Annotated in this window: 52 protein-coding genes (2 of these 52 only partly in view); 14 read left to right on the top strand and 38 right to left on the bottom strand. The window is 58.0% G+C overall.

From position 1 onward, the window contains the following. From B9P63_RS12945 to pdeM, 5 genes are all read left to right on the top strand, one after another. A protein-coding gene (locus tag B9P63_RS12945; protein ID WP_085309459.1) for a tetratricopeptide repeat protein crosses the window boundary here: on the top strand, positions 1-263 show its 3' end. The gene continues 586 nt to the left of window position 1, outside the view; only the last 263 of its 849 coding nucleotides appear in the window; its start codon lies off the left edge, out of view; its stop codon occupies positions 261-263. Positions 264-272: 9 nt separating this feature from the next. After that, positions 273-770 (top strand): prepilin peptidase, encoded by a 498-nt coding sequence (locus B9P63_RS12940; RefSeq protein WP_085309457.1) that lies wholly within the window; start codon positions 273-275, stop codon positions 768-770. A gap of 80 nt (positions 771-850) precedes the next feature. Then, positions 851-2,158, top strand: a complete 1,308-nt coding sequence (locus tag B9P63_RS12935; protein WP_085309455.1) for a P-loop NTPase family protein — start codon at positions 851-853, stop codon at positions 2,156-2,158. A gap of 39 nt (positions 2,159-2,197) precedes the next feature. Continuing rightward, on the top strand, positions 2,198-4,603 hold the full coding sequence (locus tag B9P63_RS12930) for a ligase-associated DNA damage response DEXH box helicase (protein ID WP_085309453.1): 2,406 nt from the start codon (positions 2,198-2,200) through the stop codon (positions 4,601-4,603). 10 nt (positions 4,604-4,613) lie between these two features. After that, positions 4,614-5,276 (top strand): ligase-associated DNA damage response endonuclease PdeM, encoded by a 663-nt coding sequence (gene pdeM, locus B9P63_RS12925; RefSeq protein ID WP_085309452.1) that lies wholly within the window; start codon positions 4,614-4,616, stop codon positions 5,274-5,276. On the opposite strand, the gene B9P63_RS12920 is transcribed toward pdeM, so the two are convergent. The 15 genes from B9P63_RS12920 to B9P63_RS12850 form a co-directional block, all read right to left on the bottom strand. Continuing rightward, positions 5,273-6,142 carry a LytTR family DNA-binding domain-containing protein gene (locus B9P63_RS12920; RefSeq protein WP_085309450.1) on the bottom strand — a complete coding sequence of 290 codons (870 nt, stop codon included), beginning with the start codon at positions 6,140-6,142 and terminating at the stop codon, positions 5,273-5,275. The genes pdeM and B9P63_RS12920 overlap by 4 nt on opposite strands. Positions 6,143-6,634: 492 nt before the next feature. Continuing rightward, positions 6,635-7,525 carry a bifunctional methylenetetrahydrofolate dehydrogenase/methenyltetrahydrofolate cyclohydrolase FolD gene (folD, locus tag B9P63_RS12915; RefSeq protein ID WP_085309447.1) on the bottom strand — a complete coding sequence of 297 codons (891 nt, stop codon included), beginning with the start codon at positions 7,523-7,525 and terminating at the stop codon, positions 6,635-6,637. A gap of 107 nt (positions 7,526-7,632) precedes the next feature. Next, positions 7,633-9,309, bottom strand: a complete 1,677-nt coding sequence (locus B9P63_RS12910; RefSeq protein ID WP_085309445.1) for a formate--tetrahydrofolate ligase — start codon at positions 9,307-9,309, stop codon at positions 7,633-7,635. A 34-nt stretch (positions 9,310-9,343) separates the two neighbouring features. Further along, positions 9,344-12,121, bottom strand: coding sequence for a formate dehydrogenase subunit alpha (gene fdhF / locus B9P63_RS12905; RefSeq protein WP_085309443.1), 2,778 nt, complete (start codon positions 12,119-12,121; stop codon positions 9,344-9,346). A gap of 3 nt (positions 12,122-12,124) precedes the next feature. Further along, on the bottom strand, positions 12,125-13,810 hold the full coding sequence (locus B9P63_RS12900) for an NAD(P)H-dependent oxidoreductase subunit E (protein WP_085309592.1): 1,686 nt from the start codon (positions 13,808-13,810) through the stop codon (positions 12,125-12,127). A 209-nt stretch (positions 13,811-14,019) separates the two neighbouring features. Next, positions 14,020-14,433, bottom strand: coding sequence for a c-type cytochrome (locus tag B9P63_RS12895; protein WP_085309441.1), 414 nt, complete (start codon positions 14,431-14,433; stop codon positions 14,020-14,022). A gap of 145 nt (positions 14,434-14,578) precedes the next feature. Beyond that, on the bottom strand, positions 14,579-15,163 hold the full coding sequence (locus B9P63_RS12890; protein WP_085309439.1) for an MOSC domain-containing protein: 585 nt from the start codon (positions 15,161-15,163) through the stop codon (positions 14,579-14,581). A 139-nt stretch (positions 15,164-15,302) separates the two neighbouring features. Beyond that, positions 15,303-17,219, bottom strand: coding sequence for an ATP-dependent zinc metalloprotease FtsH (ftsH, locus tag B9P63_RS12885; RefSeq protein WP_085309437.1), 1,917 nt, complete (start codon positions 17,217-17,219; stop codon positions 15,303-15,305). A 173-nt stretch (positions 17,220-17,392) separates the two neighbouring features. Next, complete coding sequence (locus tag B9P63_RS12880) at positions 17,393-17,860, bottom strand: CoA-binding protein (RefSeq protein WP_085309435.1); 468 nt, start codon at positions 17,858-17,860, stop codon at positions 17,393-17,395. A gap of 232 nt (positions 17,861-18,092) precedes the next feature. Beyond that, positions 18,093-18,347 (bottom strand): hypothetical protein, encoded by a 255-nt coding sequence (locus tag B9P63_RS12875; RefSeq protein ID WP_085309433.1) that lies wholly within the window; start codon positions 18,345-18,347, stop codon positions 18,093-18,095. 131 nt (positions 18,348-18,478) lie between these two features. Next, complete coding sequence (locus tag B9P63_RS12870) at positions 18,479-19,180, bottom strand: ABC transporter ATP-binding protein (RefSeq protein ID WP_085309431.1); 702 nt, start codon at positions 19,178-19,180, stop codon at positions 18,479-18,481. Further along, positions 19,173-19,952, bottom strand: coding sequence for an ABC transporter ATP-binding protein (locus B9P63_RS12865; RefSeq protein ID WP_085309429.1), 780 nt, complete (start codon positions 19,950-19,952; stop codon positions 19,173-19,175). The genes B9P63_RS12870 and B9P63_RS12865 overlap by 8 nt, the downstream gene beginning before the upstream one ends. Further along, positions 19,949-21,808, bottom strand: a complete 1,860-nt coding sequence (locus B9P63_RS12860; protein ID WP_085309427.1) for an ABC transporter permease — start codon at positions 21,806-21,808, stop codon at positions 19,949-19,951. Before B9P63_RS12860 ends, B9P63_RS12865 begins: the two co-directional genes overlap by 4 nt. Before the next feature lie 81 nt (positions 21,809-21,889). After that, complete coding sequence (locus tag B9P63_RS12855) at positions 21,890-23,104, bottom strand: ABC transporter substrate-binding protein (RefSeq protein WP_085309425.1); 1,215 nt, start codon at positions 23,102-23,104, stop codon at positions 21,890-21,892. Between the two features lie 36 nt (positions 23,105-23,140). Beyond that, positions 23,141-24,208: an aromatic ring-hydroxylating dioxygenase subunit alpha gene (locus tag B9P63_RS12850; RefSeq protein WP_085309590.1), complete on the bottom strand. Its 1,068-nt coding sequence runs from the start codon at positions 24,206-24,208 to the stop codon at positions 23,141-23,143. Positions 24,209-24,317: 109 nt separating this feature from the next. Between B9P63_RS12850 and B9P63_RS12845 the strand changes: the two genes are divergently transcribed. Beyond that, on the top strand, positions 24,318-24,755 hold the full coding sequence (locus tag B9P63_RS12845) for a MarR family winged helix-turn-helix transcriptional regulator (protein ID WP_085309422.1): 438 nt from the start codon (positions 24,318-24,320) through the stop codon (positions 24,753-24,755). 25 nt (positions 24,756-24,780) lie between these two features. On the opposite strand, the gene B9P63_RS12840 is transcribed toward B9P63_RS12845, so the two are convergent. From B9P63_RS12840 to B9P63_RS12815, 6 genes are read right to left on the bottom strand one after another with little or no spacing between them, the layout of a single operon-like run. Beyond that, positions 24,781-25,365: an amino acid synthesis family protein gene (locus tag B9P63_RS12840; protein ID WP_085309420.1), complete on the bottom strand. Its 585-nt coding sequence runs from the start codon at positions 25,363-25,365 to the stop codon at positions 24,781-24,783. Continuing rightward, entirely contained in the window at positions 25,362-25,946 is a 585-nt protein-coding gene (locus B9P63_RS12835; protein ID WP_085309418.1) for an amino acid synthesis family protein, read from the bottom strand. The genes B9P63_RS12840 and B9P63_RS12835 overlap by 4 nt, the downstream gene beginning before the upstream one ends. Then, entirely contained in the window at positions 25,939-26,772 is an 834-nt protein-coding gene (locus B9P63_RS12830) for a UPF0280 family protein (RefSeq protein WP_085309416.1), read from the bottom strand. The genes B9P63_RS12835 and B9P63_RS12830 overlap by 8 nt, the downstream gene beginning before the upstream one ends. After that, the gene (locus B9P63_RS12825; RefSeq protein WP_085309415.1) at positions 26,769-28,265 is read right to left on the bottom strand and encodes a 6-hydroxynicotinate reductase; all 1,497 of its coding nucleotides are present in this window, start codon (positions 28,263-28,265) and stop codon (positions 26,769-26,771) included. The genes B9P63_RS12830 and B9P63_RS12825 overlap by 4 nt, the downstream gene beginning before the upstream one ends. Continuing rightward, on the bottom strand, positions 28,258-30,975 hold the full coding sequence (locus tag B9P63_RS12820; RefSeq protein ID WP_085309413.1) for a molybdopterin cofactor-binding domain-containing protein: 2,718 nt from the start codon (positions 30,973-30,975) through the stop codon (positions 28,258-28,260). Before B9P63_RS12820 ends, B9P63_RS12825 begins: the two co-directional genes overlap by 8 nt. Continuing rightward, positions 30,968-31,798, bottom strand: coding sequence for an FAD binding domain-containing protein (locus tag B9P63_RS12815; RefSeq protein ID WP_085309411.1), 831 nt, complete (start codon positions 31,796-31,798; stop codon positions 30,968-30,970). Before B9P63_RS12815 ends, B9P63_RS12820 begins: the two co-directional genes overlap by 8 nt. Before the next feature lie 142 nt (positions 31,799-31,940). Here B9P63_RS12815 and B9P63_RS12810 point away from each other — a divergent pair, with 142 nt between their 5' ends. Beyond that, positions 31,941-33,113 carry an amidohydrolase family protein gene (locus tag B9P63_RS12810; protein WP_085309588.1) on the top strand — a complete coding sequence of 391 codons (1,173 nt, stop codon included), beginning with the start codon at positions 31,941-31,943 and terminating at the stop codon, positions 33,111-33,113. Between the two features lie 120 nt (positions 33,114-33,233). Here B9P63_RS12810 and B9P63_RS12805 read toward each other — a convergent pair whose 3' ends face one another. Together B9P63_RS12805 and B9P63_RS12800 are read right to left on the bottom strand one after the other, a co-directional pair. After that, entirely contained in the window at positions 33,234-33,869 is a 636-nt protein-coding gene (locus B9P63_RS12805) for a glutathione S-transferase family protein (RefSeq protein WP_085309586.1), read from the bottom strand. 68 nt (positions 33,870-33,937) lie between these two features. Continuing rightward, the gene (locus B9P63_RS12800; RefSeq protein ID WP_085309409.1) at positions 33,938-34,717 is read right to left on the bottom strand and encodes a transporter substrate-binding domain-containing protein; all 780 of its coding nucleotides are present in this window, start codon (positions 34,715-34,717) and stop codon (positions 33,938-33,940) included. Between the two features lie 133 nt (positions 34,718-34,850). Here B9P63_RS12800 and B9P63_RS12795 point away from each other — a divergent pair, with 133 nt between their 5' ends. From B9P63_RS12795 to B9P63_RS12785, 3 genes are all read left to right on the top strand, one after another. Beyond that, positions 34,851-35,603, top strand: coding sequence for an amino acid ABC transporter ATP-binding protein (locus B9P63_RS12795; RefSeq protein ID WP_085309584.1), 753 nt, complete (start codon positions 34,851-34,853; stop codon positions 35,601-35,603). 11 nt (positions 35,604-35,614) lie between these two features. Beyond that, positions 35,615-36,367 (top strand): amino acid ABC transporter permease, encoded by a 753-nt coding sequence (locus B9P63_RS12790; RefSeq protein ID WP_085309407.1) that lies wholly within the window; start codon positions 35,615-35,617, stop codon positions 36,365-36,367. Between the two features lie 120 nt (positions 36,368-36,487). After that, positions 36,488-37,855: an MATE family efflux transporter gene (locus B9P63_RS12785; protein ID WP_085309405.1), complete on the top strand. Its 1,368-nt coding sequence runs from the start codon at positions 36,488-36,490 to the stop codon at positions 37,853-37,855. 3 nt (positions 37,856-37,858) lie between these two features. Here B9P63_RS12785 and B9P63_RS12780 read toward each other — a convergent pair whose 3' ends face one another. Both B9P63_RS12780 and B9P63_RS12775 read right to left on the bottom strand, forming a co-directional pair. Beyond that, positions 37,859-38,386 (bottom strand): hypothetical protein, encoded by a 528-nt coding sequence (locus B9P63_RS12780; protein ID WP_085309403.1) that lies wholly within the window; start codon positions 38,384-38,386, stop codon positions 37,859-37,861. Next, positions 38,383-39,108, bottom strand: coding sequence for a 16S rRNA (uracil(1498)-N(3))-methyltransferase (locus B9P63_RS12775; protein ID WP_085309401.1), 726 nt, complete (start codon positions 39,106-39,108; stop codon positions 38,383-38,385). Before B9P63_RS12775 ends, B9P63_RS12780 begins: the two co-directional genes overlap by 4 nt. Positions 39,109-39,120: 12 nt before the next feature. On the opposite strand from B9P63_RS12775, the gene ubiA reads away from it, so the two are divergent. Genes ubiA through B9P63_RS12760 form a run of 3 tightly spaced genes read left to right on the top strand, consistent with a single transcriptional unit; the run spans position 39,121 to position 42,377 of the window. Then, positions 39,121-40,086: a 4-hydroxybenzoate octaprenyltransferase gene (gene ubiA, locus B9P63_RS12770; protein WP_085309399.1), complete on the top strand. Its 966-nt coding sequence runs from the start codon at positions 39,121-39,123 to the stop codon at positions 40,084-40,086. Between the two features lie 58 nt (positions 40,087-40,144). Next, the gene (locus B9P63_RS12765) at positions 40,145-42,061 is read left to right on the top strand and encodes an OmpA family protein (protein ID WP_085309582.1); all 1,917 of its coding nucleotides are present in this window, start codon (positions 40,145-40,147) and stop codon (positions 42,059-42,061) included. Next, positions 42,048-42,377: a hypothetical protein gene (locus B9P63_RS12760; protein WP_085309397.1), complete on the top strand. Its 330-nt coding sequence runs from the start codon at positions 42,048-42,050 to the stop codon at positions 42,375-42,377. The genes B9P63_RS12765 and B9P63_RS12760 overlap by 14 nt, the downstream gene beginning before the upstream one ends. 101 nt (positions 42,378-42,478) lie before the next feature. On the opposite strand, the gene B9P63_RS12755 is transcribed toward B9P63_RS12760, so the two are convergent. The 9 genes from B9P63_RS12755 to B9P63_RS12710 form a co-directional block, all read right to left on the bottom strand. Beyond that, positions 42,479-42,922, bottom strand: coding sequence for a molybdenum cofactor biosynthesis protein MoaE (locus B9P63_RS12755; protein WP_085309395.1), 444 nt, complete (start codon positions 42,920-42,922; stop codon positions 42,479-42,481). A 3-nt stretch (positions 42,923-42,925) separates the two neighbouring features. After that, positions 42,926-43,174 (bottom strand): molybdopterin converting factor subunit 1, encoded by a 249-nt coding sequence (gene moaD / locus B9P63_RS12750; RefSeq protein WP_095533043.1) that lies wholly within the window; start codon positions 43,172-43,174, stop codon positions 42,926-42,928. After that, complete coding sequence (gene pgsA, locus B9P63_RS12745) at positions 43,171-43,842, bottom strand: CDP-diacylglycerol--glycerol-3-phosphate 3-phosphatidyltransferase (protein WP_085309391.1); 672 nt, start codon at positions 43,840-43,842, stop codon at positions 43,171-43,173. The genes moaD and pgsA overlap by 4 nt, the downstream gene beginning before the upstream one ends. A 54-nt stretch (positions 43,843-43,896) precedes the next feature. Continuing rightward, the gene (locus B9P63_RS12740; protein WP_085309389.1) at positions 43,897-46,050 is read right to left on the bottom strand and encodes a DEAD/DEAH box helicase; all 2,154 of its coding nucleotides are present in this window, start codon (positions 46,048-46,050) and stop codon (positions 43,897-43,899) included. A gap of 184 nt (positions 46,051-46,234) precedes the next feature. Beyond that, the gene (uvrC, locus tag B9P63_RS12730) at positions 46,235-48,112 is read right to left on the bottom strand and encodes an excinuclease ABC subunit UvrC (protein WP_085309385.1); all 1,878 of its coding nucleotides are present in this window, start codon (positions 48,110-48,112) and stop codon (positions 46,235-46,237) included. Positions 48,113-48,438: 326 nt separating this feature from the next. After that, entirely contained in the window at positions 48,439-49,395 is a 957-nt protein-coding gene (locus tag B9P63_RS12725) for a calcium/sodium antiporter (protein WP_176219157.1), read from the bottom strand. A 171-nt stretch (positions 49,396-49,566) separates the two neighbouring features. Then, on the bottom strand, positions 49,567-50,364 hold the full coding sequence (locus tag B9P63_RS12720) for a S49 family peptidase (RefSeq protein WP_085309384.1): 798 nt from the start codon (positions 50,362-50,364) through the stop codon (positions 49,567-49,569). A 64-nt stretch (positions 50,365-50,428) separates the two neighbouring features. Further along, complete coding sequence (locus B9P63_RS12715; protein ID WP_085309382.1) at positions 50,429-51,190, bottom strand: ABC transporter permease; 762 nt, start codon at positions 51,188-51,190, stop codon at positions 50,429-50,431. Next, positions 51,187-52,116, bottom strand: a complete 930-nt coding sequence (locus B9P63_RS12710; protein ID WP_085309578.1) for an ABC transporter ATP-binding protein — start codon at positions 52,114-52,116, stop codon at positions 51,187-51,189. Before B9P63_RS12710 ends, B9P63_RS12715 begins: the two co-directional genes overlap by 4 nt. Positions 52,117-52,210: 94 nt before the next feature. Here B9P63_RS12710 and B9P63_RS12705 point away from each other — a divergent pair, with 94 nt between their 5' ends. Next, positions 52,211-53,182: a DMT family transporter gene (locus tag B9P63_RS12705; RefSeq protein ID WP_085309380.1), complete on the top strand. Its 972-nt coding sequence runs from the start codon at positions 52,211-52,213 to the stop codon at positions 53,180-53,182. On the opposite strand, the gene glpD is transcribed toward B9P63_RS12705, so the two are convergent. The 4 genes in view from glpD to B9P63_RS12685 are tightly spaced (at most 52 nt apart) and all read right to left on the bottom strand, a layout consistent with a single transcriptional unit that may run on beyond the window. Beyond that, on the bottom strand, positions 53,179-54,735 hold the full coding sequence (gene glpD, locus B9P63_RS12700) for a glycerol-3-phosphate dehydrogenase (protein WP_085309379.1): 1,557 nt from the start codon (positions 54,733-54,735) through the stop codon (positions 53,179-53,181). The genes B9P63_RS12705 and glpD overlap by 4 nt on opposite strands. Before the next feature lie 52 nt (positions 54,736-54,787). Next, positions 54,788-55,513 carry an SDR family NAD(P)-dependent oxidoreductase gene (locus tag B9P63_RS12695; protein WP_085309377.1) on the bottom strand — a complete coding sequence of 242 codons (726 nt, stop codon included), beginning with the start codon at positions 55,511-55,513 and terminating at the stop codon, positions 54,788-54,790. Continuing rightward, complete coding sequence (locus B9P63_RS12690) at positions 55,510-56,283, bottom strand: cyclase family protein (protein WP_085309375.1); 774 nt, start codon at positions 56,281-56,283, stop codon at positions 55,510-55,512. Before B9P63_RS12690 ends, B9P63_RS12695 begins: the two co-directional genes overlap by 4 nt. Beyond that, positions 56,280-56,810, bottom strand: partial view of an SDR family NAD(P)-dependent oxidoreductase gene (locus tag B9P63_RS12685; RefSeq protein WP_085309576.1) — the 3' portion only. Its footprint extends 720 nt past the window's final position; only the last 531 of its 1,251 coding nucleotides appear in the window; the start codon falls outside the window, past its right edge; it ends in the stop codon at positions 56,280-56,282. Before B9P63_RS12685 ends, B9P63_RS12690 begins: the two co-directional genes overlap by 4 nt.

Raw genomic sequence — 56,810 nt, 5'->3', positions numbered from 1 at the left:
GCGATGCGATCCGTCAAGATGGCCAGCTTTTCACTGCCAAGAACAATCTGGTTCTGGCGCGCGGCGCACAGCGCAACTACGAGCTTCCCGTAATCCCGATGGATCAAGTCGAGCGCGCGCAGCTTTTGCATACGCTGGGCCTGTCGGCCGTCAAACAGGGCGACGTGGAAACCGCGAAAGGGCTGTTGCGCGATGCGATCGAAACCCATCCGCAGCACTTCGAGGCTGCCGTTCGCTCGCTCCGCGCCCTTGAAAATAGTTAAGCGCCCGAAATGTTAGAGAACCCCGCCCTTTTCGCTCTTTGGAGCCTACCCTTCGTTTTGCCACTATGCTTTCTGGTGGCTTGGTCGGACATGCGTGCGATGCGTATTCCCAATTGGTGCGTGCTCGCGCTGGTCGCGGGCTATGTGATCACCGGCTTGGTGGCCTTGCCGTTAGATCAATTTCTATGGGGGTTTGTGCACCTGATAATCGTGCTTGTCGTCGGCTTTTTCATGAACGCCGTCGGCATGATCGGCGCGGGGGATGCGAAATTCGCAGCCGCGGCCGCGCCCTTCATACACTTGGGTGATTTCCGCTTTCTAATCGCGCTTTTCGCAGCCAATATCCTTGCCGCCTTCATCACGCATCGCTTAGTAGCGCGTACTCCGATGACCGGCCTTGCGCCGAAATGGGACAGTTGGGAGCGGACTTGGGAATTCCCCATGGGCCTGTCGCTTGGCGGGACACTTGCGCTCTACATGTTGCTGAGCGCGCTTTACGGAGCCTGAAGAGGCCCCGCGCGTGCCATAATTTGCCCAAAATCCGGTGATACCCCTTGCTTTGAAACGATCGAATTCGGGGCAAGACAATGAACATGCACACCACCGCCGTGATGGCGCCGCCGCCGCCCAAAGGGTTGGCCCAGATGAAATTGTCCACCGTAATGATGCGCGACATCATGCTCAAAACAATGTTTCGCATGAATGTCGATACCGCCTCCGAAGTGGCGCGTGCGATCTGTTTACCGCTGCAAGTGACGCAGGAATTGATCGATATCGCGCGCGAGCAAAAGCTGCTCGAGGCGACGGGTACGCTCAATGCGAATAATGGTGGCAAGATGGGGTTTCAGCTCACCGACTCGGGCAAAGCGCGCACGATGGACGCGCTGCAACAGTCCGAATATTACGGTGCGATGCCCGTCCCCCTCGATGTTTATGCCGAGCAGGTCAAGCGCCAGTCGATCCGCAACATCATGATCACGCGCGGCCAGTTGACTGACGCGATGGGCCATTTGATCCTGCCGGACGATCTGCTGAGCAACCTTGGACCCGCTGTCAGCTCGGGGCGCTCCATCTTAATGTACGGTCCTCCCGGCAACGGTAAGTCCTCAATTTCAAACGGTATTCGCGATGCGATGGGCGACAAGATTTATGTGCCGCGCGCAATCGAATATGCGGGACAAGTGATCACCGTTTATGATCCCATTGTGCATTGCGCGGTTGAAGAACAGGTCGATGACCCGAGCCAGCTGCGCCGCCGCACGCTATTTGACACGCGTTATGTCCGCTGTATGCGCCCGACCGTGATCACCGGGGGCGAGCTGTCGCTCGACATGCTCGATCTGGTCTACAATCCGACGGCGCGTACCTATCAAGCGCCGCTTCAACTCAAATCGACAGGTGGAATTTTCATCGTCGACGATCTTGGACGTCAGGCCGAGCCGCCCCAAAGCCTCGTCAACCGCTGGATCGTTCCGCTTGAAGAGGCCAAGGATATTCTGGCGCTACAATCGGGCGAAAAATTTGAAGTCCCCTTCGATACCTTGGTGATCTTTTCGACCAACTTCCATCCCAACTCTATTTTCGACCAAGCCGCCCTGCGCCGGATATTCTACAAGATCAAGATCGATGGACCCAATCAAGAAAACTTCCTGAAGATTTTCGCACTCGTCGCGAATAAAAAGGGCATTCCGCTGGCTGAAGATGCACTGATCCATCTGTTGCAGAAAAAATATCCAACCATCGACAATGTCTATGCGAACTATCAGCCCGTGTTTCTGATCGACCAGATGATTGCCATTTGCGAGTTCGAGGGCATCCCGAACCAGATGACCCCAGAGCTGATTGATCGCGCTTGGGCGAATATGTTCGTGAAAGAAGAACATATCGTAAATTAGAGACTGGCGCGCGCGCGCGGGCGGTTTACCTTATCCTTCATGCACGCGCCCCACCCTCTCATTACGGCCTGGTTCACCGATCAAGGCTGGTCGGTTCATCCCCATCAACGCGACATGCTCGCGCGCGCGGATGATCCCGCGACGCTGCTAATCGCGCCGACTGGCGGCGGCAAGACGATGGCAGGGTTTCTACCCACGCTCAGTGAATTGGCCGATGGCACGCATGAGGGGCTGCACACGCTCTACGTCTCGCCGCTCAAGGCATTGGCGGCGGATATCAAACGCAACCTGCGCCGCCCTGTCGAGGATATGGGCCTGCCGATCCGCATCGAGGATCGCACGGGCGATACATCCGCGAGCCGCAAGAAACGCCAGCGCGCGGACCCACCCCATATCCTTTTGACCACCCCCGAAAGCCTTGCCCTGCTGGTGTCCTATGAGGACGCACCGCGCATGTTCAAAGGGCTGCGGCGCATCGTCGTGGATGAAATCCACGCCCTCGGCGAGAGCAAACGCGGCGATCAACTCATGCTTGCGCTGTCAGCTGTTCAAGGGATGTGCCCCGATTTGCGCCGCGTTGGCCTGTCGGCCACCGTAGAGGACCCTGCCGCGATAGCACGCACCCTCGCGCGCCATCCCGATCCTTGCGAGATCGTGTTGGCCGATCCGGGACCTGATCCAGATATTTCCATGCTTGAAATCGCAGAGCCGCCGCCCTGGTCTGGCGGCAATGCAGCCTATTCCATCCCTGCGGTACTAGCACAGATCAAGGCGCATAAAACAACGCTAATCTTTCACAACACCCGCGCGCAGGCAGAAATTTTCTTTCATAATCTGTGGCTTGCCAATGAGGATAGCCTGCCTATCGGCATTCATCACGGCTCGCTCGCGCGTGCGCAGCGCGAAAAGGTCGAGGCGGCAATGGTGCGCGGTGATCTGCGCGCAATTGTGTGCACCGGCTCGCTCGATCTTGGCATCGACTGGGGCAATGTCGACCTTGTGATCCAGATCGGAGCACCCAAGAACGTCAAGCGGCTGGTGCAACGCATCGGGCGCGCCAATCACCGCTACAATGCGCCCTCCAAGGCGCTTTTGGTGCCTGCGAACCGCTTTGAGGTGGTCGAATGTGTCGCTGCGCTTCAGGCGGTGAAAGCGCATGATCTGGACGGCGAGCCGCGCGGCACTGGGCCGCTCGATGTGCTGTGCCAGCATATCTTGATCCGCGCCTGCGCCGGCCCAATCAATCCTCCCGCGCTTTATCGCGAAGTGACCAGCGTAGGTGCCTATAGCGCGCTGAGCCGCGCCGCGTTTGATGACTGTTTCGATTTCTGCGCGACGGGCGGCTACGCATTGCGCGCCTATGATAAATGGAAACGTCTTCAAGAGCGCACAGACGGCACATGGGCGTTGCGCGATCCGCGCGCGGCGCAGCGCATTCGCATGAACATCGGCACCATTCAGGACACCGACACGCTCAAAGTGCGCTTGCAGCGTGCGCGCGGCGGCAAGCCGCTGGGCGAGGTCGAAGAGAGTTTCGCAGCCACCCTGACCCCCGGCGATACCTTTCTGATCGGCGGGCAGATCGTGCGGTATGAACGCCTGCGCGAGATGACCGTAGAAGTGACGCGCCGCGCAGACAAAAAGCCCAAAGTGGCCAGCTATATGGGCACGCGCTTTGCCACCTCTACGCAGTTGAGCCAGCGTATCCTTCGCCTGATGCAACAACCCGAGTGGCCCGAATTGCCAAGCGCCACCGCACAGTGGCTTGCGCTGCAACGCCGCGTCAGCCAGCTACCCGAACCGGGGCGACTTTTGATCGAGAGCTTCGCACATGATCAATACGCGCACACAGTTGTTTACGGATTTGCAGGACGCAACGCGCAGCAAACGCTCGGTCTGTTGCTGTCCAAACGGATGGAGGACTTGGGCTATGATCCGCTTGGCTTTGTCGCGACCGATTATGCCACGCTGTTTTGGGGCCTCAAGTCCGTCACCGATCCACAGGCATTGATGGACCCGCGCGCGCTGGAGCATGGGCTGGAGGACTGGCTTGCTGGTAACACCTTGATCAAGCGTACATTTCGCGCCTCGGCCACCATCGCCGGATTGATCGAACGTAATCTGCCTGCACAGCGCAAGAGCGGACGGCAAGCGACGTTCAGCTCGGATATTCTCTATGATACTTTGCAAAAATACGACCCCGATCACCTTATGTTGCGCATCACTCGGCAAGAAGCACAGCGTGGCCTCGTCGATTTTGGGCGAATCCGTAATATGCTGGAGCGCACACACGGGCGCATCGATTTTCGCCCCTTGCCGCGCGTATCGCCTCTGGCTGCGCCGATGTTTCTTGAAATGGGCCGCGTGCCGATCAAAGGCGCGGCAGAAGAGCGTTTGCTGGCCGCTGAAACCGAACGCTTGATGGCGGCCGCAGGTTTGACGTAGACCCAAGCGCATGAGCCATTACGCCTTTTCCTTTCACGGTGAGTCATTGCATGCTCTGCCCTCGGGCGCGCTTTTCTGGCCCGCGCAAAGCCTGCTGTGTGTCTCCGATTTGCATTTTGGCAAAGCCCAGCGATATGCGACGCGCGGCGGCGGGGCTTTGCCCCCTTATGAGACGCACGACACCTTGCTGCGCCTTGATCACGATATCGCCGAAACAGCGCCAAGCTGCGTAATTTGCCTTGGTGACAGCTTCGACTGCCTTGGCGCGAGCCTTGATCTGGACGGGTCCGCGCGCGATTGGGTGCTGCGCCTTCAAGCCGGACGCAGATGGATCTGGATCGAAGGCAATCACGACCCTGGCCCTGTCGATCTGGGCGGCACGCATGTCACGCAATATGCGTCGGGCCCACTGACCTTTCGCCATATCGCTGCTGCGCAGGCGCGCGGCGAGATATCAGGGCATTACCATCCAAAAATGACGCTTGATCTGAAGGGACGCCGCCTAAGCCGGCGGTGCTTCGCGCTTGATTCCGATCGCATGATCCTGCCAGCCTATGGCACGTACACCGGTGGGCTCGATGTTACTGCCGCACCGCTGGGCACGCTCTTGGGTCCACAGACCCTTTGCATTTTGACAGGTCAAACCGCACAGCCCGTGCCGCGCGCGCGTTAAACTACCTTGTCAGTGGTTTCATCAAGGTCTGGAAGGACGGTCAAACCGGCGGCTTTTACCCCGGGCAGGTAAGTTTTGCTGACGGGGACGCGCATTTCATTTTCTAGTACAACATAGGGTTTGCGCGCGCTCGGCACCCAGCCGCGAATGGCCTCGCTATGCACCCAGTGAGAGCGGTGCACAGTCATTCCGGCCGTGTCATCAAGCTCGCTCACCGCATCGGAAAAACGCATACGCAGGCGATGGCTCTCGGTGCAGGTCTGCACTTCAACAAAATGACCGTCCGCGAAAACGCGAATGATCCTAACACCTGCGGAAATACTCAAACGCTTGGCAAGGCGCGAGGTGACAGGCATTTGAACACTTTCGCTCACAGTTTTATCACCCTGCTCTGCTTCGTCAGCAAGGTTAGGGAACATACGCCGTACGATTACGATAATAAGCATGATGACACTTGCATAGGTCGAAAGCGCCAGATGGCTCGGCCGTTCTAAGGCGCTGCGCATGAAAATATGGGTGAGAAGTTGATCGATCACCCCCCCAATCACACCTGCGGCAAGAACGAAGAACACCAGATTGATGACCAGCGGCGAAAAGCCCGCCAGCAGCGCGCGGCACAACTCGAAAATGACGAAGGCACAAGAAATTGACGCACCCAGCAGCACGACCCAAAGCACGAACAGATTGCCAGCTTGTCCCGTTTGATAAGTTCCAAACGGCCCCGTGTAAGTCGCCAGAACCGCACAAACCAGCCAGATCGCCAATGTGCGCCAATCAAGCACTCGAACGGCCGCGCCGCGTAGCGCAGCGTTGATCTTTTGCACAAGGCCGTCAGAGGTATTCAAAGGCACTTTCACGTAGACCATCCCAGAGCCGCATTCCCCTCGCACTATGGCGTGTGCGAAGAGCTAGCACTATGGGAGAAATATCAATTTTTCCCCAACAAGAGCGAAACAGGTCTATTGATTTTCGCACTGCGCGAGGTTTTCGCGCACCGACCTTATCCTGCCACGGCTCACCGGAATACTCTGCACGCTCGAAAGTTCGAGCTGCTCAAAGCCGTCTTCTCGCAGCAAGCCTGTTGCGCAACAGCCGCGCGGTCAGCCCCCCGATGAACAGCGAGATCATAAAGACAAAGCCGAAGGTCCGCACAAGCGGCGCGGCTCATATTGCGCCAGCACAATGACGCACCAGTGACTCCAACGAACCAAGTCAATGCCGAGTGATAGAGCGGCGATGAAAAGCTAGTAGAGCAATCCGTACCGAGGGCTTTTATGAAACCGCACCCCACACTAGCGTAGGGGATGCGTATTTTAATAAAATGCGGCCCCACAACACAAAGTTGCGGCCCGTGCGACTTAAGCCGTCAAACCTTCCGGCTCGGCCAATCCGTTGGCACGGCAACAGGCGGTCACTGTATTAGCAAGCAGGCAGGCGATCGTCATCGGCCCGACACCCCCTGGAACAGGCGTAATCGCGCCTGCAACTTCGGCGCAGGACGCAAAATCCACATCTCCGACCAGCTTGTTCTTGCCATCGCGCTCGATGCGGTTGATCCCCACGTCGATCACACTCGCGCCTTTCTTGATCCAATCACCCGGCACCATTTCGGGCCGTCCAACGGCCGCCACGACGATATCCGCGCGGCGCACCACATCTTGCAAATCCTTGGTACGCGAATGCGCGATCGTCACAGTGCAGCTATCACCCAGCAAAAGCTGCGCCATCGGTTTGCCCACGATGTTTGAACGCCCAATCACAACTGCATCCAGCCCCGAGAGCGAACCGTGATGCTCACGCAGCATCATCAGGCAGCCAAGCGGCGTGCAGGGTACCATGCTTTTCTGGCCAGTGCCCAGCAATCCCACGTTGGAAATATGAAACCCATCCACATCCTTGGCAGGGCTGATTGCGTTGATCACCAGATCCTCGTCCAAATGACCCGGCAGCGGCAATTGCACCAAGATGCCGTGAATGCTGTCATCATTGTTGAGCGCGTCGATCAATGCCAGCAAATCTGCCTCGGACGTAGCCACGTCCAGCTTATGCTCGACGCTTTTCATACCAACCTCTGTCGTCATCTTGCCCTTGGAGCGCACATAGACCTGCGACGCAGGATCTTCGCCAACCAGAACAACCGCCAAGCCCGGTGTGATCCCGTGGTCCGCCTTCAATGAAGTGACATGCTCGCCCACTTTGCTGCGGACCTTGGCTGCGAAAGCCTTCCCATCAATAATCTGTGCGCCCATCTCGTGCCTCTTCATCTTTCTAAATAAACTTCGGGGGAGTCCATCTTTAATGGACGGGGGCAGCGCCCCCAAACGGGCGGTGCGCGCAGGCGCACCGCAACCTTTTCTTAGAACAAGCCTTCGATTTGTCCATCGTCGTTCAAACGGATATTCTCCGCCGACGGCACGCGCGGCAGGCCGGGCATCGTCATGATCTCGCCGCACACGACGACGACAAAGCCCGCGCCGGCAGACAGGCGCACTTCTCGCACGGGCACAGAGTGACCCGTAGGCGCGCCGCGCAGTGTCGGATCGGTCGAGAAGCTGTATTGCGTTTTCGCCATGCAGATCGGCAGATGGCCATAGCCCTGCTCTTCCCACAATTTCAGCTGATCACGGATTTTCTGATCCGCAAGTACATCATCCGCGCGGTAGATACGCTTGGCGATGGTTTCGATCTTTTCCATCAAAGGCAGATCATCGCGGTAGAGCGGCGAGAACTGCGATGCGCCACTCTCGGCGATTTCGGCCACGCGCGTTGCCAATTCCGCAGAGCCTTCGGAGCCAAGCTCCCAATGGCGCGACAGAATCGCTTCAGAACCTTGCGTGGCCACATAATCCTTCACCGCCTGCACTTCAGCGTCCGTGTCGGTCACGAAATGGTTGATCGCAACAACAACTGGCACGCCAAAGGATTTGAGGTTGCCGATGTGACGCCCAAGGTTCGCGCAGCCCTCTTTGACCGCATCGACGTTCTCTGCGCCAAGGTCGGCTTTTGCCACGCCACCATTCATCTTCATCGCACGCACGGTCGCGACCAGCACAACACAATCAGGCGCAAGGCCCGCTTTGCGGCATTTGATGTTCATGAACTTCTCTGCGCCAAGGTCCGCGCCGAAACCCGCTTCTGTGACGACGAAATCCGCAATCTTAAGTGCTGTCGTCGTCGCGATAACCGAATTACAGCCATGTGCGATGTTCGCGAAGGGACCACCGTGCACAAAGGCCGGGTTGTTTTCCAGCGTTTGCACAATGTTTGGCTGCATCGCATCTTTCAGCAAAACAGTCATCGCGCCTTCTGCTTTGATATCACGGCAGAAAACAGGTGTACGATCGCGGCGATAAGCGACGATCATATCGCCAAGGCGCGTTTCAAGGTCTTTGAGATTATTCGCAAGGCACAGGATCGCCATCACTTCGGAGGCAACTGTGATGTCAAAACCACCCTCGCGCGGAAAGCCGTTTGCAACGCCACCAAGCGAGACATTGACCTGACGCAGCGCGCGATCGTTCATGTCCACAACGCGCTTCCACTGCACGCGGCGAATGTCGATATCCTGCTCGTTGCCCCAATAAATATGGTTGTCCAGCATCGCGGACAGCAGCGAGTGCGCAGAGGTGATCGCATGAAAATCACCTGTGAAATGCAGGTTCATGTCCTCCATCGGAACAACTTGTGCATAGCCGCCGCCTGCTGCGCCGCCCTTCATGCCAAAGTTTGGTCCCAAAGAGGCTTCGCGGATGCAAACAGCTGCCTTTTTGCCAATGCGGTTCAGACCATCACCAAGGCCAACCGTCGTCGTCGTCTTACCCTCGCCTGCAGGCGTCGGGTTGATAGCGGTGACAAGGATCAGCTTGCCGTTTTTGTTGCCCTGAACCGAATTGATGAACTCTTGGGACACTTTGGCTTTGTCGTGCCCGTAGGGCAGCAGGTCTTTGCTTTCGATGCCAAGTTTCAGGCCAATTTCCTGAATCGGCTTCTTGTTCGCTTTGCGAGCGATTTCGATGTCTGATTTATATCCCATAGGTCTTACTTCCTGTTGAAAAGTTGTAGCGGCCTTATTCGGCAGCGATTGTTTGAACAGCCTCGACGCGCACGGCCGAGAATTTGAATTCGGGGATTTTCCCGTATGGATCGATGGCAGGGTTGGTCAGCACATTCGCTGCCGCCTCGACGTAGGCGAAGGGCACGAACACCATGTCTTCGGACACAGCGCGGTCAGCGCGGGCCATGATGTCGATGCTGCCGCGGCGCGTCGTCAGGCGCACCATGCCTCCCGGTTCAACCCCGAGCGCGCGCAGCGTTTTGGGATGAAGCGAGCAATTCGCCTCCGGCTCCATCGCGTCCAGAACCATGGCGCGGCGCGTCATTGAGCCTGTGTGCCAATGCTCCAGTTGGCGGCCCGTGGTCATGATCATCGGATATTCTGTATCGGGCACTTCATCAGGCGCAATAACGGAGGCCGGCGTGAATTTCGCACGCCCGCCTGCACGCGGGAAACCATCCCCGAACACAACCGCCTGACCAGGATCGGTAGGGCTAAGCGAGGGGTATGTGACCGTCTCCGTCTTGAGGCGCTCCCAAGTGATATTGTCGAGCGAGGCCATGACCTGCTTCATCTCGTCAAATATCTGGCTGGCGTCGGTGTAATCCCACGCAAGGCCAAGGCGCTGCGCCAGATCGACGGTGATCTTCCAATCCTCACGCGCCTCGCCGGGGGGCGGCACCGCAGGGCGCACGCGCTGGACTTGGCGGTTGGTGTTGGAGACCGTGCCGTTCTTTTCATAAAGCGCCGAAGCGGGCAGGATCACATCGGCAAAACAGGCGGTTTCGGTGAGGAAGATATCCTGCACCACCAGATGCTCGAGTTTGGCAAACGCATCGCGCGCATGTTCAACATCAGGATCGGACATCGCAGGGTTTTCGCCCTGAATATACATGCCCTTGATATTGCCCGCATAGGCCTGATCGACGATCTCGGTCACGGTCAAGCCGCGCTTGTTGGACCAATCCTCATCGCGCCCCCAAACACCAAAGATGTCCTCGCGCACTGCGTCATCCTCGACAGAGCGATAATCAGGCACGAACATCGGCACCAGCCCCGCATCGGAGGCACCTTGCACGTTGTTCTGACCGCGCAGCGGATGCAGGCCCGTTCCCGGACGCCCCACCTGTCCCGTCATCAGTGCGAGGCTGATCAGGCAGCGCGAATTGTCGGTGCCGTGGATATGCTGGCTCACGCCCATGCCCCAGAAAATCATCCCCGCTTGCGCGCCCGCAAAGGTGCGCGCAACGTCGCGGATCACGTCAGGCGCGATGCCGCAAATGCCTTCCATGGCTTCGGGGGTGAAATCCTTCAGGTGTTCTTTCTCGGCTTCCCAGTTTTCGGTGTAGGCTTCGATATATTGCTTATCGTAAAGCTCTTCTTCGACGATGACGTGCATGATCGCGTTCAGCAGGCTAACATCCGCACCGGGGCGGAATTGCAGCATATGGCTCGCGTGCCGCTTAAGGCCTTGGCCGCGCGGATCCATCACGATGAGCTTGCCACCACGTTTGGTGAACTGCTTGAAATAGGTCGCCGCAACGGGATGATTTTCCACAGGATTGGCACCGATCACAATGGCCACATCCGCGTTCTTGATCTCGTTGAACGTCGCCGTTACGGCGCCCGAGCCGACATTTTCGATCAGCGCCGTCACGGAAGATGCGTGGCACAGGCGCGTGCAATGATCGACGTTGTTGTGCTTGAACCCTTGGCGGATCAGTTTCTGGAACAGATAGGCCTCTTCATTGGTGCATTTGGCACTGCCAAAGCCCGCAACCGATTGGCCGCCGTGCGCTTGGCGCAGCTTCGCGAGGCCGCCTGCCGCATGGCTCATCGCCTCTTCCCAACTTGCTTCGCGGAAATGCGTCAGCACGTTGCCCGGATCAACATTTAGGCCCTTTGCAGGCGCATCATCGCGGCGGATCAGCGGTTTGGTCAGGCGGTGTTCGTGATGAATGTAGTCAAAGCCAAAGCGCCCTTTGACGCAAAGACGCCCCTCGTTCGCAGGGCCATTGATGCCCTCGACATACTTGACCTTGCCGTCTTTCACCTTGAGCGAAACCTTGCAGCCCACGCCGCAGAACGGGCAGACACTTTCCGTTTCGCTATCGAAATCCTTGCTGTCACCAACTTGCGCCGCGTCCACCACGGTTGCCGGCATCAAAGCGCCCGTCGGGCAGGCCTGAACGCATTCCCCGCAAGCGACGCAGGTGCTATCGCCCATAGGATCGGCCAGATCGAAGGTTGGATAAGAATTCTGACCACGCCCCGACATGCCGATCACATCATTAACCTGAACTTCACGGCAAGCGCGCACGCACAGACCACATTGTATGCAGGCATCAAGGTTAACGGACATGGCGACATGAGAGTTGTCGAGCAGCGGGATGCAGCCCTCTTCGAGCTTGGGAAAGCGGCTCTGATCGATGCCATTGGCCTCGGCCATATCCCACATATGAGAGGACTTATCGTGCGAGACCTCGCGCTCGGGCATGTCGGTCAGCAGCATTTCCACGACCATCTTACGCGCAGATTCCGCGCGGTTGGAGTTGGTAGTAACGACCATCCCCTCGCTCGCTTCGCGAATACACGATGCGATCAAAGTGCGCTCGCCCTCGACCTCGACCATGCACGCACGGCAGTTGCCGTCGGGGCGATATCCCGGTGCGGGCTTGTGGCAAAGATGCGGAATAACAAGGCCACGACCGTTCGCGACTTCCCAGATCGTCAGGCCCTTGTCGGCCGTGACCTGCTTACCATCCATGATAAATGTGATTTGATCAGTCATGTCTTACACCTCATCCGCGAAATGTTTCATGGTCATCCGAATGGGGTTCGGCGCAGCTTGGCCAAGGCCGCAAATGCTCGCGTCGCCCATGGCGTTGCACAGTTCTTCAAGCAGCGGTTGATCCCACGTGTCGGCCTGCATCAGCTTGACGGCCTTTTCGCAACCAACGCGGCAGGGCGTGCATTGACCGCAGCTTTCATCCTCGAAGAAACGCAGCATATTGAGCGCCGCGTCGCGCGCGCTGTCTTGATCCGAAAGGATCACAACGGCAGCAGAACCGATGAAGGTGCCGAGCGGTTGCAGCGTGTCGAAATCCATCGGAACATCGTTAATGGATGCAGGCAGAAGGCCAGCAGAGGGGCCGCCGGGCTGATAAGCTTTGAAGGCGTGGCCCTCCAGCATACCGCCAGAGGCGTCAATCAAATCCATGATTGTGGAACCCGCAGGCAGCAAATGCACACCGGGGTTATTCACGCGGCCAGAAATCGAATAGCTGCGCAAACCTTTGCGGCCATTCTTCTCTGTGGAGGACAGAATCTCTGGGCCTTCGCGCACGATGCGCGCGACCCATTTCAACGTCTCGACGTTATGCACCAGCGTTGGCCGCCCAAAGATACCGACCTGCGCCACAAAGGGCGGACGGTGGCGGGGCAAACCACGCTTGCCCTCGATGCTCTCGATCATCGCGCTTTCTTCGCCGCAGATATAAGCGCCCGCGCCGCGACGTAGATCAATGTAACCCTTCGCAACCAAACCAGCCTCTTCCAGCTTGGCGATTTCTACAGCCAAGATATGCAAAACCGCAGGATATTCGTCGCGCATGTAGATAAAGCAGGTTTCCGCCTCGACCGCCCACGCCGCGATCAACATCCCCTCAAGGAAGAGATGCGGTGTGCGCTCCAGATAATAGCGGTCTTTGAATGTGCCCGGCTCGCCCTCGTCGCCGTTCACGGCAAGGTAGCGCGTGCCAGCATTTGCGCGCACAAAGCCCCATTTCTTGCCGGATGGGAAACCCGCCCCGCCAAGGCCGCGCAGGCCAGCGTCCATCACAGTTTCCTGAACCTTTTCCCAATTGCCGCTTTCGCGCAGGGATGTCAGGGAGGCATAACCACCTGCGGCCACGTAGGCGTCGAAGCCTTCATAATCAGGAATGCTCGCATGCGTATGGTTCGCGGCAATCGCCGCCTGCACCTTTTCGGGCGTGGCGTGGTCAATGTGGTGATGCCCCAGCTCCAACACAGGCGCGGTATCGCAGCGGCCCATGCACGGCGCGCGCAGCACGCGCACTTCGGCAGGATCTAACCCGCTTTCAAGTGCAGACTTGAGCGCCTGCGCACCAGCAAGTTCGCAAGATAGAGAATCGCAGACACGGATCGTCAAAGCGGGGGGAGGCGTCTCGCCCTCCTTCACCACATCGAAATGCGCATAAAAGGTAGCGACCTCGTAAACCTCGGCCATGGAAAGGCGCAGTTCCTCGGCCAGAGCGCGCAAATGAGCGGCACTAAGATGGCCATATTCATCTTGGATCAGGTGTAGGAATTCGATCAACAAATCCGCGCGGCGGGGGCGATCGCCCAAAAGCGCGCGCACGTCGTCCCATGCTTGGTCCTCGAGCTGGCGGCCCTTGGGCGTGTGACGCCCCTTGCCTTTGCCAGATTTCCAAACGCCTTTGCGATCATCCAACGCCATATGCGCACCCTCCCAAGCGGCACACTGCGTGCCGGACATCCTTTGCCCTTCCTACGCCATGCGAGTGCATACAATCGCTCATTCAAGACAGGAAATGACGCAAAAACGGAATCGGCCCTGCGCGCGAGCGCTGGAGGTTTCACTTCGGAAACAAAAACGCCCCACAGCTTTCACTGCGAGGCGTCAAGATGGATGCTAATAACCGTGCCTTATTCGGCGACGACGGACTCCAGATAGGCAAAGATGTCTTCGGGGTTCTTGACGCGCTGCTTGGCCATTTTCGCTTTGGCTTTGCTGTCATCGAGATATTCCACGAGGAACCCCTTGGGATCGGCGATATAGGCGCTGAATGTCTCAGCGTCCCACGTCAGGCCTTTTTCGCCCGCTTCGACGATGGATTGGCCGTATTTGAAATCTTCGCCTGCGCCTGCTACGCGGCCAGGAAGACCATAAAGGTTGGGGCCAGTCTTGCCGCCTTTATAAATGACGTCATCGCCATTTTTGATCATATGGCAGGATTTGCATTTCTTGAAAGCCTTTTCGCCGGCTTCGATATCGACCTCTGCAAAGGCAGGGGCGGCGAAAACGGTGGCGGCAAGAAGCGCTGCGTATTTGAAGCTCATGGTGATCTCCTTGAAAGGTTTGATCTTTGGTTAAGTCTGTCTTTGGGTAAATAAGGATTCCCCATCAGGATCAAGGTCCAGCGCCCGCCAAGTTGACGCAGGCTGCGATATGTCGCGCAAAGGTGATCAGTGCTTTGGGCGCGCCTTAGCCCAATTCACGCCATGCGGGTTGATCAGGAATATGCAGCCTGAGGCGCATTCCAAGCATGAGCGTACCCACCTGCTCGACATAGGCCGTGACGCCGCGCCGCCCCTTGGCCGCGGCTTTGAACCCTTTGCCAAGGCCAGGATTTTCCAACTCGATAAAGGGCGCGGGCAGATGGCAGGGACGGTTCTCCATATCAACGACAAGGCCCGGACCACCCTCGCCAATCAGCCGCGAGGCGGGGGGGACATGGCTCCAATCGGGGATGCCTCTTATCACCAGCGACGCGCCGATCAGACGCGGCGCAAGCGTGCTAAGCCCCATATCGGCCGCGATCAATGCAAGCTCTTCCTCGGACACAACAGAAAGCTGGCGCGCATTCTTGATATCCGTGTGGCGCGGGTATTGCTGAATGACGCGGCTGCACGAAGGCCGCGTCAGCCCTGCGTGAAACTCGGCCTCATACCCTGCCAGAGTAAGGGGCATTTCTTCAAGCGCGGTCGAGGTCAGATCAGCGCCGCTATCCTTGACCGAGCCGAGCCAGACCACTTCGCCGTAAAATTTGGTTGGTTTCAACGCGGGCATGTCGCTCTCCTGAACAGATATATTGCGAACATGCGCTGACGCGCAGTTGCAATCAATGCACAATTTGAGAGGTATGCTATCAGCGCCGTAAATGAAAAACCCCGGCGCCTGGCCGGGGTTTTCGTGGTGTTTCGTAAGTTTAGGCCGTCGGCTCCGGTTCCATTCCGCCCGTGGGCTTGGCCCGCGGTTTGGTCTTGGGAATGGCCGTCACGCTGGGCGCGTTGCCTTGATCGGGCGTGTTGCCCTCATCCGGGCCTGCGCTTGGCGTTTCGCCGTTCATGACGCGCTTGATTTCATCGCCTGTGAGCGTTTCATATTCCAGCAAGCCTTGCGCGAGGCGCTCCCATTCTTCGTTCTTTTCGGTCAGAATGCGGTGCGCTGTGACGTAGGCCTCGTCGATCATGCGCTTCACTTCGCCCTCGATCAGCTCTTTCGTTGCTGCAGAGATAGAGAAGCCGCCAGCACCGTTGCCATTATAACCTTCGTGCGCTTGCTCGTAATCAATGTTGCCCACCTTGTCGGACATGCCCCAGCGCAGAACCATCGCACGCGCCAGACCAGAGGCTTGCTGGATGTCGCCAGCAGGGCCGTTGGACACATTGTCGGCGCCGTATTTGATGATTTCAGCGGCTTTGCCCGCCATAGTCATCGCCATTTTCTCTTCGCATTCAGAGCGATGCCAGTTGAGGCGATCAATCTCAGGCAGGGAGACAACCATGCCCAAAGCACCACCGCGCGGGATGATGGTTGCCTTGTAGACCGGATCACACTGCGGCAGCGACATGCCGACAACGGCGTGACCTGCCTCGTGATAGGCGGTCTTTTCCTTTTGATCGGCAGTCAGGACCATCGATCGACGCTCTGCGCCCATCATGACCTTGTCTTTGGCTTGTTCGAAATCCTCCATGGTCACAAACCGTCGCCCGACGCGCGCAGCCATAAGCGCCGCCTCGTTCACGAGGTTGGCAAGATCCGCACCCGAAAAGCCGGGCGTGCCGCGCGCAATAATGCGCATGTCGGCGTCAGGGCCAAGGGGCGTTTTGCGCGCATGCACGTGCAGAATTTTCTCGCGGCCTTTGATGTCTGGGTTTGGAACCGTGACCTGACGGTCAAAGCGGCCAGGACGCAACAAGGCAGGATCGAGCACGTCGCGGCGGTTGGTGGCCGCGATGATGATCACGCCCTCGTTGGCTTCAAAGCCATCCATCTCGACGAGAAGTTGGTTGAGGGTTTGCTCACGCTCATCGTTACCGCCACCATAACCGGCACCGCGATGACGACCGACCGCGTCGATTTCGTCGATAAACACGATGCAAGGCGCGTTCTTTTTCGCCTGCTCGAACATGTCGCGCACACGCGATGCACCCACGCCAACGAACATCTCGACAAAGTCCGAACCGGAAATCGTAAAGAAGGGGACACCCGCCTCGCCCGCAATTGCGCGCGCAAGCAGCGTCTTACCCGTGCCTGGAGGGCCGACAAGCAGCGCGCCCTTGGGGATCTTACCGCCAAGGCGCGAGAATTTCTGCGGGTTGCGCAGGAATTCTACGATCTCTTCAAGCTCTTCTTTCGCTTCGTCGATGCCAGCCACGTCGTCAAACGTCACGCGGCCCGACTTTTCGGTGAGCATCTTGGCTTTGGATTTGCCAAAGCCCATCGCGCCACCCTTGCCGCCGCCTTGCATGCGGTTCATGAAATAAATCCACACACCGATCAGCAAAAGGAAGGGCAGAAGCGACAGGATGAAGGTCTGGAAACCGGACTGCTCCTGCTGCTCCGCGCGCACTGCGACGTTTTGATCGATCAGAAATTCGGATACATTCGCATCCGACGGCTTGATCGTCACATAGTCATTACCGTCCGATCCGCGAAAGCGGATGCGTTCGCCATCGAGCGTCACGTTCGTGACACTGCCTCCATTCACAGAGGTGACGAACTCGGAGTAGCTCATTTCACGGCTCTGCATCGCGGCATTGTTGCCGCTAAAGAGGTTGAATAGCGCCAAGATCAGTAAAAATAGAACGACCCAAAAGGCGATGTTTCGTGCGTTACCCAACGACACTCTCCTTAATATGACTTTGGCGCATGCCCTAGCACGGCGCTGTTAGGGTTAAAATAGACACATCGCACCAATGTTCAATGAAGCGCGGCACTCTATTACGGTCAATTCGCCATTTAAGAGAAATATGAGCCAATACTGGCCGATGAAACGCTTGTGGAGCGGGTGAATTAGAGCTTGGAAGAAATGACGCCCGTCGCAAAACCGCCCATGCGCAATTCACCGAAAAGGCGCTGGTATTCAATTTTGGGGCAGCGATCCTGGATCACATCGATGCCTTTGGCTTCGGCCATGGCCGCCGCGTCAGCATGCTGCACGCCGATTTGCATCCAAATAGTCTTGAGCGCGGGCAGATGGAGCAGCGCATCCTGCACGATCTCGGGAACTGCTTCGGGGCGGCGAAAGATATCCACCATATCGACAGGTTCGGTGATTTCGCTCAGATGCGCGCGAATGGTCTGGCCAAACAATGTCTTGCCCGCATGCCCGGGATTGACGGGGATCACGGTGATCCCGCGCAGCCCCAGATAACGCGCGACGAAATAGCTGGGGCGCACGGGATTAGTGGAAACGCCAACCACCGCCACCACTTTGGTGCGCGTCAGAATGCGGCGTAGATGTTGGTCTGAATAGCTCATACGCCATTCAACGCAAATTCACCTGCCATGCAAAAGAAAAAAGCGCCCACAGGCGGGACAGCCCGGGGCGCGAGTGTGGAACGAGGGACAGTGAAGCGACACACAATGTTCCGTTCTGCGTGTCTCTGCTATACGATGTAGGTACGCTTTTCCCCGCTTAAAGGCGCGTTCAGAATTTCGTGAACGCTCGGCAATAACTTGCTCATGGAAGAGCGGGCCGAGAGGTTCAGACCTAAGCCGCCAGCGGCGCCGCCAAGCCCGGTGCCGCCCCGGCAAAGCTCACATCATTCCAATCCAGCCCTGTTGCCGCGACAGTGATGATAGGCTCTTGATCGGCGAGGCCATCCGCTTCCAGCAGCACAGAGACTTGCGTTTCCCCCGCCGCGCTATCCTCAACCATTTGCGCCGTGCTTGCCGCATAGGGTCCGCTCGCAGTAACGTCGCGCGCGCCTACAGGATAAGCGAGCAAACCACTGCTCGTGATCACTGCAGGGCGGAACCTATCTCCCTTAACCGCCTGTTATGGGCATGACGGCACTTCGCTGAGGCTCCCATTGGAGCACCTCAAAACCGCGCCCTCGATAGAAACAATCGCGCATTAGCATAAATGAAATCGGTTCAAACCGACAGATAAGTATCACGAATTTCCGGATTGGCTTGCAGATCAGCAAGGCTGCCCTCGTATTTAGCAATGCCGCTTTCGATGATCAGCACACGGTCCGCAACCGCCTGCGCAAAATGTAGGTTCTGCTCGGAGAGAAGCACGGTCAGCCCGTCTTTCTTAAGCCGCAAAATCACCCGCACCATTTCCTCGACGATCACTGGCGCGATCCCCTCGGAGGGCTCGTCCAGTAAAATCAGGCTAGGATTGCCCATAAGCGTGCGTGCAATGGTGAGCATCTGCTGCTCTCCGCCCGACAACTCCTTGCCACGGTTCGTGCGCCGCTCCGCAAGGTTAGGGAACATATCGAACAGCATCTCTTCAGACCATGTCACCGTCCCCTCGCGCGCAGGCTGGCGGCCCACCTCAAGGTTTTCCATCACGGTAAGGTCGGTGAAAATGCGCCGCTCTTCGGGCACGTATCCCAGCCCCATTTTAGCGACCTTATGGGGCGGCATGCGCGTGATGTCTGCACCTTGAAACGCGACCGATCCCGTTTGCGGAACAACCAGCTGCATCACAGATTTCATCGTCGTCGTCTTGCCCGCGCCATTGCGCCCGAGCAGGGCAACCACCTTCCCGCGCTCCACGCCAAAGCTCAGATCATTCAGCACATGCGCCTTGCCGTAAAAGCTGTTGATGCCCTTGATTTCAAGCATTCGCGCTCTCCCCGTCATGATTGAACAGCGTACCGCCCCCAAGATAAACCTCGCGCACGCGTGCATCCTCGCGAATGTCCTCGACCGAGCCATTTGCGATCAATTGCCCGCGATTAAGCACCATAACGCGGTGCGCATGGGCGAAAACCACGTCCATATCATGCTCTGTAAACAACACGCTCACGCCGCGACGTTCCACGATCTGCGCGGTGAGTTCCATCAATGCGATCCGCTCTTTCGGGGCCATGCCTGCGGTGGGTTCATCCATCAGCAAAAGCATCGGATCATGTGCCAGTGCAATCGCCAGTTCCAAGCGTTTGAGATCACCGTAGGCCAGCACCGCGCAGTGGCGCTCCGATTGATCCTGCATGCCGACAAGGGCCAGCAGCTCCATCGCTGCGTCGCGATACATCAAATGTGCGCGCACTAAGAACGAATAGATCTTACGATGATGCGAAATCAGCGCCATTTGCACGTTCTCGATCACCGTCATCGACGCATAGGTCCCCGTAATCTGGAAGGTTCGCCCCACCCCTTTGCGCCAGATTTGGCGCGGTTTAAGACCTGCGAGGCTTTTGCCATTAAGCTTTACCGTGCCAGAGGACATTTTAAGCTGCCCCATGAGCATGTTGAAACAGGTGCTTTTGCCTGCGCCATTCGGGCCAATCAACGCCAGCAATTCGCCCTTTTGCAGATCGAAGGACACATCATCCAGCGCTTGAATCGCCCCGAACGCCTTACTAAGACCCTGCACTTCAAGAACCGCACTCATGCTTGGTCCTCCCGCTTCATCAACCCGATACTTTCGGCCCATTTGCGCAAGGTGCCTGCTATGCCGTCCGGCGCGACGATCACCACGAAAATGATGAGCAGACCCAGCAGCAGCCGCCAGTATTCAAACCGCGTGATATAATCCTTCGCACCCTCCAGCGCCGCGCCGCCAACAACGCCGCCTGCAAGGGTCTTAACACCGCCAAGGAAGACCACGATCAGCGCATCGAAACTGCGGGCGATTTCCAACTCGTTCGGGAAAATCGAGCCTTTGGAAAAGACGAACAACCCCCCCGCGATTCCCGCCATTGCCCCTGCAAACCCAAAGGCCACCCACTGCACGTGCTTGGTGTTGATCCCTGTCGCTTCTGCCTGCCTTTGACTGTCTCGCGCGGCGCGCAGAGCATAACCAAAGGGCGAATGCGCGGTATGGCGCAGCATGATGATACCTCCGATGCACAGCACCATGGCAAGGTAGTAAAACGTCGTCGTCCCGCTCGCCCATTCAGACGGCCAGATATCCACAAGGCCATCATCGCCCCCCGTAAGATCGCCCCATTGAAAGACAAGCGACCAAAGAAGCTGCGCAAAGGCAAGCGTGAGCATGGCGAAATAAACACCAGTCAGGCGTAGGCAGACCCAGCCGAAAATGATCGCCGTCAGGCCAGCCGCCAATGGCGCTAGGATCAGCGCAAGCTCCATGGGTGTGCCAGCATAAGTGACCAGCAAAGCCGCCGCATATGCGCCGCCCCCGAAGTAGGCCGCATGACCAAAAGACACGAGCCCGCCGAGGCCTAAAAGGAAATGCAAGGACGCTGCGAACAGGCAGAAAATCGCAATATCGGTCAGAAGGACCAGCGTGAAGCTATCGCCTAGCAACGGTAGAACCGCCAAGGCACCAAGGCCCGCCAGTACAATCATCCGCGCGGTTTGACCTGCGGGTTTGATCGGGCGTTCAGGCTCGCCCACTTGCCCATGCTCGCCCGCAACCTCCTCGCGGCCGAACAGACCGAAGGGGCGGAAAATGAGGACAACGACCATAACAACGAACATCAGCGCCAGCGTGGATTGCGGCAGGTAATTCACGCCGAACACGTTCAACACCGAAATCAGCACCGCCGCCACATAGGCCCCCGGCAAGGAGCCCATACCCCCAATCACCACAACCACAAAAATCGCGCTGAGGATGTTGAAATCCATCAGCAAATCAGCGCCGCCTTTGGGCAATTGCACCGCGCCTCCAAGACCTGCCAAAGCGCAGCCCAGAAAAAAGACACCCGTGAACAGCCACGCCTGATTGACACCCAACGCACCAACCATTTCACGGTCCTGCGTTGCGGCGCGCACCAAAATGCCCATGCGCGTTTTTGTGATCAGCCACCAGAGCGCAAAAGCCACGAAAGGCGTCAAAGCAATGAGGGCGAGGTCGTATTTCGGCACGGGTTCCCCCATGATCCGTATAATCCCCTTAAGGCCAGGCGCGCGCGGGCCGAGCACATCGTCGGCGCCCCAGACCAGCAAGGCGAGGTCTTGGATCACGAGGATCACGCCAAAGGTCGCAACCAGTTGGAACAATTCCGGCGCTTTATACACGGGGCGCAGGACGAGCATTTCGACAATGATGCCGATCACCCCAACAACCAAACCCGCCAAGAGGATCGAAGTCCAAAACCCCCACGCGCCCGGCAAGACCTGCATGAACGAATAGCCCACATAGGCCCCGAGCATATAGAAGGAGCCATGCGCGAAATTCACGATGCGCGTGACGCCGAAAATGAGCGACAGCCCAGAGGCCACCATGAAGAGCGCACTTGCGTTGGCAAGGCCCGTGAGGATTTGCGCGATGAAGAAACCCATGGTTCACCCTCGAAATTTGAGATGAGAACGGCCCGCCTGCAAAGCGGACCGTATCCCGAATTTTCTAGAAAATTCGCGCGCTTAGTTGCCCGAGCCGCGCAGTTTCATGACTTCTTCGTCTGGCAGCGTGTAATCGCCGCCATATTTGTAGACCCAGTCCACCATAGTGCCTTTGCCATCCTTCAACGCAATCGTGCCAACATAAGCGCCCATGGTCGCTTGGTGGTCGATCGCGCGGAACTTGATGTCGCCGACGGGCGTGCTGACGGGCAGATCCGCGAACGCTGCGCGGATCGCTTCGCCATCGGTGGAGCCTGCTTTTTCCAAAGCAGCCACAATAGATTGCACAGTCATATAACCCACAAGTGATCCGATACGCGGATGATCATCGTATCTCGCCACATATGTTTCGACGAACAATTTACCCGGTCCATCGGTGATTTCGGCCCAAGGATAGCCCGTCACAACCCAGCCCTCCGGGGCTTCATCCCCGAGCGGGTCAAGGTACTCGGGCTCACCCGACAGCAGGCCATAAACATTGCGCCCCTCGAATAGACCGCGCGTGCCGCCCTCGCGCACAAACTTCGCCAGATCACCGCCAAATGTTACGTTGAATATCGCATCCGGTTTGGCGCGCTCAAGCGCTTGCGCCTCTGCACCAGCATCAATCTTGAACAGCGCTGGCCATTGCTCTGCCACAAATTCAACATCCGGCTTCAGCGCCGTCAGCGCCTTTTTGAACGCGGCAACCGCGTCTTTGCCATAGGCATAGTTTGGCGCGATGGTCGCATAGCGGATCGCATCGGTTTTGGCCGCTTCTTCCGCGAGCATCGCCGCTTGCATGTAAGTGGAAGACCGCAGGCGGAAGGTATAATCATTGCCCTTCTCCCAAGTGATCGCATCGGCCAGCGGCTCTGACGCGAGATAGACATACTTTTTCTCCGCTGCGAGCGAGCTAATGGCGAGGCCCACGTTCGACAGGATCGTCCCCGTCAGCATCACAGCGCCATCGCGCGTCATCAATTCCTCAGCGATCTTTACTGCTTCGCCGGGCTTTCCCTGATCATCACGAAAGATGAATTCAAGCGGTTTGCCCAGCACGCCGCCCGCTGCGTTCACCTCTTCAAGCGCCAGTTCGATACCAAGCTTATAAGGCCCTGCAAAGGCCGCCATGCGTTTGTAGTGATTGATCTCGCCAATCTTGATCGTCTCTTGTGCAAAGGCAGGCAGGCCGACAGCTGCAACTGCAATCGCAGCTGCGCCTACAAGGCTTTTCAAAAATGTCTTTCTTTTCATGGTCGTCCCTCTAATGTTGGCCGACCCGCGGCAGCGTCAGTCGTGCTGCACAAAGGTCGGATGAAGCGGCGCACCGAGATCTTCGGTCGCCTCTAACTCGACAAGGTCGCGTATTCGTTTGCGATACACGTTAGGCCCTTTGTCGATGGCAATTCTGATAGGTTTGCGTTTTTGCGGGCGCTGTTCCTCCACATGGATTGCCTCCAGCACTTCTTTATCCTCGGCAAAGGCGATGCGGAACATAGCGTCCATTTGCTCGGATGCAGCCTCGTCGCCAACGGCGGTATTTCGCAGGTGCATCCAGTGATCAATCGTATAATTCTCGGTTACGGGCGTCACGAAATGCAGCGCGAAAATACGCACACCTTTGTCGCGCTCATCCTCTGCCAAACCTGCCTCAACCGCCGCACTGCCAAAGTCGATCACAGCAGTGCTAGGTAGATGCAGATAGTAGTAATGCCAGCGATCTACATTGCCCTCAAAGCCGCCGAAATTCTGAAAGAACCCCACAGGCGGAGAATCCTTGATCCAGCGCCACGCAAGGATCACATCGCCAGAGGTGGACACATGCACTGGCACATTCTCGGACGCCGCGCTGCCAAGGGTCGTGGGATGCACAAAACTCACATGTGCAGGATCCACAAGGTTCTCGGCCACATTGAGATAATTCGCTTTCAGGTGCAGCCCATCGCCATGATGCGCGTGCCAGTTCGGATCGGAAAACTCGGGCATATCGAACACAGGCGTGTCCGCGGCCAATGCGGCCTCACCGGGCCAAATCCAGACGATGCCATGCGCTTCGTGCACAGGATAGGTGTCCACATAGGCCGAAGCTGGCAGGTTGTCCTGCCCCGGAACGCGCACGCATTTACCGTCCGTGCCAAAAGTCATGCCGTGATAGCCACATTGCACCGTATCACCAATGCGCTTACCCTTCGAAAGTGGCAAAAGCCGATGTGGGCAGCGATCTTCAAGCGCTACGATTGTGCCGCCAGAGGCGCGAAACAGAACCATGTTCTGCTCGGTGATCGTGATCGCGCGCAGCTCCTGCCCGAAGTCCTTAGACCAACCGGCCACGTACCAAGCATTGCGCACAAACGGCATTTTCTTTCTCCCGCGCTTATCACGATGATCCGATTGGGCACTGTAAACTTGTTCGTTGTCAAACAATTTTTGTGCGCTTATTCTGGTTTGATCCAAGCGGGACGCACTTATGAGCCAGAAACAGCCATCAAAGCCAGATACGAACCTCTATCGGCTAGAGGATCAAATCGGCTTCAAACTCAGACTTGCGAACCAAAAGCATCTGGAACTGTTCGCAGAGCAGATGCCCGAAACAACTTCGACGCAATTCGCCATCCTCGCGCGGCTTTTTGCAGACGGGGCTCTGTCGCAAAACCATCTGGGACGGCGTGTCGGGATGGACGCGGCCACCACCAAAGGCGTTGTGGACCGCCTGCGCGCAAAAGGTTGGGTAAAAAGCCGTGCGTCAAAAACCGATTTGCGGCGTCTGGATATTTCGCTAACGCCCGACGGGGAAGAGTTTGCTGCGCGCGCGATCGAGACCGCGAAAGAAATCTCCGCGCGGACAACCGCAAACCTGAGCACGCGCGAGGCCGAGCGTTTGTTGGCACTGCTCGACAAGCTGTAGCGCGCGATCTTCATAAACAAATGGGCTACCGTAGCCCGTCTTCACCCACCGCCTCCTCATGAGTCAAACCACCCACGCGCGGCAAGGGTCGCCCGCCATCCGTCACCGCAATCGCCACCATAATTTCATTGGCGCGCGGCGCATCATTCAAACGTACCTCGATTCCATCAAAGTGAGAGCGCACATAGGCCGCATCCTTATGCCCCAATGGCACATCCAAATCCTGCCCCGGTCCGCCCATTTTCTTGGATGACGGCACTAGCGCCGCCCCTTTTTCAACCTCCACGCGCAAAGGCGCGCCCATCTTGGGATGGAGTAGCGCCGCCGCATGCTCCAATTCGCCATTCTCTCCAACCATCGCCGCTTTGCCATAACTCTGCGCTTGCACAGGCGTGATGCCCAGCGCCTCGACACAGCGCTTACCCAGCAACGCTCCAAGCTCTGCGCCGATATCCATAAGCGGTGTCAAATCCTCAACATACTCCCCCGCAAAGGGATTCACGATCACCGCGACGGCCACAGCCTTGCGCCTGGCGGGCGCAATCACACGCCCCGCCTCGCGGTGCGTTTCTTCAACAAAAACCGCGATCTTGCGAATATTGGCGCTCATCGCAAACCATCCTCGCCCTTGATATCATTCGCCGCTAAACCGCCCGCGCGATTATGTACGCGCGCACCTGTGCTCATCACCAGCACAAAAGCCAACTCATTTGCGCGCGGCGCATCGTTCATACCGACTTCCATCGCATCGAAATGTCCCCGCACGTAGGAGGCGTTGATATGGGTGATCGGCACATCAAGGCGCACGCCTGCCGCGCCCACCTTCTTGGTCGAGGGCACAATCGCCTTGGCATCGCCGAGCAATTCGCGCATCGCGTAGCCGCCGGGGGAATGCCACAGCGCGCCATGCTCCAACTCGCCCGCAGTGCCAACAATTGACCCCTTACCATACCCCTCGATCAGCGAGGCATCACCGCCCAGCGCATCGATCAGCTTTTGTGCCATTTGCAGGCCCAAAGGCTTCAGATCGTCCATAAAGGGCTGGATATCTTCCACATACCGCCCCGCGTAGGGGTTGTTGATCACTGCAATCACCGCCCCGCGTTTTTGCGGTACGTTCGCGCGCGGGCCGCCCTCGTGGAAGGTTTCTTCAATCACCGTCGCAATCTTGCGAACCTCTACATCAGGCATGTTCCAGCACCTTTTCCTTGTTCAAATCTATTTGTCGAGATTGCCCGCACAGATGCAAGCTAGCCGCTTGGATAAGGCCTTCACACTGCATGGCGCGCGCAAGCGCAACGCCCTTTTCCAAGGCCTGCGCGACATCATCTTTGCTAAGTACACCGATCTGCACCACGACTTTCCGCGACCCAAGATCACTCTCTTCGCGCAGCTCGTTTGCTGGAACGCGCGTGATCAAAGGATGCCTTTCAACATCAACCGCTCCCGCAATCAGCGTCGCCGCTACATCCGCAAGGCTAGCGGTTTCAGCAAGCACTGTCACATTCTCTGCAATGCCAAATGACAAGCTGCGCCCCCCCTGCCCGCTGCTCGCAATCCCGCGCACAGAACTATCCGCAGTCAATGTGATCTTGCCCAGCGCATCGCCACCAAGCACGGCCATACCAACTGCATAACTCGCGTCACCATCAAGATGCAGAGCGATGTCACCACCGTTATTGACATAGGCACGTGTCATGTCAGCGCCCTCAAGCATCGCGTGCAGAACGGTCTCCGCCACAGCGCCGGCAACGCCAGCCATAGGCGTTACAAAGTCTTCATGCCGCTGCACGGCTTTCCACATTTTCAGCGCAATCGCCCCTTTAGGCGCAGGCCCACGGGCGCAGCGCAGCAGATCAATTTCACCCATTAACTCCGCAAGAACCGAGCCAAGCCGCCGCTCAGCCGCCGCAAAAGCCGCCACGCGATCGCCATCGACGCCAATCACCAGATCAATCGGACCGTGCTGCAAATGCAAGCGATCCCCGGGCAAAAGCGCAGTTTGAACACCGCTCATCTGCGCCCCTCGCGCTTGTCCCTTTGCGCCTTATGCGGATCAGGCTGCGAGGGCGCAGGCAAAACGCGCCGCACCGCATCGTTCACCACGCCGGCTGCATCGCGAATATGATCCATATGCCCCCCGAGCGCGCCGTAATCCTCGCGGCGCAGCGTGAATTCGATCGGTGCGACCAAGGCGGGCGTGGGGACATAGCCGAAGGAATTGCTTGGCATATCCATGACATCGACCATCACCGTGATCCCGCCGCCGGGCCAGACATAGGCCTCTGCGCCGCCGCAGGACACATAGGTCAGCGCGTCCTTGACCGAGCGCGTCAGGGCTACGGGGTTTTCCGTGACCCCGGCGCGCAAGGATCCGCCAGCGCCGCCCATGAACAGCACAGAGCACATGGATGGCTCGCAATTCTCGGCAATACGGTCCGCGCTCACCCGCAACTTTTCGGAAATTTGCGCAGGCTGAGGGATCAAATCCTCATCCAGCTCGTAGTAGGCCCATTGCTCGCCTGTCGTAGACACCATCAAAAGCCGAAGACCCGCCCATGCCTTTTTGGGATCGGCGGGCTTCAAAATGGTCAAAGGGTCCTCGATATCCGTGCCGCCCCAGCCCGTTCCCGGCTCAGCCACTTGAAAATAGCGCCCAGGGGTCGAGCGGCGTCCCTTTATTTTGATACCAGAGGGGCGCATATCAAGCTGCTTGCCCGCTTCATGTTCGCTCAGAACGCCCGTGATGTGATCGTCCACGACAATCACCTCGTCCACATAAGGCTGCCATTGCCTCGCGAACATTCCGATGGTGGCAGAACCGCAGCCGACGCGCATCAATTTCTCGGGCGCACCGTTGATGATCGGGGCCATGCCCGCCTGCACGGTAATCTCCACCCCCTCATCAATCTGCATCGTCACTGCTTCGCGATTGCACAGGTTCATCAAGGCATCGCAGGTCACGCGCCCCTCGGATTTACTACCGCCCGTCAAATGTTCAACCCCGCCAAGCGAAAGCATTTTGGAGCCATATTCAGAGGTCATCACATGGCCAATCGCCTCGCCCTTGACGCGCACCACCGCACGCTCGTGGCCGATGAAACGATCCGTGTCGATCTTCACTTTGACACCGCAATAGGAATAGATACCCTCGGTCACGACCGTGACCATATCCACGCCATCCACCTCTTGAGAGACGATAAAAGGCGCAGGTTTATAATCGGGATAAGTCGTGCCAGCGCCCACAGCCGTCACAAAGGTGCGCGACCCTTGGATCAGATCACCGTCCCACTCCTGCGCGTTATCCCCTTGATCAAGGAAAGCCACCGCAGGCGCGCCGCGCTCGATCACCGTAAGCGGATCGACGCGGACCAGATCGCCCGAATGATTGGCATAGCGATCGCATGCGCCTGATTTGCCCTCTGCGATGAAGCACAGCACAGGACAGGCATCGCAGCGGATTTTTTCAGGCTTCACGCGCTCCGCTTTTGTCTGCGCCACCTCACTCATATCCAGCCTCCTTCAAAGCCGCGCGCACGCGGTGCGGCAGGGCTGGCACATGGCGCAAACGCACGCCCGTCGCGTTATGAACCGCATTCAGGATCGCGGGCGCGGTCGGGATCAGCGCATGCTCGCCCAGCCCCTTCGCGCCGAACGGTCCGTGCGCATCCGGCTCTTCAATGATCAGCGTCTCGATCGGGGGGACATCGCCAATCGTCGGGATCAGATAGTCGTGCAGATTTTCGGTGCGCCCCGGAATAAACTCTTCCATCAAAGCCATACCAAGCCCCTGCGCCACGCCGCCCTGCACTTGGCCCATCACCAGCAATGGATTGATTGCTTGGCCGACATCATGCGCCGCAACAATGCGCACCGCTTTGATCGTGCCAAGCTGCGTGTCCACCTCCACCACCGCGAGATGCGCGGTGTAGCCGAACTGCGCATAGGGCACGCCTTGGCCGTTCTCGTCCAAAGGCTCCGTCGGCGGGTCATAGCTGGCAACGGCGCGCATCACATAGCCATCCTCACCCACCTCCATACGGCTCAGATCAACGACATGGCCGCCGCTCATTTCAAGGGTTCCGGTGCCCAGCGAAATTTGCGCATCCTCGGCAGCGTTCACAAGCGTGAGCACTTGGCGGCGCAGGCTTTCGCCCGAGAGCTTCGCCGCATTTCCGGTGACAAAGGTCTGGCGCGAGGCCGAGGTTTTACCCGCATCCGGCGTCAGGTCCGTATCGGCCCCCACCAAAACAACATCCTCCACCGCGACGCCAAAGCTCTGCGCGAATATCTGCGAGATCACGGTGTTGGAGCCTTGCCCGATATCAACCGCCCCTTGATGTAGCACCAACGTGCCATCACTGCGCAGCCCGCATTTGATGGTCGAAGGATTGGCCATGGAAGTGTTGCCACAGCCATACCAACCACCCGCCACGCCCACGCCGCGTTTCAAATGACTAGAGGTTTTGTTGAAGGTTGCGCAGGCGGTTTTCTCCACCTCCCAAGCGGGGCGCAATGCTTCAAGGCAAGGCTTGATGCCGACGCCTTGCGCAAACACCTGCCCCGACACAGTGGGAACTCCGTTATCAAGCGCATTGAGCAGACGGAAATCCAGCGCGTCCATGCCGATCGCTTCGGCCAATTCATCGAACAGGCTTTCCTGCGCGATGGCCGATTGGGGGACTCCGAAACCACGAAACGCGCCTGCGGGCGGACAATGGGTATAGACCCCTTTTGCCGCAGCGCGGTAATTCGGGACGCGGTAGGGGCCGGAGGCATGCAGCGGCACACGGTTGGCAACTGTCGGCCCCCAACTGGCATAAGCGCCTGTGTTGAAATCCCCGTCAAAGCTCAGGCCAGTAAGCAAGCCATCCTTGCACACACCGCCCTTGATGGTGATCCGGCCGGGGTGGCGTTTGGTCGAAGTCGCCATACTTTCCACGCGCGAATAGGCCATGCGCACAGGGCGGCCCGTCACCATCGCCCCAAGCGCGAGGAAGGGATGCACAGTCAGGTCCAGTTTAGCGCCGAAACCACCCCCCACGGCAGTCGGCACGATGCGAATATCGTCTTTGGACAGTCTCAGGACGCCTGCAAGCGCCTCCTGGTTCATCACCGGGGCCTGCGTGCAGACATGTAGATGCAAACGGCCCTGCACCATCTCGGCAAAGCCTGCTTCAGGTTCGATATACGCATGCTCGACGAAGGATGTTTCAAAACGTCCGCTAAGCACGATATCTGCGGCGCGCAATCCGGCGTCGATATCCCCATGCGCGACGAAACCACTGCACATGACGTTGTTTTCGTGCTCTTCATGCAGCTGTGGCGCGTCGCGCGTTTGCGCCGCGCTTACATCCTGCACCGCGGGCAATTCTTGCCAAGTGACGGGAAAATAATCTGTGTCATAGGCATTGATCACATCCGCTTCGCCAATGATCGCGGCGACGGCTTCGCCTTTGAACCGCGTCTCGCGCAGCGCAAAAACAGGCTGGTCGATAAAGCCGGGGATCGTGCCAAACAGGTTCACGCCGGGGATATCATCCGCCGTCAAAACCGCCTCGATCCCCTTTAACGCGCGCACTGCGTCCAGATCACCGAACTCAAAACCGGCATGGGGAAACGGCGATCTGATCACCAAAGCAACCAGCGCGCCTTCGGGGGCGACATCATCGCCGAAACGCTCGCTCCCATCAACTTTGCAGGCCGCATCGACGCGCGCAATGGGATCTCCAACAGCGCCTTTAGCAGCCGCGCCAGCCACAGGCGCACCAACCGCGACCACAGCGTCAATAATTTTGCGATACCCCGTGCAGCGGCACAAAACACCGCCAAGTGCATCTTGCACTTGCGCGATATTCGGCTGTGGCACCTCCTTCAAAAGCGCGGCTGCGCTGATCATCATCCCCGGTGTGCAAATCCCGCATTGCGCCGCTTGATGGGCGGAAAAGCTCGCTTGCAGCTTACCCAAAAGCACTAAATCAATCCCGCGCAATGTCTGCACATCGCGCCCCTGCGCCTGCGCCACAGAGGTGAGGCACGCGCAAACAGGCAGGCCATCGATCAGCACTGTGCAGGCCCCGCAATCGCCCGCGTTGCAGCCGATCTTGACCTCTTTCGCGCCCATTTCTTCACGCAGCACATCGCTAAGGCGCACATGACCATGGGCCACGCTCTGCGCAGGATTTCCATTCAAGCAAAAGCCGATACTGCCGTCATCCATAAGCCGCCTCCATCAATGCGCGCGAGATCAGCGCGCGCAGCACATCGAGCCTGTAGACCCCCGAGCCGCGCACATCATCGATCGGGGCAAGCTGTGAAAACTCTGCGATTTGCAACAGCGGCGCTGCCGCCTCCGGCGACTTGCCCTCAAGCGCCGCCTCCAGCGCATGCAGCCTTTGCGCCACTGGCGAGCAGGCCCCGACGGCGATCCGCGCTTTACGCAAAACCCCGTTTTCAATCTCGCAAGTGACCGCAACCATAGCGATGGAAATCACCAGATACTTGCGTGCACCGAGCTTCACGAACCCGCTCCGGCGCGTATCCGTGGTTTTTGGGATCAGGATCGCCGTGACCAACTCTCCCTGCGCCAAGTCGATCTGGCGCACGCCCATGATAAATTCCTCAAGCGGCACAGTGCGGATGCCAAAGATGGAGCCAATTTCAACCTGTGCATCCAGACACAGCAGCGGCGGCACGCCGTCCGCAGCGGGCGAGGCGTTGCACAGATTACCCACGATCGTGCCTGCGTTCTGGATCTGCACCGATCCGACCTCGCGCGCTGCCGCCTTGAGGCCGTCGAATGCGCGCGGCAGATCGGCGCGAATGATATCGCTCCATGTGCTCGCCGCACCGATGCGCCAACCGCTGTCAGTGCGCGTAATCGCGCGCAGCCCCTCGATGCGGGTAACGTCCAACAAATCGCGCTTCACCGGCCGCGTGCCCTGCGCCGGATACCAGTCAGTGCCCCCCGCGATTACGCTCGGCGCGCCTGCAGACAGGGCCGCCAAGGCCTCATTCAACGTCGTAGGGGCCAGATAGGTCAAAGCGATCCTCCCTCAGCGCGCTTCTAACTTGTATGTATACGAATAGAATATGGCGCACAGGATTCTGTCAAACCCTTTCGCAGCCCCCCTTGATCGATGCGCAACTTCTGTTAGCGTTCAAATGAATTTGGAAGGAACCGCCATGTCTGACACCCCACAAAAGCTCGTGATCCACAACATTGGCCTAATGCTTTCGGGTAAGATGGAAGCGCCCATATATGAGGCCGATTGTATCATCGCGATTGGCGGCAAGATTGCCGAATGGGGTTATGAGCGCGATATGGACCTTGAGGGCGCGGATACTGTGATCGATGCAAATGGCACCGCACTCGCGCCCGGGTTGATCGACAGCCACATCCATCCAGTCATTGGCGATTATACGCCGCGCCAGCAGCAACTCCATTGGATCGACAGCACCTTGCACGGCGGAGTCACCACGCTGATTTCTGCAGGCGAAGTGCATATGCCGGGCCGCCCCAAGGACGTGGTGGGCCTCAAGGCGATGGCGATCGCAGCGCAGCGCTGGTACGAAAATTTCCGCCCCTCGGGGATGAAAGTCCATGCCGGTGCGCCCGTTATCGAACATGGAATGGTCGAGCAGGATTTCAAAGACCTCGCCGATGCGGGCGTCACACTTTTGGGCGAGGTCGGTCTTGGCACCGTGAAAGATGGCAAGACGGCGCAGCAAATGGTCGGCTGGGCGCGCAAATACGGGATACAGAGTACGATTCACACCGGCGGGCCGTCTATTCCGGGCTCGGGTTTGATCGACGCCGATATGGTGATGGAGACAGGCACAGACGTGATCGGGCACATCAACGGCGGTCATTCTGCGCTACCTGATGATCAGATCATATGCCTGTGTGAGAATTGCAAAGCCGCGTTTGAAATTGTGCATAACGGCAATGAACGCGCAGCGGTTCTGACGGTGAATACCGCGCGCGAACTTGGCAAGTTGGATCAGGTGATCCTTGGCACGGACGGGCCTGCCGGGTCGGGCGTGCAGCCTTTGGGTATTTTACGGATGATCGCCATGCTCTCTGCCTTTGGCAATGTGCCTGCAGAAATCGCGTTTTGCTTTGGCAATGGAAATACCTCGCGTCAGCGTAAGCTCGACACGGGGCTGCTAGAGAAAGGCATGTGCGCGGATTTCGTGCTGATGGATCAGGCGCAGCATGCGCCGGGCAAGAACATTCTGGAAAGCGTGCAATTGGGAAACTTGCCGGGCGTAGGCATGACAGTGATCGACGGGGTCGTATGCTCTGGGCGCTCGCGCAACACACCGCCCGCGACGCGCTTGCCGAGAGTGGTTTGATCGCCAAACTCTTCTGCGAAGAGTTTGAGCCTGCATGATTGTCTGCGAAAATCACGCGCCCGACATCGGGTGTTTTTCGCAGAATAAGGTCTTGCTATGCAGGTTTTTCGCAGAAAAACCTCACCCCTCCGGCGAAAGATAAGCGCGGATTGAGGGGCGGTAGTGCTCCAATTCATCCGCGACCGCAGGATAGCTGCTGAGGCGTTTGCGGTAAGCAACGACGCTGCTCGGCCACTCCAGTTCCAAGCCCAAAGCGCGCTCCAGCGCGGCGAGCCACTCAAAGGCCACCGCAAATCCCGCATCGCACAAAAGCAGGTTGCGGGTCGGCAGACCGTCCGTCGTGAGCAGCAATTCCAGCGCTTTCAAGTGACGGTTTACCTCTGAAAAACCTGCGTTCAACGCCTCTGGATCACGCTCTTTTAAAAGCGGGTACATCGCGCGCAAAGCAGGTTCGAGCCGCGTATCATGAAAGCGCCCCCGCTCGCGCGCCTTTGCGCGCGGCACGAGGCCCATTGGCATCATACTTGGCTCTGGGTGTTTTTCTTCAAGGTATTCCGCGATCGCTTCGCTATCGGACAGCATCACATCGCCGTCCAGCATCGTGGGGATGTTTCCCGAAGGCACGATCTTGCGATAGGCCTGCGAGCGATAGCCGCCGGGCGGCGCGAGTTCTTCCCATGCGAGGCCCTTGTGACGCAGAACCACCCGCAGTTTGGCGGTATAGATCGAGATTGGAATATTATAAATCGTCAGCATTATCATGCCTCCCAGCCCTCACGAAAAAGGGGGCCGAAGCCCCCTTCCATCACTACTATAAGGGCAGATCAGTTGACCGAAAGAGCCCATTTATCCGCCAGTTCGTCGAAAAATCCGCTCTCGTTCTTGAGCGCGATCCAGGTGTTCACATAATTGATCCAGACCTGATCCGCTTGCGGCAGCAGCATTGCGATGGGCGTCGGCGCGCGTCCCTCAGAGACGGGCACGATCATCAACTGGTCGTACTTCGCGACCAATTTGTTGGCTTCCACATTGGAAGTGATGTTGGCATCCGCGCGGCCCGACAGGACCTCTTGGAAATCACGTGCTGGTGCCTCGACGATGCGGTGCTCTGCATCGGGGAAGAAACGTTTTACTTGCTGTTCCTGCGTTGTGCCGAGCGTCGCTGCGACCTTCACATCCGCCTTGTTCAGGTCATCCCAGTCCTTGAAGCGATCTGCGTTGATTTTCTGCGTGATCGGCACGGTGAAGAGCGCAAAATAGCTGTCGGAGTAACCCGCGGCCTTGGCCCGTGCAGGCGATACAGAAGCAGACCCGGTGATGTGATACTGGCCCGAGCTGACACCGCTGACCAGCGTCTTCCAATCGGTCGCCACGAACTCGAGCTCGACGCCCAGATCGCTCGCAAGCTCGGTCATCACGTCAATGTCATAGCCTTTGTAGCTGTTCGTGGCCGGATCGCGCACGCTCATCGGATCCCAATCTCCTGTGGTGCCCACTTTGAGCGTGCCACTTGAAAGAATGTCGTTCAGCGCGGATTGCGCATTCGCGGCGACGCTGGAGCCAGCCAGCACAGCGGCCAGTGCGGCGATTTTGAAAATTTTCATGATATGTCCTCGACTATGTCAGTTGCGCACTAAGTCACACTGTCATGTGTGGAAGTGCAAGGTGTTAGTGCTTGTCTTGCCCGCCGCATCCTGATTTGCGTGGCGCGGTAAAGCGGGCTTGATGGAGCGTTCGATGGAAACTGGTGCAGATAGCCCGATAATCAAGATGAATAATGTATCGAAATTCTTCGATACATTTCAGGCTTTGAAAAATGTCTCGCTGAATGTGGGCGCGGGCGAGCGTATGGTGGTTTGCGGCCCCTCCGGTTCTGGCAAGTCAACGCTCATTCGCTGTATCAACCGCCTTGAAAAACACGAACACGGCGAGATCGAAGTCGAAGGTGTCCGCCTTGACGACAGCGCCGCCGCGCTAGACGCTGTGCGCAAGAATGTCGGAATGGTGTTTCAGCAATTCAACCTGTTTCCCCACCTCACCGTGATGGAGAACCTCACGCTTGGTCCGATGCGCGCCTATGGCCTCAGCAAGGAAGAAGCACGCGCCCGCGCCATGAAGCACCTCGAGCGCGTGCGCATTCCCGATCAGGCGGAAAAACTGCCCCGTCAGCTTTCCGGTGGCCAGCAACAGCGCGTCGCGATTGCCCGCTCGCTCTGTATGGAGCCGCGTATCTTGCTTTTCGACGAACCGACCTCGGCGCTCGATCCCGAAATGATCACTGAAGTTCTGGACGTCATGGTCGAACTGGCAGACACGGGCATGACGATGATCGTGGTCACGCATGAGATGGGCTTTGCGCGCAAGGTCGCAGATCGCATGGTGTTCATGGACGCCGGCGAGATCGTCGAGGCGGCCAAACCCGAAGAATTTTTCACCGCGCCCAAATCCGAGCGCACCCGCGATTTTCTGAAAAAAATCATAAATCATTGAGGGCGCAGAGAATGTTCCGCTTAATCCTACTCCTTGCCCTCGCCGTCACCCTGACAGGCTGCGCTGGCAATTCATCCGGACAGTCCTGGGGCTGGTATGTCGTCGATCCTCGCACGACCAGCGGAATGAACAACCTACAATTCCTGATGTCGGGCGCGTGGAATACGATCCTTCTATCCTTGACCGCTATTTCCATATCGGTCGTCGTGGGTTTGCTGATCGCCCTGCCCGGACTGTCCGAGCGCAAAGGCGTTCGCGCGATCAATCGTATCTATGTAGAGGTCGTGCGCTCCGTTCCCATACTGGTTTTGATCCTGTGGGTGTATTACGGTCTACCTGCGCTGTCTGGCATCACACTCAACGTTTTCTGGGCCGGCGTTCTGGCGCTGGCGCTCTCGGACAGCGCCTTTCAGGCAGAGATTTTCCGTGGGGGCATCCAGAGCATCGGGCGCGGTCAATATGAGGCGGCGCAAAGCGTCGCGCTGAATTATCGCGACACCATGCGATACGTCATTTTGCCCCAAGCAATCCGGCGCATTTTGCCCGCCTTGGGCAATCAACTGGTTTATATGATGAAAATGTCTTCGCTCGTGTCGGTAATCGGCATGCAGGAACTCACGCGCAAGGCCAACGAGTTGGTGGTGACCGAATACAGGCCCTTGGAAATTTATACAATTTTGGTACTGGAATATCTGGTGCTGATTTTGATCGTCTCGCAAGGCGTGCGCTGGCTAGAGCGGCGCATGAACGTCTCGGAAGCGTAATAATAGGTTTCCGATCCTTCGGATCGGACCGAAGCGAGGGGCCAGCCCCTCGCGCTCGCAGGTTTGACGAGGGGCCAGCCCCTCGCGCTCCCCGCGATATTTAAGGAAAGAGGAAGAGGCATGGCGGCGGCACGTGATTTTGATCTAACGACAGGTTCCATTGGCAGCCACTTCAAAATGCTGGCGATTCCGGCAGCTTTGGGAATGCTTTTTACCACGCTTTATAATGTCGTGGACGTGTATTTCGCGGGGCAACTTGGCACGCAAGCGCAGGCGGGTCTTGCAATTGGCTTTCAGGCGTTTTTCGTATTGATTGCGGTGGCCTTTGGCCTGTCCTCGGCAATGTCGGCACTGGTTGGCAATGCGCGCGGGGCCAAAGATAATCGCTCTGCTCGCAGGCTGGCAGCACAGGGCCTGGCCTTTGCTTTCATAGCAACGCTTGTTCTGATGGTTTTCGCGGTCTGGTTCGGACCACGCGCAATCGAGCTGATTTCAGAGCCGGGCGCGTATCGAGACGCTGCAACTAATTATTTTTATTGGCTTATCGCCGCCCTGCCCGGATTTATTCTGGCTTTTTCTGCAAATGGTATTTTGCAGGCGCACGGCGACAGCGTCACCTTGCAGCGCGGCCAGATGGTCGCCTTTTTCGCCAATATTATCCTCAATCCATTGTTCATTTATGGCATCCCCGGAGTGATCGATGGCATAGGATTTAACGGCATTGCCTTGGCCACTATTGTCAGTCAAACGGGCGTGATGCTGTGGATTTTACGCACGGTTATGCGCCTTGAGATCATGCAGGGTGTCGCACTGCGCCATATCCGGCTGGAGTGGGGCACGGTCAAAGAAATCCTCGCACAAATGATCCCGACGACCAGCGCAATGATGGTGATGTTTATCTCCGGCTTTGTCGTGCAATACGCGCTTAAAGGCTTTGGCGAAGAGGCGATTGCCGCCTACGGCATCGCGCTACGGATCGAGCAAATATTGCTCCTACCTGTGCTTGGAATGACGGGGGCGCTGCTACCGATTGCAGCGCAAAACTATGGCGCGGGCGATCATGCCCGTGTGCGCGAGGCCGTCTGGTTCTGCTGGAAGCTCGGATTTCTAATGACCGCCCTCGCCGCGCCGATCCTGTGGTTCGGCGGTGCTTTCGCGATGAGCCTGTTCACGGATGATACCCGCGTTATTCCCATCGGGCAAAGCTATCTGCGCGTCGATGGCTTTCTCTTCCCGCTCTACATGATGCTTTTCGCAATAAACTCGCTGCTGCAAGCGCTGAAAAAGCCAGTCTACACACTGTGGATCAGCCTGTATCGCCAAGGCTTTGGCGTAGCCTTTTTCATCTGGTTGCTGGTCGGCGTTGTCGGCATGGATGTCTGGGGCGTCTGGCTTGGCATCGCGATTGCGGTCAGCACGGGCTGGGCCATTGCAATGCTGATCACAATCCGTATCACGCGTGAGAAGATCGGCGGATTGCGCGCCTAGACCTTAGTGCAGCGCGTTGATTTTAGTCTGCACATCGGCGCGCCGCCAAACCACTTGCAACTGCGCCGCTTTCGCCTGTTTGATGCGCAGCAAATGTTCGGTGCGCAGGCCGTGCAATCCGGAGAACGCATCGAACAACGCATCCGCCCCCTCGGCGCTGACAGGAATTTGCAAAGGCGCGCCCTGATCGGGAACCAGCAGCCAGTGGGCTGGCTTGGAGCGTCCGTCAAGGCTAAGCGCGGCGAGTTCGGAAATCGCAACAGCGCCGCCGCTGAGCGGGCCGAAGTAGGTGACTTGCCCCTCGATTACCTGCACGACGCCCTGCCCGCCACCGCGCCCACGAAAGCGGGTGCGCTGAAACCCAGCAAGGATCGCGATCACCCCAAGCGCCGCTAAAGCCAAGGCAATCGCACGCAAAATGCCATAGCTGCTCAAAGCCCAAGCACTTGCAGAAAGCGCCATTGCCACGCCGAACAGAACTTCACGCCAACGCCACAGCGCTGCACGCGCCTCGGGACGGATGAAACTCATGGTGCCCAATCTCCCAAGGCCGCTTGCCACAGCGTCAGGGCCGCGACCGCCGCCGTATCAGCGCGCAAGATACGCGGCCCGAGGCTCACTACATGAGCCTTTGGATGGTCTTGCAAGCGCGCGCGCTCAGTCGGGGAAAAGCCGCCCTCCGGGCCAATCAGGATCGCCCATGGACCGCGCGCCGCGCGCGCCAGTGAACTTGCCGCGCCAAGCCGGGTTTCATCGCAAAACATAACGCTGCGCTCTTCGGGCCAGCGGTCCAGCATGGCGTTTAGTTTTTGCAACGCCGTTACTTCGGGCACGAAAGTGCCGCCGCATTGCTCTGCCGCCTCGACCGCATGGGCTTGCAAGCGTTCCTGTTTGATGCGCTCTGAATTGGTGAAGTCCGTCTGTATGGGGCATATCTTGGCCGCGCCCATTTCGGTGGCTTTTTCCACGATGAAATCCGTGCGCGTCTTTTTGATCGGCGCAAAGCAGAGCCACAGATCAGGGGGCATCTGTAATGGCTTGGTTTGGTGCGAACACTCAAGCGTGCCGCCGCGTTTGCCCGCCTCGATGATATCACCGCGCCATTCACCGTCCTTGCCGTTAAACAGCGACACCGCGCCGCCGGTGCTCAAACGCATCACGCCAAACAGATAATGCGCCTGCTCACGCGTCAGGGAAACGCGGTTTCCTATCGCAAGAGGCTGGTCTACATAAAGGCGAGTTTTAGCTGTCATAAGGCCCTACATATGCAAGGCGATGCACAAGAACCAGAGGGTGGCCCGCTGATTGCTGACGCAGTCAAAGATAATTGGGTCGACACGCGCGCGCCAGCTTGGGCAAGGCCCTATCTGCGCCTGAGCCGGATGGACCGCCCGATCGGCACTTGGCTGCTGCTTTTACCCTGCTGGTGGGGGCTTTTGCTGGCCATGCTGGTGTCGGACCGCGCCAGTTGGTTCGATCTATGGATATTCGCCGGCTGCGCCATCGGCGCGACGCTGATGCGCGGGGCAGGTTGTACATGGAACGACATTAGCGATCGCGATTTTGACGGCACGGTCGAGCGCACGCGCAATCGCCCGATCCCCTCGGGTCAGGTGAGTGTGCGCCAAGCCCTGATCTGGATGAGCGCCCAAGCGCTTGTCTCGCTTTGTATCCTGCTCACGTTCAACTGGGCGGCAATCGCACTCGGGTTTCTGTCGCTGGTGCCTGTGCTGGTTTATCCCTTTGCCAAACGCTTTACGTGGTGGCCGCAGCTCTTTCTGGGCCTCGCGTTCAACTGGGGTGCCTTGCTGGCCTGGACCGCGCATAGCGGATCGCTGGGCTGGCCTGCGATCACGCTTTACTGCGCGGGCATCGTCTGGACGCTGTTCTACGATACGATCTACGCCCATCAGGACATCGAAGATGATGCGTTGATCGGCATCAAAAGCACCGCGCGCCTTTTCGGGGCACAAACGCCAAGCTGGCTTTTATATTTCCTCATCGGCTCTGTCATCTTGCTGGGATTCGCCGCCCTTCAAGGGGCGGGCGCGCGCTCGATCCCATCGCTTTTGATCGCGCTTGCGGGACCTTGGGCCTTCGGTTGGCACCTGAATTGGCAGTTGCGCCACTTCAGATCGGGCGATCAAAGCGGGTTGGTGCGGCTTTTTCGCTCCAATCGCGACGCGGGGCTGATGCCTGTGCTGTTTTTCGCCATCGCCCTGTGCGTGTGATTGAAACCCTCGGCAAGTGCGCGTATCACGCATTCAAGCCCTAACATCCGGGATGCCGATGCGCCTGTCTTCATATTTTACCGTCGCGGTCACTTTCATATGTGCTGCCGCCCTGTGCATGGTCGCTGCGGGCTTTTCGGTCACCCTGATCGAGGACAATTCCAAAAAGGAAGTACGACGCGCTTTGGACAAGGCCAGCTTGACCTGGGCCGATGCCGATGCCAACGGGTTGCAGCTTTTCCTGATCGGCACTGCACCCTCCGAAGCAGAGCGTTTCAAAGCACTAAGCGTCGCAGGATCTATTGTGGATGCGGCGCGCGTTATCGATCAAACAGAAGTTGCCGATCGCGAAGCCTTTGCACCGCCGCGCTTTTCCATCGAAATTCTGCGCAACGATAGTGGCATTTCCCTGATCGGTCTTATTCCGCAGACCGATGCGACCGAAGCCATGCGCGCGGATGTGAGCAAAATCGCGCAAGACGGCCGCGTCAGCGACCTCTTGGAGAGCGCGCAGTATCCCGCTCCTGAAGGCTGGGCCGCGGCTATGGAACTTGGACTGCACGCTTTACGCCTGCTGCCCCGCTCGAAGATTTCGATCGATGCTGGCAACGTGAGCGTTACGGCCATCGCTGATAGCCCCGAAGAAAAGCGCCGTTTCGAAAGTGCCCTGCGCGCCCGCGGCAGCCAGGGCGTTAATCTCGCCCTGAATATTTCAGCGCCGCGCCCTGTGATCAGCCCCTTCACCTTGCGCTTCGTGATCGAGGGCGAGAGCGCAAGGTTTGACGCATGTAGCGCCGATTCCCGAGAGGCGGCCGAATTGATCACCGCCGCAGCCATGCGCGCGGGGATGACCGCACCACCCGAGTGCAGCATCGGCCTTGGCGTGCCCTCGCGGCAATGGTCCAAAGCGGCATCTCTGGCTATCGACAAACTTGACGCGCTCGGCGGCGGATCGCTCACTTTCGCGGATGCCGACATCACGCTGATTGCGCACGAGGGAACCGAGCAAGCCTTGTTCGATCGGATCGTCGGTGAATTGGAAACCGGATTGCCGGAAGTGTTTGCCCTGCATTCCGTTCTACCGGTGCCGCAAGACGCAAGTCAGGGTCCACCAGAATTCGTCGTCACCCTCAGCCCTGAGGGCGACGTTCAATTGCGCGGACGCGTTGGCTCCGAACTGGCGCGCGAAACCGCAGACAGCTACGCCAAGGCACGTTTTGGCTCGGACGCGGTCTATACTGCCGCGCGCATCGACGAGAGCCTGCCGCGCGATTGGTCCGTGCGCATGCTTGCCGCAATCGAAACACTGTCCAAGCTGAACAACGGATCGGTCACCGTCACCCCCGAGCGCGTGCGCGTTTTTGGCGATACGGGCCTTGTCACCGCTAAGGCCGAGATTGCGCAGCTTTTAACCGAAAAGCTAGGCGACGCCGAAGATTTCGCAATCGAAGTCACCTACAAGAAAAAGCTCGATCCGGTTCTGGGCCTGCCCACGGCAGAAGAATGCGAAGCGCAAGTTGCGGGCATTCAGGACGGGCGCAAGATCACCTTTGAGCCGGGGTCGGGTAATCTGGACGCGTCTGCCAAGAGCGTGCTGGACGATATCGCCGAAATCCTAGGGAAATGCCCCGAAGACCTGCGCCTTGAAATCAGTGGTCACACGGACAGCCAAGGCCGCGAGTCGATGAACCAGGAACTCAGCCAAGCGCGCGCGCAGGCAGTTTTGAACGCGCTTCGCGAGCGGCGCGTGCCAACGGCGAGCTACATCGCCAAAGGGTACGGCGAAGAAAAGCCGATCGCTGACAACGGCAACGAAGACGGGCGCGAAGCCAACCGGCGCATTGAATTCAAACTTATCCTGCCGCAGCCCATCGCGGAGCAGACAACAACACTCGAAGCTGTGAGCGAGCCTGCACAAGACGGGCAAGATCAACAGTCACAAGAGCAAGAAGGGACATCCGATGAACAGAACTGAGTTTGTCATCGCCACAGCGATCATTCTATTCGTCGCCTTTTGCATGGGCTGGTTCGCCAACTGGCTGATCCACCGTTTCACCCGCGTGTCGCGCTCGGATGTGGGCGAGTTAGAGCGCATGGCGCAGGAATTGCACGAGGCCGAGGAAACCCGCGATCAGGCGATCACCTATCTGCAGCAGCGCGAAGCGGAACTGACCAACCAGATTTCCCAGACCGAGGCAGAATTGAACGCGGCTATGGAGGGCTTGCGCGATGCTCGCCAAGAGGCCGAAGAAATGCGCGCCTATTTGGAGCGGATGCACCAGAGCCAATAAGGTTCGGGGGGCCAGCCCCCGTCTCAGCAAAGCTGAGACTCCCCCGAAGTTTACTTTGAAAGATGAAGCACTACTGCGCGCACGTTAACCTTAATTGTTCGCTACCAACGCTTCAGCGCCTCTTCGTCCTCGGCCTTGGACGCGACCCAATCGCTTGATCCAGCCGCGCGTTCCTTCTTCCAGAACGGCGCGCGCGATTTCAAATAATCCATCAGAAAATCTGCCGCTTCAAACGCGTCTTTGCGATGCGGCGAGGCGGTCGCGACCATCATAATCGTATCGCCGGTTTTCAAAGGGCCATAGCGATGGATCACCAACGCATCGCCCAAATCCCAGCGCGCCATGGCATCGAGCGCGATCTTTTCCAGCGCCTTTTCGGTCATGCCCGGATAATGCTCGATCTCCATCAGATCGAGTCCGCCGCCCGGCAAATCGCGTACGATGCCGTTAAAGCTCACCACGGCGCCCATGTTCACCTGCGCAGCGCTAAATGTGTTCAGTTCGGCCCCCGCATCGAATGCCTCTTGCTGCACCACAATGCGCATTGCTCAACCGCCCGTCATGGGCGGGAAAAACGCGACTTCGCGCACGCCCTGCAATGACGCATCAAACTCGCTTAGTTCCTGATCCACAGCCACGCGAAGCGCACTAAGATCGCTGAACGCCAGCGCATAGCGCTCTTCGCGCGCCCGCAATTCTTCAATCAAGCCCATCACAGTTGTCGCCTGCGTTTCGATCTTCTCTTTGGGCAGGCCAATGCGCTCGCGCACCCAAGCAAAATACAGCACATCCATCATGCGTTTTCCTTCAAATGCGGCAACGCTTTGCGAAAGTAATCCCAGCCCGACAGCAAAGTCAGCGCAGCTGCAATCCAGAGCAGCCACAGACCGATCCGCCCTGACCAAATATACCCATCATATTTCCAGCCAAGCCCAAGCACATCTTCGACTTCGCCGCTTAGAATCGCATCAAACATCGCTTGATCCATACCCCAGGCGGACATGCCAAGATGATGCTCAAAGATACCCTTGGAAAACAGCACCGAAATGGCGACCATCTGAGCTGTGGTTTTCCACTTCGCCAAAGACGTCACCTTGAGCGTCCCTGCGGTCTCGCCCAGAAACTCGCGCAATCCTGATACAAATACTTCGCGAAACAGGATCACGGTTGCTGGCAACACCAGCCATGGTGTCCAGTTCTGATCAGAAAAGCCGACGATTACCATCAACGCGATCACCACCATCGCCTTATCTGCAATCGGATCGAGCATCGCACCCAGCTTGGTTTCCTGCTTCCACGAGCGCGCGAGATATCCGTCAAGCCAATCGGTCAGCGCAGCAAACACGAAAAGCGTCAGCGCGAACCAATCTGCATAAGGGCGTGTGAAGTACAAGAACATCACCGCCACCCCCGGCGCTGCGAGCAGCCGGAGCACGGTTAGCATATTTGGGATCGTCATGGTCATGCCCAATACCTAGGCGGTCCCCATATCGCCCGCAAGCCCGCTTTAAGAATTGCTTTACGGCTTGCGCGGCGCTTTGCGCATGGGGCGCGCGTCGGGGCCTTTGCCAGCGCGTGTTTTGACGTTGTAGGGCTTGCTCTCGCCGGCCTTGGGCTTGCCCGCCGCCGCCTTCACGCGTGCTTTGCGCTCGCCCATGGGCTTGGAGGGATCGATCGCACCCTTGCGGCTCTTTGGCTTGGGGGCTGCTGTCGCTTTGGGAGCAACCGCGCCCGTATCTACAGGGCTTGGCGCGCGCGCAGGCTTTGGCTTTGGCGTGCCAGATTTGGCAGCATGCTTTGGCGGGCGCGGATCGTTCTTGCCCGGTTTGTCCGCCTTGTAAGCGGGCTTGCCTTTGGGCTTATCAAACTTGGGTTTATCGAAGGCCGGTTTGTCACCCTTGGGTTTATCGAACTTCGGCTTGTCGTAGCTCGGCTTGTCGTAGCTCGGTTTATCACCCTTGGGCTTGTCATAGCGCGGCTTGTCCGCGCGCGGACCTTTGTTATAGGGCTTTGCCACCCCGTCGGCAGGCGGCCCGTTTGGCGACGCATCAAAGTCAGGCTTGCCCGGCAATTCGGTAAGGCTCGCCCCCTGCTCAAGGTTCATACCCTCGCCCAGTTCCTTCTTCATGCGCTCCACCGCAGAGGTTTGCACCTCCACAAAGGTCTCCTGATATTGGACGCGTATCGCGCCGATATCGTCCTTGGAGATGTTCCCGTTGCGGCACAGCATCGGCAACAGCCAACGCGGCTCTGCCTTGTGCTTGCGGCCCAGCGAGAGCGAAAACCATGAGCTTGGCCCGAAATCACGCGGTGCGCGTGCCTCGCGCGGCTCGCGCTTGCCGCGTGGACCGGAATCCACGACTTCGCCCAATTGCTCGGGTGCAGAGTGCTGCGCGCGGTGCAGGCGCAAGAACGCAGCTGCGATCTGCTCGGGCTTGTACTGCGCCAACAGCTTGCCTGCGAAGGATGTCTCATCCTCGCTCAGCGCCTCTGTCCAGGTGTCATTGTTCAGCATACGCTCTTCATCGCGCGCCAAAACATCCTCGGCCGAGGGCGCGTTGGCCCACTCTGCCTGTAGCTTGGCAAACTTGAGCAAACGCTCTGCCTTGGACTTTTGTCGCCCGGGCACGATCAGCGCGGAAATTCCCTTGCGACCAGCGCGGCCCGTTCGTCCAGAGCGGTGCAGCAGTGTTTCGCCGTTCGATGGCAAATCAGCATGGATCACCAACTCCAGGTTGGGCAAATCGATCCCGCGCGCGGCCACATCCGTCGCTACGCAAACCCGTGCACGCCCGTCGCGCATCGCTTGCAAAGCATGTGTGCGTTCGTTCTGGGACAACTCGCCCGACAGCGAAACAACCGAAAATCCACGGTTCGAAAACCGTGCCGTCAAGCGCGCAACCATGGCGCGCGTGTTAGCAAAAACAATCGCATTCTGCGCCTCGTAATAGCGCAGCGTGTTGATGATCGCGTTCTCGGTGTCAGAGGGCGCCACTGTCAAAGCGCGGTAGGTAATATCCGCGTGCTGTGGACCTTCGCCGCCGGTCTCGACGCGCTTGGTATCACTGCGCTGGTACTTTTGCGCCAGCTTGGCAATCCCGCGCGGCACCGTGGCAGAAAACATCAATGTACGGCGCTCTGGTGGCGTGGCGTCCAGAATGAACTCCAGATCTTCAGAGAAACCCATGTCGAGCATCTCGTCAGCTTCATCCAGAACAACCGCACGAAGCGCAGACAAATCAATCGCCCCGCGCATGATGTGATCCCGAAGGCGACCGGGCGTTGCGACAACAATATGTGCCCCGCGCTCAAGGCTACGACGCTCCGTGCGCGAATCCATGCCGCCCACAGTGGATGCTACGACAACGCCCGCAGGCGCAAACAACCAGTCAAACTCACGCTTCACTTGCAAAGCCAACTCGCGTGTCGGCGCAATTACCAAGGCCAGCGGCGTCGCCGCGCGCTCAAAGCTGCCGTTCTCTTCCAGAATGGTTGGCGCGATCGCAAGGCCAAAAGCCACCGTCTTGCCAGAGCCGGTCTGCGCAGACACAAGCAAATCCTGATCCAAGAATTCAGGCTTGGACACTTCCACCTGCACAGGCGTCAGCGTTTTATAGCCTTTGGCGCTCAGCGCCTCGTTCAGTGTCGGGATCACGTTTAGAAAATCAGTCATTGCATACCTGCCGTTCGAACAAGCCTCGCGCATAAGGACTTTGCACTGATAAGTATAGCCCCAATCCCAAGATGCCGCACCGCAGCAACTTCATCTTGCTCTTTAAACTCCGGGGTTTGGGGCAGCGCCCCAATCTGCCGCCCTGGCGGCTCATCCTGCATGCGCTTTAGCGCATTCATCAAGATCACCCGCGCTCATGAAAATAATCGTAAATCACCTGCGCCAAAGCAGCTGACACACCATCAACCGCTTTCAAATCCACCAAATTCGCACGCGCGACAGCCTTGGCCGATCCGAAATGAGCCAGCAACGCGCGTTTACGCCCTGCACCAACGCCGGGCACATCATCGAGCGGCGTTGCGCCAATCGCCTTGCTGCGTTTCGCGCGGTGCGTGCCAATGGCAAAACGGTGCACCTCGTCGCGCATACGCTGGATGAAATACAATACAGGATCATTATGGCGCAGCGCAAAGGGGCGCTGGCCCGTGCGGTAGAATTCTTCCTTGCCCGCATCGCGGTCCACGCCCTTGGCCACGCCCACCATCGGAATATCTCCGACGCCCAGCTTTTCCATAATCTCGCGTACCGCACTCACCTGCCCCGCGCCGCCATCGATCAGCAGCAAATCCGGCCAATCACCTTTCTCGCGATCAGGGTCTTCCTTCATCAACCGCTTGAATCGCCGCGCCATGACTTCCTTCATCATGCCAAAATCATCACCCGGCGTCAGATCATCGCCCTTGATGTTGAACTTGCGGTACGCGTTCTTGATGAACCCCTCAGGCCCCGCCACGATCATCCCGCCAACCGCGTGTGCACCCTGTATATGCGAGTTGTCGTAGACCTCGATCCGCGCGGGCACCTTTTCCAGTCCAAACGCTTCAGCGACCCCCTTGAGCAGTTTACTTTGCGCCTGCGTTTCCGCCATTTTACGCGCAAGGCTTTCGCGCGCATTGCGCAAAGCACCGTCCATGATTTCCGCTTTCTCGCCGCGCTGGGGCACGAGTATCTCGACCTTCTTGCCCAGCTTTTGCGCCAAAGCATTCAGCATCAAATCCTCATTTGCCAAAGCATGACTTAGCAAAATCTGCCGCGGCGGGTCTTTACTATCATAGAACTGACCCAGAAACGCCTCTATGACCTCTGCCTCGTCCACATCCGCCGCGAGGCGCGGATAGTAGTCCTTGTTGCCCCAGTTCTGGTTTGCGCGAATAAAGAAGACCTGCACGCAGGCCTGCCCACCCTCCATATGAAGCGCGATCACATCCGCCTCGGACACGCCGCGCGGGTTGATCCCTTGTGAGGTTTGCACCTGCGTTAACGCTCGAATACGATCCCGCAAAGCCGCTGCGCGCTCGAACTCCATTTCCTCGGAGGCTTTCGCCATCTGTTCAGCCAACTCGCCTTGCAGATCAGTCGATTTACCGGACAGGAACCGCTCCGCATCGCGCACGGTCTTGGCGTAGTCCGCCTCAGAAATTTTCCCAACGCAAGGCGCAGAGCAGCGCTTGATCTGATGCTGCAAACAGGGCCGCGTACGTACAGAAAAGCTCGAATCCGTACAATCGCGCAGTTGGAACGCGCGTTGCAACTGGTTCAGCGTGCGATTTACCGCACCTGCCGAAGCGAAGGGACCATAATACGCGCCCTTGTCCTTTTTGGCACCGCGGTGTTTGCGGATCATCGGATAGCCATGATCTTTGCTGACCAATATATTCGGGAAACTCTTATCGTCACGAAGCAGCACGTTATACTTGGGTTTCAACTGCTTGATCAGGTTTTGCTCTAGCAGCAACGCCTCTGTTTCTGTCCTGGTCGTCAGGAACATCATCGAGGTGGTCTGCGCGATCATTGTCGCGATGCGCCCCGAATGACCGCTCTCGCGCGCATAGTTAGACACGCGTGCCCGCAGGTTGCGCGCCTTGCCGACGTATAGAACGCGGCTCTGTTCGTCGAGCATGCGATACACACCTGGCGAGCTGTCAAGCGTCCTCAGATAGGCCTGAATCACGCTCGGTCCGCGCGGCGGGCTGTCACTCGTTTGATCTAGGGGTACGCTCATACCTCAGAGATATGATTCTTCATGTGGCGCTGCAATGGCTCAGTGCGCAGGGCAAGACAAAAGGCATCCACGTTTTCTGTGGATAACTCTGAGGGTAGTTTGCACCAATATGGGAATTTCCTTTAGTTTCGGCACACTTCACATGATTGCTCAAAAAACAGGCAGATATCTAAGTCATTGATTTTAAATAATAAATCAAAAGATATATTGTAAATTATTGAATTTGTTAAGGTTTTAGTAAGAATGATGACCGCCCTGAACCGAAAGTGCAAAACTTTTGCATCTATTAACCTAAGGGCAGCCTCGCAGCAGTGGCTACGCGCGCTCTAAAACAGCACGATCGCGATATAGCCTAGATAGGCAGCCGTCAGTGCGATGCCCCAGGGACGCGTGATATTCCAACCCCAGAACACGAATGGCAGGATCAGAACCGAAGCCCCCAGCATCACCCAAAGATCAAAGCGCAGAAACTCTGGCGCGACAGGAATAGGCCCGATCAGCGCCGCGATCCCGACAATCGCAAGCAAATTGAACATGTTAGAGCCGATCACATTACCCAGCGCAACATCTGCCTGACGGCGCAGTGCCGCCATGGTTGTCGTGGCAAGCTCCGGCAGGGACGTTCCAAGCGCAACAAGTGTCAGGCCGATCACCGTTTCACTCACGCCATATTCGCGCGCAATCAAGGATGCGTTGTCCACCAGCAAATCCGCGCCAAGCGGCAGGCCAACAAGGCCAAGCAGCAAGAACAAGATGATCTGCCACCACGCCATATTCGGGTCCGCGCCCTCGACCTCTTCCTCGTCCTCGACCGCCGCCAGCGCCGCGCCTTTGCGGTGTTGATGCGCATCGCGCAGAGCGTCCAGAAGAACGAACGCCAACGCCGCCAGCAAAACCATCGCCTGCCAAGTGCCGAAACTTCCGGTAAAGGCCAGCGCGATGAACAGAACGCTTGCGATCATCATGTAAACATAGGTTTTGCGCGTGTTGCACTCGGAGGTGTGCAGCGTTGCAAGGATTGCGGGAAAACCCAGAACCAAAAGGATATTGGCAGTATTCGAGCCAACAACATTGCCCATGGCGATGTCAGGCTTGTTCTCCAGCACAGAATTGATGGCGATCAACAACTCGGGCGCAGAGGTGCCAAAGGCCACGATGGTCAGGCTCACGATGAGCGCAGGAATGCCGACGCGCAAGCTCAGGTTTACTGCGCCCTTCACCAGCGCATCCCCTGCCAGCAGCAAGATCACCAACCCCAAAGCGCACAGAAGCCATGCCATCATGTTCTAGCCTTTTTTCTTGCTGCAGTTACACGGCCCGCGGCCGATCTTGTAACGCCCGCATCTCTTGCATTTCGCGTTTTGCAAACGCTTTTGCCCCGGAAACGTCAGCTTGCCGAACATCGCCAGCACACCCATTCCGATCAGGAAAAATGTAACAATCTTGAATATCACCTAAAGACCGTAGCGCGCGAACTCAGCGCGCTCCTCGATCCCTGCAAGCGCGTCCGTGGCAAGGCTCGCACCGAAGCGGCTCATCCAGCCGCGCTTGGGGCCGTAGCGGCGAAACTTCACCTTATCGCCAAAACGCGCCTTCATCGCCGGCACCAGATGCGCGATTCCGTCGATCAAGCCGACCTCCTGCGCCGCGCTGCCGATCCAGATATCGCCGGTGAACAAATCCTTGCTATCATCAAGCTTGTCGCCGCGTCGCTGCTGTACGTGGCGGATAAAATTGATGTGAATCTGCTCCAGCATCGATTTGAGCCGCGCTACATCCGCCTCATCCTGCGGCTGGAACGGATCGAGCATGGATTTGGACTTGCCCGCCGTATGCACACGCCGCTCGATTCCTTGGCGCGCGAGGAACACGTGCGCGCCAAAACCGGCCGAAATCACCCCGATAGAGCCAAGCACAGAGCTGTCGTCCGCATAAATCTCGTCCGCCGCCGCCGCGAGCCAATAGCCGCCCGAGGCTGCCACATCCTCGACGAAGGCATAAACCGGCACGTTCTTCTCCTGTGCGAGGCGAGATATGCGCGCGCCGATCAGCGAACTTTGCACGGGGCTTCCCCCGGGCGAGTTGATCTGTAGCGCTACCGCATCGGGCTTGCCGCGCGAAAAGGCTTTTTCGATCACAGGTGCCAGCGCCTCGTCACTGAGCGAGCCGCGCCCTCCCGTGCCGATCGCACCGGAGAGACGGATAACCGCGACCAAAGGGTCCGATTTCATGAAGGGAAGATAGCGTTTCATCAAGTCGATGTAGATCGCCGCAGCGCGCGAAACAAGGAGGGCGCAGGATATAATCTTGCGTGTCTCACTTACGAATGCGCCAGCCAGTTTTGAAAATCCACCAAACTGCGATCATGCACAGGCCGGTAAATCCTGCGATTGCCAGAAGGCTCAACCCGATCGGCACGTCCGCCATGCCGAAAAATGCCCACCGAAAGCCCGAGATCAGGTAGACCACAGGGTTGAACAGTGTGATCGTTTGCCAGACTGGCGGCAGCATCGAGATCGAATAGAACGAGCCGCCAAGAAACACCAAGGGCGTGACGATCAGCAGCGGTATGAGCTGGAGTTGCTCGAAATTCTGCGCCCAGATGCCGATGATGAACCCGAACAACGAAAAGCTGATGCAGGTCAGAACCATAAAGGCCATCATCGCAAAGGGATGCTGGATTTCCAGATCAACGAAGAGCGCAGATGTCGCAAGAATGACGATCCCGATGAACAGTGCCTTTGTCGCTGCGGCCCCAACATAGCCCAGAACGATTTCCAGAAAGTTGACGGGCGCGGAGAGCAACTCGTAAATCGTGCCGATGAATTTCGGGAAATAGATTCCGAAAGAGGCGTTGGAAATCGCCTGTGTCATTACGCTCAACATGATCAAACCGGGCACGATGAACGCGCCGTAGCTGACCCCGTCGACTTGGTCGATCCGGCTCCCAATCGCCGCACCAAAGACCACGAAATAGAGCGATGTGGAAATAACGGGCGAGATGAAGCTCTGCATCAGCGTGCGAAAGAAGCGTGCCATTTCAAAGGTGTAAATAGACCTGATTGCTTGCCAGTTCATGCTGCGTCCTCCGCGACGAGGCCGACGAAAATGTCCTCAAGACTCGATTGTTTGGTTTGCAGATCACGCATCACCATCCCCGCCTTGGACAAGTCCGCCAGCAATCCTGTGATGCCCGTGCGCTCTGATCTGGTGTCGTAGCTGTAGATTACCGCCATGCCATCGGCTGCGATGTCCAGATCATACCCCGCCAACGTGCTCGGCAATTTGCTCACAGGCTCGGTCAGATCAATCTGCAATTGCTTTTGCCCCATGCGCGTCATCAGCGCCTGCTTTTCCTCGACCAGCAACAATTCACCTTTGGCGATCACCCCGATACGGTCCGCAATCGCCTCTGCCTCTTCGATGTAATGCGTGGTCAGAATGATCGTCGTACCGCTGGCCTTCAGCCCTGCCACAATCTCCCACATGTCCTTGCGCAGCTCCACATCGACGCCCGCGCTCGGTTCATCGAGGAAGAGCACTTCGGGTTCATGGCTCAGCGCCTTGGCAATCAAAACGCGCCGCTTCATACCGCCCGAAAGCTCCATGATCCGGCTGTCCTTCTTGTCCCAAAGGGAAAGTTGGCGCAGAGTTTTCTCCAAGAACGCATCGTCCTTGGGCTTGCCGAAAAGCCCGCGTGAAAAACGCACGGTGTTGATCACCCGCTCGAAAGGCTCAAGGTTGATCTCTTGCGGGACAAGGCCAATCATCCGGCGCGCCTCGCGGTAGCCGGTGACGATATCATGCCCGCCCACAGTGACGGAGCCGCTAGTGCCCTCGGTAATCCCGCAAATCGTGGATATCAGCGTGGTCTTGCCAGCGCCATTCGGCCCCAACAGCGCCAGTATCTCGCCCTGCTCGATCTCAAGGCTCACACCGCTCAGCGCTTCGAACCCGTCGTCGTAGCGCTTGACCAAGTCACGCACGCTCAAAATCGCTGCCATATCCATACCCCTTGTTTGCGCCGTCCCTATCCGCTTCGCACGCCAGTCGCAATTGAGCTAGCACCGCGCGCACCGTAACGATAGGCATAAGCCCATGGCACAGCGCGACTCCTCCACCCTTGGTATCTTTTTCATTCTGATCGGCATGGCCGCCATTTCCGTCAACGACATGCTGATCAAGCAACTCTCGGGCGGATATCCACTGCATCAACTGGTGTTCACGCGCTCGTCCATCGGCATCCTGTTTTCGATCGTTTTCCTGCAGCTTGAAGGCGGCTGGTCCCTGCTCAAGACCTCGACCCCCGGCCTGCACCTGCTGCGCGCGATGATGATCGTCATCTCCAATATGTCGTTTTTCGCCGCCATCGCCGTGCTACCATTGGCGGAAACCACCGCGCTGTTCTTTGCTGCGCCTTTAATGATCACGCTGCTCTCGATCCCGATCCTTGGCGAAAAAGTCGGCCCCATGCGGCTCTCGGCGGTGCTCGTCGGTTTTGTCGGCGTTTTGATCATGCAAAGACCGTGGCAAAGTCTTGCGGACACGGATGTGAACCGCATCGTTTTGCTGCTGCCCGTTCTTGCTGCGCTGACCTATGCGATCAATCAGGTGATGACCCGCAAGCTCGGGGTGTCCAGCAAAGCCTCCGCACTGGCGATCTATATCCAGGTCACCTTCATCTGCGTGTCGTCCCTGTTCTACCTTGTCGCCGGCGACGGGCGCTATGCCGAGGGTGTCGAGAACGGCGCGGTCGTGTTCTTGCTGCGCGCATGGGTCTGGCCCGAGGCCGCAGACTGGCCGCTTCTGATTGGCCTTGGTTTCATGTCGGCGATCGTCGGTTACTGCCTCAGTCAGGCCTACCGCGTCAGCAGCGCCGCGACCGTTGCGCCGTTCGAATATGTCGGCCTGCCGCTGGCGGTGTTCTGGGGCTTCGTCATCTTCGGCGAGTTGCCCGACCTCGCCGTAACGCTGGGCATCATCCTGATCATGGGTGCGGGCTTGTTCGTGTTTTTGCGCGAACGCGCCCTCGCGCGGCGCATCACCCGCCCTACAAATATGCGCCGCTAGGCACGCATGTAGGCGTCGACGCGCGCCGCTTGATCCTTGCTAAGACGCAGACCCAGCTTGCTGCGCCGCCACAGCACATCCTCGCCCGCGCGCGCAAACTCATGGGTCTTGAGCCAGTCGAGCTCGGCACCAAAAAGGCTTGCACCAAAATCCTCACCAAGGTCTGCAAGCACCTCTGCATCGCCCAGCACGTTGCGCGTTTCGGTGCCATAGGCGCGTACCATCCGCTGCGCCCAGCGCGCATCGAGAAACGGATATTCGCGCTGCACATCCGCGATCAACGCATCGACGCCGTCCACCGCAAAATCACCGCCGGGCATCGCGATGCCAGCGGTCCAATTGCCACCAAGCCCTTCGAACTGCGTGGCAATCTTTGCCAAAGCGCTTTCCGCGAGGCGGCGATATGTGGTGATCTTGCCGCCAAAAATATTGAGCAGCGGCGCGCCCGTGTCATTAAGTTTCAGCGTATAATCCCGCGTCAGCGCAGAGGCGTTTTGCGCTCCGTCATCATATAGCGGGCGCACGCCGGAATAAGTCCAGACGATCTGATCCCGCGTCACCGGCTTGGTGAAATACTGTGATGCGAAATCACACAGATACTGTTGCTCTTCGGGAGTGCAAACAGGCGCGTCATCGGGATCGTTATGATCTGCGTCGGTCGTTCCGATAAGGGTGAAATCCCCCTCATAGGGAATGGCGAAAATGATCCGCCCGTCCTCGCCCTGAAAGAAATAGCATTTGTCATGATCATAGAGCTTGGGCACCACGATATGGCTGCCGCGTACCAAACGAGCGCCCTCGCGGCTATTGAGGCCAAGAGTGCCGTTCAGCACATCGCCAACCCAAGGTCCTGCGGCGTTAACGAGCATCCTTGCCGTAACCTCGCGGGTCTCCCCGCTGGCACGATCCTGAAGCGTCACAGTCCAATGATCCGCGCCGCGCTTTGCCCCCACCACCTTGGTGCGCACCATAATCTGCGCGCCGCGCGCATGCGCATCGCGCGCGTTCAACACAACAAGGCGGGAATCCTCGACCCAGCAATCGGAATATTCGAACGCCTTCGCAAAACGCTTTTGCAACGGCGCACCCTCTGGGCCGGTGACTAAATCCAGCGTCGAGGTGGCAGCCAAAATATTGCGCCCCCCAAGGTGGTCATACATGAAAAGGCCCATACGGATCAGCCACGCGGGGCGGCGTCCTTTCATCCAAGGCATCACAACATTCAAAAGTTTGGAGGTCGGCGTCGCATTCTCAAACCGCATGTCCTTGTGATAGGGCAGCACAAATCGCATGGGCCATGAAATATGCGGCATGGCGCGCAGCAGTGTTTCGCGCTCGATCAGCGCTTCGCGCACGAGACGCACCTCGAAATACTCCAGATAACGCAGCCCGCCGTGAAACAGCTTGGTCGAGGCGCTGGAGGTGGCCGACGCCAGATCATTCATTTCCGCAAGGCCGACGCGAAGGCCGCGCCCCGCCGCATCGCGCGCTATGCCGCAGCCGTTGATACCGCCACCGATGATGAGCAGATCGAAATCTAGGTCTTGCGCCATGGGACTCTCTTTTCAAGGATTGCCGCAGGTTTTAGCGCAAACATTGTTTGGCCTAAAGAGCCAATGTACCAACGCTACCGCCGCCGCACACATATAGTGTCTGGCCCGTCACGAACCCGTTCTCGGGATCGCAAAAATAGAGAAATGCGTTGGAAATATCGCGCACCGTGCCAAGGCGGCCCACGGGAATGCGCTTGGCGAGTTCCTCCTCGCGCGCGCTCCCCTTCTCGATGATACCCCAGAAGTTATCCGTTTGCACTGGCCCCGGCGCGACCACGTTTACCGTGATTCCATGCTGCGCCAGTTCCAGCGCCCAAGTGCGCGCCATGCCGATGATGCCCGCTTTTGTCGCCGAATAGGCCGTGCGCGTGGGCACGCCAAGCGCCGCGCGCGAGCCGTTGAACAGGACACGGCCAAATTGCTTTTGCTTCATATTTGGCAAGCAAGCCTGAAGCAGAGTAAGCGCGCAACCAAGATGCAGTTGCGTCAGCCCCGCCAGATCGCTCGGCTTGGCGTCCTCCACCAAATTCGGCCAGATCATTCCAGCATTGTGGATCAGGTGCGAGACCTCATGCTGCGCTACAATCTCTGCCGCTGCTTGCTCGGTTGCGCCTGCATCCAGCAGGTCCACTTCCACATGCACCAATTTGGCGTCTGACCACTCTGGCGCACCGCGCGACAGGGACACCACGGTGTAACCCTTTTCAATCAAGCGCCGCCCAAGGTCCGCGCCAATACCTTTGCTGCCGCCCGTGATGATCGCTGTATGCGTGCTCATGCGGTCACCAATGCCAGCACACGCAAAGGACTGCCTGTGCCGCCTTTAATCTTGAGCGGCGGCGCGATCAGCAAAGCGCCTGTTGCAGGCAGTTGATCCAAGTTGCGCAAGCATTGCAGCCCGAATTTGCCCGCCCCGTGCAGCAGGTAATGCGCAGGATAGGGCGGCACATAATGCGCGCCTTGCCCTGCGTCCGTGCCTACGGTTTCCGTGCCAAATCCGCGAATATCACGCTTGAGCAGCAACTCGATTGCCGCAGGCGTTGGACCGGGCGAATGGGGTCCATCTTCGGCCATATTCAAATATGCCGCACCGCTTTTCTTCGACCAATCCGTGCGCATCAAAACCCAAGCATCCGCAGGAATTGCCCCGTGCTCGGCTTCCCAATCCTCGATGATCTCGGGCGTCAATTCAAAGTCAGCATCGCGCGCGGCGCCGTCCGAGCAATCAATCACCACGACAGGTCCAACGAACACGCGCGGGTCGATTTCGTCCACCGCGCCATTCGGGACATCCTTGCCCGACACCCAATGGCTTGGCGCATCGAAATGCGTGCCTGTGTGTTCATTCAGCGTGATATTATGCCACTTCCACGCAGGGCCGCGATGATCATATGCGCTTACCTCTTCCATGCGAAAGCGTGCGCATTGGCCAAACTCTGGCGGCAGAATAATCACCGGAAAATCAGGATCGAGCGTGTGGGTCAGATCGACGATCTTCGCCTGCCCGCTTGCCAGTGCCTCTGCCATACTTACAATTGCATCGCTCATGATCCTCCCCCCGTGATTTCCCGCTCCAAAAGCAGCGCATCCGTTTGCCAACGCGCATAGACGTCGCGTGCTATGTCGCCGCATGTGACCTCTTCAAGCCCGTCGACCAGACCTTGCACACAAGCGCGCGCGATGGCGTTTGGTGTCACTTTAGGCGGTGGCAGCGGTTGGAACCACGGATCGTCTTCGATCGGGCCGATGTAGAGGTTCATAACCCTAAGGCCAGATCCACGAAACTCAGCCCGCATAGTTTGCGAGATCGAGCGCGCAGCCGCTTGCGAAGCACCAAACGCGCCGTAGCTCGGGTCTGGCATGAGCGCTTGCACCGAGAGGATATTCACGAACGCGACCGCAGAATTGATGCCGTCTTGCACACGGGCGGCCATGCCTGGGCCAAAGCCTTGCGCAAGGCGCATCAACCCCAGCGTGTTCACCTCAAATGTTTCGCGCGCGAAACTTGTGTCATTATCCACAATTCCACCGGGGCGTGTATAGGTGGCGGTGTTGATCAGAATATCGACCTTACC

The organism is Planktotalea arctica (assembly GCF_002105285.1).
In the GTDB taxonomy this organism is placed as follows: domain Bacteria; phylum Pseudomonadota; class Alphaproteobacteria; order Rhodobacterales; family Rhodobacteraceae; genus Planktotalea; species Planktotalea arctica.
This window is presented reverse-complemented; position numbering and strand designations above follow the sequence as displayed.

What these genes read in the sequence shown, in the direction of transcription:
- B9P63_RS12710 (WP_085309578.1), bottom strand. Translation starts at nt 52,116, where the DNA reads ATGGCAGCGATTTTGAGCGTGCGTGACTTGGTCAAGCGCTACGACGAC.
- glpD (WP_085309379.1), bottom strand. Translation starts at nt 54,735, where the DNA reads ATGGCGCAAGACCTAGATTTCGATCTGCTCATCATCGGTGGCGGTATC.
- B9P63_RS12855 (WP_085309425.1), bottom strand. Translation starts at nt 23,104, where the DNA reads ATGAAAAGAAAGACATTTTTGAAAAGCCTTGTAGGCGCAGCTGCGATT.
- B9P63_RS12835 (WP_085309418.1), bottom strand. Translation starts at nt 25,946, where the DNA reads ATGCCTGATGTAGAGGTTCGCAAGATTGCGACGGTGATTGAAGAAACC.
- B9P63_RS12690 (WP_085309375.1), bottom strand. Translation starts at nt 56,283, where the DNA reads ATGAGCGATGCAATTGTAAGTATGGCAGAGGCACTGGCAAGCGGGCAG.
- B9P63_RS12825 (WP_085309415.1), bottom strand. Translation starts at nt 28,265, where the DNA reads ATGAGTGAGGTGGCGCAGACAAAAGCGGAGCGCGTGAAGCCTGAAAAA.
- B9P63_RS12820 (WP_085309413.1), bottom strand. Translation starts at nt 30,975, where the DNA reads ATGGATGACGGCAGTATCGGCTTTTGCTTGAATGGAAATCCTGCGCAG.
- B9P63_RS12695 (WP_085309377.1), bottom strand. Translation starts at nt 55,513, where the DNA reads ATGAGCACGCATACAGCGATCATCACGGGCGGCAGCAAAGGTATTGGC.
- B9P63_RS12895 (WP_085309441.1), bottom strand. Translation starts at nt 14,433, where the DNA reads ATGAGCTTCAAATACGCAGCGCTTCTTGCCGCCACCGTTTTCGCCGCC.
- B9P63_RS12785 (WP_085309405.1), top strand. Translation starts at nt 36,488, where the DNA reads ATGGCGGCGGCACGTGATTTTGATCTAACGACAGGTTCCATTGGCAGC.
- B9P63_RS12870 (WP_085309431.1), bottom strand. Translation starts at nt 19,180, where the DNA reads ATGCTTGAAATCAAGGGCATCAACAGCTTTTACGGCAAGGCGCATGTG.
- B9P63_RS12940 (WP_085309457.1), top strand. Translation starts at nt 273, where the DNA reads ATGTTAGAGAACCCCGCCCTTTTCGCTCTTTGGAGCCTACCCTTCGTT.
- B9P63_RS12725 (WP_176219157.1), bottom strand. Translation starts at nt 49,395, where the DNA reads ATGATGGCATGGCTTCTGTGCGCTTTGGGGTTGGTGATCTTGCTGCTG.
- B9P63_RS12705 (WP_085309380.1), top strand. Translation starts at nt 52,211, where the DNA reads ATGGCACAGCGCGACTCCTCCACCCTTGGTATCTTTTTCATTCTGATC.
- B9P63_RS12805 (WP_085309586.1), bottom strand. Translation starts at nt 33,869, where the DNA reads ATGCTGACGATTTATAATATTCCAATCTCGATCTATACCGCCAAACTG.
- B9P63_RS12850 (WP_085309590.1), bottom strand. Translation starts at nt 24,208, where the DNA reads ATGCCGTTTGTGCGCAATGCTTGGTACGTGGCCGGTTGGTCTAAGGAC.
- B9P63_RS12865 (WP_085309429.1), bottom strand. Translation starts at nt 19,952, where the DNA reads ATGAGTGCGGTTCTTGAAGTGCAGGGTCTTAGTAAGGCGTTCGGGGCG.
- moaD (WP_095533043.1), bottom strand. Translation starts at nt 43,174, where the DNA reads ATGATGGATGTGCTGTATTTTGCTTGGGTGCGCGAGCGCATTGGCCTG.
- B9P63_RS12920 (WP_085309450.1), bottom strand. Translation starts at nt 6,142, where the DNA reads ATGGTCTACGTGAAAGTGCCTTTGAATACCTCTGACGGCCTTGTGCAA.
- B9P63_RS12765 (WP_085309582.1), top strand. Translation starts at nt 40,145, where the DNA reads ATGCGCCTGTCTTCATATTTTACCGTCGCGGTCACTTTCATATGTGCT.
- B9P63_RS12830 (WP_085309416.1), bottom strand. Translation starts at nt 26,772, where the DNA reads ATGAGCGGTGTTCAAACTGCGCTTTTGCCCGGGGATCGCTTGCATTTG.
- B9P63_RS12910 (WP_085309445.1), bottom strand. Translation starts at nt 9,309, where the DNA reads ATGGGATATAAATCAGACATCGAAATCGCTCGCAAAGCGAACAAGAAG.
- B9P63_RS12790 (WP_085309407.1), top strand. Translation starts at nt 35,615, where the DNA reads ATGTTCCGCTTAATCCTACTCCTTGCCCTCGCCGTCACCCTGACAGGC.
- B9P63_RS12845 (WP_085309422.1), top strand. Translation starts at nt 24,318, where the DNA reads ATGAGCCAGAAACAGCCATCAAAGCCAGATACGAACCTCTATCGGCTA.
- B9P63_RS12890 (WP_085309439.1), bottom strand. Translation starts at nt 15,163, where the DNA reads ATGCCCGCGTTGAAACCAACCAAATTTTACGGCGAAGTGGTCTGGCTC.
- B9P63_RS12760 (WP_085309397.1), top strand. Translation starts at nt 42,048, where the DNA reads ATGAACAGAACTGAGTTTGTCATCGCCACAGCGATCATTCTATTCGTC.
- uvrC (WP_085309385.1), bottom strand. Translation starts at nt 48,112, where the DNA reads ATGAGCGTACCCCTAGATCAAACGAGTGACAGCCCGCCGCGCGGACCG.
- B9P63_RS12935 (WP_085309455.1), top strand. Translation starts at nt 851, where the DNA reads ATGAACATGCACACCACCGCCGTGATGGCGCCGCCGCCGCCCAAAGGG.
- B9P63_RS12840 (WP_085309420.1), bottom strand. Translation starts at nt 25,365, where the DNA reads ATGAGCGCCAATATTCGCAAGATCGCGGTTTTTGTTGAAGAAACGCAC.
- B9P63_RS12715 (WP_085309382.1), bottom strand. Translation starts at nt 51,190, where the DNA reads ATGAACTGGCAAGCAATCAGGTCTATTTACACCTTTGAAATGGCACGC.
- B9P63_RS12720 (WP_085309384.1), bottom strand. Translation starts at nt 50,364, where the DNA reads ATGAAACGCTATCTTCCCTTCATGAAATCGGACCCTTTGGTCGCGGTT.
- B9P63_RS12740 (WP_085309389.1), bottom strand. Translation starts at nt 46,050, where the DNA reads ATGACTGATTTTCTAAACGTGATCCCGACACTGAACGAGGCGCTGAGC.
- B9P63_RS12775 (WP_085309401.1), bottom strand. Translation starts at nt 39,108, where the DNA reads ATGACAGCTAAAACTCGCCTTTATGTAGACCAGCCTCTTGCGATAGGA.
- B9P63_RS12860 (WP_085309427.1), bottom strand. Translation starts at nt 21,808, where the DNA reads ATGGGTTTCTTCATCGCGCAAATCCTCACGGGCCTTGCCAACGCAAGT.
- B9P63_RS12755 (WP_085309395.1), bottom strand. Translation starts at nt 42,922, where the DNA reads ATGCGCATTGTGGTGCAGCAAGAGGCATTCGATGCGGGGGCCGAACTG.
- pdeM (WP_085309452.1), top strand. Translation starts at nt 4,614, where the DNA reads ATGAGCCATTACGCCTTTTCCTTTCACGGTGAGTCATTGCATGCTCTG.
- ubiA (WP_085309399.1), top strand. Translation starts at nt 39,121, where the DNA reads ATGCAAGGCGATGCACAAGAACCAGAGGGTGGCCCGCTGATTGCTGAC.
- B9P63_RS12930 (WP_085309453.1), top strand. Translation starts at nt 2,198, where the DNA reads ATGCACGCGCCCCACCCTCTCATTACGGCCTGGTTCACCGATCAAGGC.
- fdhF (WP_085309443.1), bottom strand. Translation starts at nt 12,121, where the DNA reads ATGACTGATCAAATCACATTTATCATGGATGGTAAGCAGGTCACGGCC.
- B9P63_RS12880 (WP_085309435.1), bottom strand. Translation starts at nt 17,860, where the DNA reads ATGAGCTATTCAGACCAACATCTACGCCGCATTCTGACGCGCACCAAA.
- B9P63_RS12900 (WP_085309592.1), bottom strand. Translation starts at nt 13,810, where the DNA reads ATGGCGTTGGATGATCGCAAAGGCGTTTGGAAATCTGGCAAAGGCAAG.
- pgsA (WP_085309391.1), bottom strand. Translation starts at nt 43,842, where the DNA reads ATGACCATGACGATCCCAAATATGCTAACCGTGCTCCGGCTGCTCGCA.
- folD (WP_085309447.1), bottom strand. Translation starts at nt 7,525, where the DNA reads ATGGGCGCACAGATTATTGATGGGAAGGCTTTCGCAGCCAAGGTCCGC.
- B9P63_RS12810 (WP_085309588.1), top strand. Translation starts at nt 31,941, where the DNA reads ATGTCTGACACCCCACAAAAGCTCGTGATCCACAACATTGGCCTAATG.
- B9P63_RS12795 (WP_085309584.1), top strand. Translation starts at nt 34,851, where the DNA reads ATGGAAACTGGTGCAGATAGCCCGATAATCAAGATGAATAATGTATCG.
- B9P63_RS12800 (WP_085309409.1), bottom strand. Translation starts at nt 34,717, where the DNA reads ATGAAAATTTTCAAAATCGCCGCACTGGCCGCTGTGCTGGCTGGCTCC.
- B9P63_RS12780 (WP_085309403.1), bottom strand. Translation starts at nt 38,386, where the DNA reads ATGAGTTTCATCCGTCCCGAGGCGCGTGCAGCGCTGTGGCGTTGGCGT.